Genomic DNA, 57,671 nt, shown 5'->3' on the forward strand with positions numbered 1-57,671 from the left:
GTGAGCAGATGATTGCAAAAGAAATCCAACTCCCAGATCAAATGAACTCATCTATTTAAATCAAATACATATATACGAAAGAAGCTGTAGTTAGGGTGACTACAGACTTCTTTCGTATTTTTTAAAATTATGGCGTGCCTCTATCGTATAGGTCTGTCACATAATAGGTAGTCTGTATCTGTGTCAATGACTTTAATGTTGTTATTGCAACACGGAAAGACAAGTATTTTCTTCTTGCCCTCATGAATGGTTTGGAGTTCTGAAGGTTTCATGGGTAAAAGGACGTTATGTTTATTGCAAAAGGGGCAATACTGTACGTATATATCACCCAAAATAATATCATAAGGCCATGTGTTACGAAATGGAATCATGATGGATTTTGCTCAGGATCAGGTTTTGAAGCTTCTTCCTTACTAAGCTCTGCGATTTTTTGAAGTAAAATATGCGGTGGCATATGCATGAGGTGTTCGATGGGTACACCTAGTTTCTTAGATAGGGTGATAGCTGTCTCTGCTGAGATTTGTAAAGGTTTCATGACGAGTGTCCTCCTTATCATTATTTTTAGTATAATCGTATAGTATATATAGATTGAACTAAAGCGTACATTCTTAAACCACACTATAGAAAAGTCGAGAGATGATGGGTCATCTTTAGTTCATTCTATAATAGTTATACACTTTTCATTGAAAGTATTTCAAATGAAAAGCCCATTGCGGCTCAGAAATATCATTATAACAGAAAATGAAATGGGGTTTACAGAATGAAATCAAATTTAGCCTTAACATGGGATTTAGAATCTATATTTCCAGGGGGATCATCTTCCGCAGAATTCGAGTCTTTTCTTAAAACTGTTGAACAGGATATTGAGGAAATTAAGAATGTCATGCATAGCGCGAAGGCACCTACTAATATAGAGGAAACGATTGCTTTTGACGAATTTATAACTTCACTATCGAGTTGTTTAGAACGTTTGTCTGAAGCAGGTTCCTTCGTTTCCTGCCTTGCAGCTCAGAATCAACATGACAAGAAGGCTATTCAGCTCTCTGGTAAAGTAACTACACTACAGGCGCAACTACAAAGTGTCAGTGGAGAGTTTGATAATTTACTGCGTAGCACAGATGATCATACATGGGAACAATGGATAGCCCGGGAAGAAGTACGAGGTATTTCTTTTATTATGAATGAGAGTCGTGAACTTGCTCGTGAGAAATTGAGTCCTGAGTTGGAGAGCTTGGCATTGGATTTAGCTGTCGACGGATATCATGGTTGGAGCGAGTTCTATGATACGATTGTAAGTCGTGTACAAATCCCCTTCGAAGAGGAGGGGGAAGTTGTCATGCTATCTGCCGGACAGGCTGCGAATAAGCTTCATGTTGCAGATGCAGAAGCAAGGCAAGACATGTTCACTAAATGGGAACAGACTTGGACAGAAGCTGAGGATTACTGCGCAGATACATTGAACCACTTAGCTGGATTTCGATTGAAGCTGTATGGTCGTAGAGGCTGGAATCAATTGTTAAAAGAGCCACTAGCGATTAATCGGATGTCGGAACAAACATTAAATGCGATGTGGAATGTCATTATCGAGAGCAAACCAATTTTTGTCGAATATCTAGAACGTAAGGCTAAGCTTCTAGGTGTAGACAAACTAAGCTGGGTTGATGTTGAGGCTCCTATAGGTGCTGTGGCGAGTAAAGTAACTTACCAAGAAGCTGCTGAGAATATCGTGAAACAATTTGGGAAATTTAGTCCGAAGTTAGCTGAATTCTCAGAAATGGCATTTGATAAGCAGTGGATTGAGGTAGAAGATCGTCCGGGTAAACGTCCCGGTGGGTTCTGTACCTCACTCACTCAAAGTAAAGAAACTCGTATCTTTATGACATTTAGTGGCACAGCCTCTAACGTTTCAACTTTAGCACATGAACTGGGTCATGGATATCATCAACATCTGATGACAGATCTCCCTGTATTGAATCAGAACTATGCGATGAATGTGGCAGAGACGGCTTCAACTTTTGCTGAAATGATCGTAGCAGATGCGCTCGTGAAAGATGCTAAGAATGAGCAAGAGAAACTTGGACTATTAGAGGAAAAAATTCAAAATAGTATTGCTTTCTTCATGAATATACACGCTAGATTTTTGTTCGAGACACGTTTTTATGACAAACGTAAAGAGGGACTTGTTAGTGCTCAAGAACTTAGCGAAATCATGGAAGAGGCCCAAAAAGAAGCTTATTGCGGTGCTCTTTCTTCTTATCATCCTCATTTTTGGGCATCCAAATTGCATTTTTATATCACAGGGGTACCTTTCTATAACTTCCCATATACATTCGGATATATGTTCAGCACGGGGCTCTATGTTCGTGCTCAGCAAGAAGGAGCTTCATTTGCCGATAAATACGATGCGTTATTGAAAGATACGGGTGTGATGACGGTAGAGGAATTAGCGTTGAAACACTTGGATGCAGATCTAACAGGATCTGAGTTTTGGCAGAGTGCGATGGATCTATGTATCGCTGATGTTAAAGAGTTCCTGAAAATGACGGAAGCGTAGTATTCATTTTTGATAAAAGACCTTCAAAGCTTGCTTGAAGGTCTTTTTTTATGATTAATGAGTCTAAATATTCTGTCGAACGTGTAAAAAAACGAATGCTGTCCTATTTTATGGGAAGGTGAAGTCGTATTCCCGTGATTATGACTTAATATGTCGAATACAGAGGTTATTTAGCTAAAAATAACATGAAAAATAACTATTAATGTGCAAATTTTAGGAATATATACCCAATTATGTTTGAATATGTTGATGCTTCAATATACAAGGATTATAATGAGTCATAAGCCCTATGAAGGGCGGTAAAAGAGGAAGAAGGGACAATATGATCAAAATAGATCAACTCTCATTGGCGAGACAGCTTGACATGATATTTAAGGAATTGCAAGAAGAATTATCAGGATTATCATCAGGAACTTTATTTGTACAAATTCGAAATAATGCCGTTGGTAAATTTGGCATTCGTCACAATCCAATCGCAGGTCGCAATGGTGAATTATCTTCCTTTGAAGGTGGTCTTAGTGCAGAACATCAAGCCTCATTTCGGCTTATGGCTTTAGAAAGTCTTAAATATAAACATCATTGGACCCATGGTGAGATTTTTTACGAGTTTATGGTACGACAGGGTACGATAATGATTGATGCAATACTTGAATCGAACTACAACATGGCTAACTTAATGATTCGTTATCCACGTAATACATATCAAGAGAACACATCGGAATTATATTAATTTCATTCTATTTTTATATTTTATATGCGATTTATTATTTGGAAGAAAAAGACGACCTTTAGAGACAAAGGTCGTCTTTTAATACATGTTTATGGGAAAACGCAATTATTGGTTAGATTGACCCGATAATTGTTGTTCTGCTAATTGCACTAAGCGTTTAGTAATATAGCCTCCCAAAGAACCAGTTTCACGGGAAGTGTAATTTCCATAGTAACCATCTTGAGGAATTGTCACACCAAGTTCTTGAGCTGCTTCTATTTTAAGTTGTTGTAAAGCAGCAGTTGCTTGAGGAACGACCAAGTTGTTAGAACGACCACTACGTCCTTGATTTTGTTGACCTGCTTGACCCATGTTTGTCACCTCCTCTGTACTTTATGAAGTTATTATGGTTATAAACATTTGAAAACATACGGCAAAAGAGATTAAAAAAAGTTGGTAATTATTAGTTTTAATTCTAAAGTGAAAAAGCAGTTTGACATTAAGGAGTCTTCGTTTTATCATTGCTGTAGAAGGTTAATATGATTATGGCAAATGCGATGACAGGGATAAGTAAGCAGTGGAGAATTCTCAATACAGAAAGCCGATGGATGATGCGAATCGGTGGAGTCTCAATGCCCAATGGACCCATGAGTGCTATGTTGAACAGGAGTTGTACCTCATTCCTTAATAGGCAAGCCGGTTATTCTCCGTTACAGGATATCAAGGTTACAGGTGGAGTCTGTGAAGATTCTATGTATTCACTGTAATAAATTAGGGTGGCACCACGTCTCGCGTCCCTTTGTGACGATGGGGCTTTTTTTGTTTTCTAAAATTAGGAGGGATTGTATTGAAAACTGTACTATCTGGTATACAGCCGAGTGGTCAACTTACACTGGGTAACTACATTGGCGCGATGAAGAATTTTGTGAAGTTACAACATGATTATCAATGTAATTTCATGGTAGTGGATTTGCATGCTATCACTGTTCCACAAGAACCAGAGGCACTACGTGAACAATCAGAATCAGTAGCTGCATTATTCATTGCTGCGGGGATAGATCCAAATAAATCGAACGTTTATCTACAATCACATGTTCCTCCACATGCTGAACTAGGATGGTTGTTGACAACATTAACATCGATGGGCGAGTTAGAACGGATGACTCAATTTAAAGATAAAGCAGAAGGTAAAGATTCCGTAGGTGCTGGATTATTCGTGTACCCTTCGCTTATGGCCGCAGATATTCTTGTTTATAATGCAGATCTAGTTCCTGTAGGAGACGATCAGAAACAGCATTTAGAATTGACAAGAGACTTAGCTAGTCGGTTCAATCATCGTTATGGTGAGTATTTTACTATTCCAGAAGCTTACTACCCCGAAGTGGGAGCGAGAATCATGTCACTTGATGATGCTAGCAAAAAAATGAGTAAAAGTAATCCAAATCCGGGAAGTCATATTACTCTTCTAGATCCACCGGATGTTATTCGTAAAAAAGTTAGTCGTGCTACAACAGACTCAGGTTCAGAAGTGAGATATGATCCTAAGACGAAACCTGAGATTAGTAATCTCATGAGTATATACTCACAGTGTGCTGGCGTACCCATAAAGGATGTTCAGGCTAAGTTTGAGGGTGTTATGTATGGTGGGTTTAAGAAGGCAGTGGCAGAATCTATAATCGGGGTCCTAGAGCCTTTACAGAAGTCTTATGAAGAGATACGACAATCGGGTCAAATTCACGATATTTTAGCGCAAGGGGCTGAACGCGCGCTGGAAGTAGCCACGCGGACAGTGGATGATGTGAAGGAAAGAATGGGCTTTTTACCTAGGAAATGTTAATTCAAGCTTTAAGTGTAGATTTCCTGTGTTTAGCTTTAAACATAAATCCCCAGCCAATATTAAAGACACCTAGAACGGCCAGCAGTAAGGCCAACCAGATGTAATGACTGATAGCAATTGCAGAAGCAGCTAGAATAAGTATAGAAGAAACTGCGAACCAAAGGGATAAAGCTTTACTCATGTCAAAAACCTCCATATAGAAATTAGAAATCTACCGAATAACCTTATGAATTGTAGCCATACTAAGCTTGCAAGCTTGCACTTCATTAACAGACTTGAGAAGTGAAAGGAGATTTTTATTATGGCGCAAGGACAATCTAGTTCTAACAATTTGGTGGTACCTCAGGCAAGAGCAGCACTCCAACAATTGAAGATGGAAGCAGCTCAGGAACTGGGTGTAACGATTCCTCAAGATGGTTATTATGGTAACTATACTTCTCGTGAGACAGGTTCTTTGGGAGGATACATGACTAAACGGCTAGTACAGCTTGCAGAACAGTCTCTCTCAGGTTCCAACCTGAATCAGTAATTCAATTCTTGATGAATAGAGAAGCCCCGAGCACATGCTCTGGGCTTTTTCTTATATTAGACGCATTTTACTTGTTAATGTCAAGAAGAATAGTCAGTGAATAGCCGTTCATTCATTTTATCTTGGCTAAGCCAGCCGATATAGGAGCCTGTAGTTTTGAACTGTTTATCCATTACGACTACAGCCACAAAAGGATATTGAGTCCGGTGACGATAACGAACATCTGCCCAACGTACGATGTACCCAGTCGATGTAACTTCTACATCAGCTACAGCAAATGAAGAGAAGTAGAGGAACGATTTTACATCTGAATGGTTTTTGGAATATTCAACCGCTGGATGCTTGGAAGATATCGTATAATCCTTCCACTCGAGTTGATGATAATTAAAGGTCCCCATATTATAGCTACCATCAATGTGCGATTTGACGACATGCCAATGGTGAAGTGAGATGGTTGGAATGAGGTAGTAGATGTCTCCTTGTTTATTCTCAGTATCAAGACGGGCTACTTCGTTTGTTTTTGAGAAATGGACGAGAGATCTCCAAATGTAGTAAACGGCAGTTATACTGTAAAGAATAGAGAATAGTGGAGCCGGAGGTAACATGCCAAGCACCCATAACAAGATAGCCGTTAGGTGTGTACCAAAGATGAAGGGATCAAAAATATGAATGATATTCCACGAGATCCATTTTTCTGTAAATGGGCGCATGGCTTGAGTACCATAGGTATTAAATAGATCACTAAATACATGAACACATACGGCTATGCCAGTCCAAAGCGCTAAGTGACCTATAGAGACATCACGAAAAAAAAGCGAAAGTACGCCTGTGATAAGTAAGGTCCATATGAGTAAAAAAGGGAGCGAGTGCGTAATCCCCCTGTGGTTACGTATATACACAGCGTTATTCTTTAAGCGTAATACGCTATCTGAGTCTGGAGCCTGTGAACCTAATACGGTGGCGATTGTAACAGCTATGGCGAGTGAAGGACTTGCCGCCACGGCAGGATCGATATGGGCTAGGCCTGCAAGCGAGATTCCCATGACTAAATGTGTGCCAGTATCCATTGCGATCTCTCCTTTAATTTTAGTCTTACTATAGTAATTACCCAATTTTGAATCATTTTATTGGTATGTCAAGTGAACAAATATCATCAAATTGTCGGAATAATGAAATTAATTAAGGTCGATTGTCGAATACTTTTTACTTTTAATATGATAAACTTTATAGCGGAGGCAATTTTTCCTCTACTATACATTCAAAAGGAGGAACTTTAGGCGTGGATAAACACATAAGTTATCAAGCTTCTTCGGATTCCGCAGCGATTTTAACAAGTAAGAAACCACCTAGCGAATCAGGAACCTGGAGAGATTTCATTAATATAACAAAGCCTGGAATTATTCGCTCAAGTTTTATGTCTGCTTTTGCTGGCTATTGGGTAGCTTCACAATGGGAGTTTCAATTTGGCAAAATGATTCTGACTCTTTTGGGAATAGTTCTTATTCTGGCATCTTCATGCGTCTTTAACAATTATTTTGACCGTGAACTGGATTTGAAGATGGAGCGAACTAGAAAACGTGCCCTACCTACAGGTAAGTTGAAACCAACGGTAGTATTATGGTACGCCATAATATTAGGAGTTCTAGGTCTGGCGATATTATTCACTTTCTCTGGTGTGCTTGCGGGCGTGTTCGGGATCGTTGGTATGTTGGCCTACGTCGTAGTATACACGCTCTGGTTGAAGCGTACATCTACTTGGAGTACATCGGTTGGTGGAATCTCAGGTGCGGTCCCGCCGCTCATTGGTTATGTCGCAGTCACAGGTAAGGTAGATATGGGAGCCGTATTGTTATTTGCGTTGTTGTTTATATGGCAGCCGCCTCACTTCTGGGCACTCGGAATTCGGCGAGTTGAAGAGTACCGGGCAGCGGGATATCCGCTTTTACCTGTTGTGAAGGGAATTCCTCGGACTAAAATTCAAATGATTCCTTACATTATAGCTTTAATACCTGTACCTATCTTAATGTACACTTATGGATACGCAGGTATCTTTTACATGATTATATCATTAGCGTTATCTCTCATATGGTTGTATCTTTCATTTACAGGATTCAAAGCGAAAGATACCGATGCATGGGCTAAGACCATGTTCTTCTTCTCCATCAACTATTTGACAGTAAGTCTGATTGTCTTGATTCTTAATACATCACATTAAAACGCTTAGACGGGGCATTTGCTGAGGGGAGTTTCTAATTCAAATGATAAAACGTTACAAATGGACTTGGGTTCTGTTATCAATCTTGGTCATAATGGCTGGATATTTACTAGTTCAGTCTTTAGACTTGGGTAAAGAGAAATTACCCATTATTGCAGAAGTACAGGATTTCTCTTTAGAAAATATTGATGGAAGCACGGTTACACTCGATGATACTAAGGGCAAAGTAAGATTAGTTTACTTTTTCTTCACTAGCTGCCCCGATGTATGCCCTGTCACGACATTCATGCTCTCTCAACTACAGGATAAGCTGATTGAGGATGGTTCATTTGGTAAAGAAGTTGAATTCGTCTCCATTTCATTTGATCCTGAAGTAGATACAGTGGAAGAAATGAAAAAGTTCGGTGATAAGTTTAATGTAGATTATAACGGGTGGTATTTCCTTAGAGGAGATAAGCAACAAACATGGGATTTAGCCGAGAAGTCATTTAAGATTGCTATTTTTGGAAATAATAAAGATAACTATTCCCATGCTAATCTAATTGCCTTAGTCGATCGAGATAACCAAGTTCGCAAACTGTATAATGCTAATGACACAGAAAATGTAACCGTGGATGTACTGGCGAAGGATATTAAGGATCTTGCAAAGTAAACAGTCATTATCATAAGTAATGATCAATAAACAACCTCTTACAGGTACGGGTAAGAGGTTGTTTATTATTTTATTGAGTGCCATAAATAATAAATTCCTGCAGTCCAGCTTTTTCTAATTGAGCTATTAAGTATTCTTCGGGAGTTCCCTCTACTCCAGCGTATCCCCGGCTTGTGTAGATTTGCGTAGCATTGGGAAAAGCATCTCTGAGTATGCCCCTTATTTTTTTGCCGGAACTATCATTATCCATAAATAAATATACTTCATGATCGTTGATTTGTTCTAGTAAGGCTTCAAGTTTGTCTGAATTCAGAGTTCCAAAGGTACACACAATGTTTATCTCAGGTTGGAGTAAAGGGCGGAGTTTACTACGGTCGTTCTTTCCTTCGACTATAATATAGATACACATGACGTTTACCTCTCTGACTACGAGGAGTGATTTCCTCCAAATTCCCCGGAAAATGTAGATATGTAACATCCGAGTACTTCTAGTGTAGCTCTTTTTACGTTAAGCATGCAAAAACATCGGTCCGCCCTTTGGGGCGGGACCGCGTTATTAGTGAAGATATGGATGCTTTAGAAGCAGAACGTACGTAGAATAATAACCAGTAAGATGAAAAGTACCAAAATCATACCTGTGGAGGCTCCTAGTACTGACGGACATACAGGTGGAGCTACAGCTACAGGAGCAGTCTGCGTTACCGGTGGACAGCATGCTTGGTGAAATTGACTCATTATGTTTCACCCCACTTTCTTCTGTGGTTGTTTGCCACACTGTATCCTATGTGGGGTAGGGCTAAATGATTGTGTAACAGCCTATACAGAGAATAATGGGTTAGATCCTAGATTAAGTCAGGCTTGCTATGTAAGACGGATGGATAAGGAAGGGTGTTAGATTTACGATAGGCAGGGAGCAGCATCAATCCCAGCATTAACAGTAAGAATCCGATAAAGTAAGGAGAAATATCGTCTCTAAATTGTCCAGCAGCTACGGGTCCGATAAAGGAGCCAAGGGACATGGCAATCGATTGTAACGAGAAAACTCTGCCTAATCTAAATCCTCCACTTAGTTTAATAAATAGAGAGGCCATAGCTGGGAATATAATTCCTTTGGCGGAACCTAGAATAAACAAAGTAACCATTAATGGAATACGATGAACAGCAGCTAGGCAAAAGAAACAAAGGGCCATAAGTAGAACGCCTGCAACGACTCGTTTAAAAGGCGAATATCGGTTCAGGAAGAGTAAGCATAAAGTAAAGAGAGCCCCAATGCTAATGACTGAAAAGAGAATTCCCGTCGACATCATCCCAGATATACCCGTATTCCGAAGCGGAAGCTCAAAGAATAGGATACCTTGAGCACAGGAAATAACGAAGGGTAGTACAAAGTAACGCCAAGGAATGACGGGGACTGGAGTGGTGTTGTTCTCACCGGTTTGTGACAATTTTCGAGAAGGGATCGGCAGAGATTGGGCAGAAGGGACAAAGAATATAGCCATGATTCCAGTGCCGATGAGTAACCAACCGAGGCTCTGAAAGGTAGTTGAGAATCCGACATTAGCTACAATAAACGCTCCAGCGGCAGGTGAGATTACAGATGCAAGGGTATGGATTACACCGTGTCCGGACATGTACTTTCCTTGTTGTACCGAATCTTGTGATAAGGATGCAAGTAGAGCCAGACAGGCTGGGGACAAAAAGGCAAGTACAAAACCACTGAGTGAGCGGAGCACAATGAGTTGCCAAGGGAACTCTACATGGGCTTGAAGAAGCAGGATAGCACCTGCGGATACGAGACTAAAGATGATGTAGCGACGGCTTCCATGTCGATCTATAACCGAACCTGCGATTAGATTGCCTGGAATATGAGTCAATGCATAGATGCCCATCATCCAGCCGATGAATACAGGAGCTGCTCCAAGGGATACAGCGAATGGAGTAAGTATTGGATATTGGGCATGGAGATCAAAAAAGGCTAGGAACAAAAAAAAGTAAAGCCATAGTGCAGTTTTCATGGAGATACTCCTTTCAGCAAAAGAAGCTGGGTATTATTCAATCTATCTACTTGTACGTTAGAACAGGACAACTTATACCTATTTTTGTTCAGATAGGGTTAGGCTGACAGGATAACTGTCAATCATGTATAATTAGCGAGTATGATTCTGCAAAGAAATGAGGATCATGGGCATGGGTAAGCAAAGTGGATGGGGGTGTTATGTTAATGGATGTACAGATATGGACTGATTTCCTGAAGCAAAACTGGTTGGTCATCATCATCGCCCTAGTTATATTGTTTGTCGTTCTCAATCTTGTGAAAACGATGGTCAAATGGGCACTTGTTATTATTGTTGTGGCTGCACTTCTTGTGTACAGCGGTATTTCTCTTGATCAGATTAGTACTAGTGTAACTACGATGAAGGATGCGACTGTCGACACCGTGAAGAAGGAAGCTATGAATGCGATGTTAAAGGAAGCCCAGGATGCCACATATACAACGAGTAGTGACGGCATGTTCACTGTGACGACCCCGAATTTACTTTTAGAGGGTCAAGTGGGTAAAGAGCAGGTACAAGTTACGTTTAAAGGTGTTAATCTGGGGGAATGGCAAGTAACAGATACGATCAAGACTTTTATCACAGAAGCGAAAAAGAGCAATACAGTGGGTAAATAGAAATGATAGAAATGTTCTCCATCCCTACAATCATTCATAGGGGGTCGTCTTAATGCTGTACTCTTGGGTGGAAAGTATTCAAGAGTTTAACTTGGTAACGATACTATTATTTCTCATTATCTTAGTTTCGTTATTTCAAGGTTGGCGTAGAGGAGCTTCTAATTCTGCAGGAAGATTTCTATCGCTATTTCGGGATGGGTTGCTTACTTTAATCGCGCTTGCCTTATCCATTCCTTGCACGTTGTGGTTATCTTCACAGGTTCAAGAGTGGTTAGCAGACTATGGTAGTAGGTTGCCCAATCGAGATCTTAAGGGCTGGGAACAGCTGTATTATACATTTGTAACTTCAATGGCTGATTTTCCACTTATGAGATTCGGCGTGTTGTTTATCATTGGATATAGTGTTATTCGGTTTTTACTGCATATACTACTGGGCTTACTGTTTGGGAAACGTTTCGCCATATTTGCTACAGGTAGAGGTAAGCCCGCTAACGTAGTGAGTCGTATTGTAGGTGCTGGGATTGGTACTTTGATCGGCGCAGCACGTTGCATTGTTGTTGTAACTATTCTTTTTATTTACGTTACATTGTATCCTTCAAGTAGTTTTAGTCAATATGTAGAGGCATCTTCCATATATAAGGATAGCGCAAAGTCTATTCTTGAACCGTTATCTGGTAATATAATCAAAGATAAGCTTCCTGTGTTCACTAAAGCTGTAGAGAAGGAACTTGGAGGAATACTACAGCGTAAATACGACATGATTGATCACAATATTCCTGCTGACGTTGAGCAAGCGGCTGCAGAAATTGTGAAACAGGGAGAATCTGAAGAAGATAAAGCTCGTCTCCTCTATGATTGGGTGGGCAGTAGAATAGAATACGATTACGATAAAGTCGATGATTATGAACAAAAGGGAATTTGGCATGAGCAAACACCTCGGAATACATTCGATACTAGGCGTGGCGTCTGTATTGATTACGCTAGACTATATGCTGTCATGGCCAGATCACAAGGGCTAGAGGTTAAAGTAGTTACTGGCTTAGGTTATAATGGGCAAGGTGGTTATGGACCTCATGCCTGGAATGAAGTATATTTAAGTAGTGAGAATAAGTGGATCCCGTTAGATTCCACGTGGGCCCAAAGTGGGCAGTGGTTTAACTCTCCGAAGTTTGCTGAGACGCATATTAAGGAGCAGGTACTATAGCACTTTTTTTGAATATAAAGATCGATGAACGAGAATTACCCTTCTTGAAGTACAAGACGGATTTCCTTTGAGGAAATTCGTCTTTTTTTGTTTGTTGAGAGATGTGACAGGTTGAGAGGTGTGATAGATAGTTCAATGAAATTAACTATAAAGGGATATTATACCATTATAGTTCTGAGGTATGATAAAATGACTGTGAAATCATCTTTTTACAGATATTAGTAGTTTGTGTGAGGGTATAGTTTAGTACTTTTATCTTATTGAGGAGGTGGTAGAAGGAATATTTTTAAATCTAAAATCCCAATATAGGAGCGTGATGAAAGTGAAAGTATTTATCAAATTATTAATGGTAGGGAGCATCGCTTTTTCTGGAATGACAGGCTTTATAACGAATGTCTCAGTGGCGGCTTCGGTTAGCAGTTTCAATGATATCAAAGCTGGGTTTTGGGCGGAAAGTACCATTAGAGCGGCTGTAGAGAAGGGTTATGTCGATGGTTATCCTGGAGGGTTATTTAAACCTAATCAAGAAGTGACAAGAGCTGAATTTGTGAAAATGTCGGTGACAGCTTTGGGGATTTCCGTAGAAAAGGGAACAGGGAAATGGTATGAGGATTATGTGAAAGTGGCTCAGGAGAGAAAATTATATCTAGCTAGCGATTTTAATAACCAGGAATCAGAGTGGAATAAAGCGATGACACGTGCAGAAATGGCCAAAGTCGCGGTACGTGCTACAGGTAAACTTGAAACAGAAGAAGATAAATGGATGTATCTTGCTACGAAAAGGGGCCTTATCACGGGTCTAGGTGCAGGACAACTGGGATTGAATGAGAAGACGACTCGGGCGCAATCTGTAACGATTATAGAGCGTATCTTGAAAGTGAACAAAGGCGAAACATTGGCCGTCGATAAGTATGCAGTTTCCAGTGCAGAACTTGCTTGGCATGGAACTAATATTTTCACGGTCATGCCAGAATTCTTCGTAGATTCAAGAAAGACGGAGAATGTAGAGGAACTTTGGAATGAAGAAAAGATGACAATTACTTCGAAAGATAGTCTTTGGAAAGGGCAGCTTATAGAATTAATAGCGATTGACCTTGAAGATCCGAAAGATCCGAACTTGAAGCAGATTCCTGCTATATCTAAATTGAAATGGGAAAATGAAGCTCAGAGTATGCAAAAGGGGATAGCAGTAAGTAAATTTATGGATAGTTATATTTTATATTTTAAAACAAAAGTTCTGTACAATAAGGCTCCTGATAAATATTTTGACAAGTCTTATGTACCGTTTGACTTCACTGGATTAAATTCACCAAATGAGGATCTCTTTTATGCTGGAAAACAATTAAACATGGTTGCTAGGGTTTTCGAAAATAAGGCATTAGACTTATCAATGTTTATTGTTCCAAAAAAAGGATGGAAGCAAGGTACGGATTTAAGAATTGAACTTAGAGTTCCGTCGTTTTCAAGCCACAATTTTATGCACCAAGATGTCTTAAAAGTTTCAGGACCTCAATAGAATGGATTATTCTAATAAGGAGTAATGATATGATTTATAAATCTAGGAATTCCACAAAGATTTTTTTAATGACTTGTTTAATTAGTTTCAGCTTACAGTCACTACTTATTGAATCCATTGAAGCTGCGGCTGGTGAGACGTTGTGGAAAACAGCAGATATTATCTACAATGCTAATTCAGATAATCTTAAAAAATCGCATCATTCTGTATTCTACAAAGAAAAAATGTTAGAATCGAAACCATTTAGCTTAGATGCAGGTTCAGGAAAAATTATAACGAAAATTGTCTTGAAAAAAGATGGAGTTTCATATCAGCAGCCTATAATTGTAAACTCACAAAAGTATACAAATAAAACCACTTTGAATGGAGAAGGAGTACCTGTAAAATCAATTAATAATCAAAAAAATGGATCATGGTTTTCATGGGAACGCGGAAGTCGAGATGTACACTGGAAACCTGGTGATGGTGATAACTACACTATTGGGGCTATTACGACACCAGGTAGTGATACCTCAAATGGATTTTTGAGGGATATGTGGCCCGGACGATTTATTACACAGGTCGTTTCTTACACACGTGAAAATCCTTATGAGAGTGTGGGGTCCATCGATTATGGGCAGTTTGCTACAAAATATATCGACGATAGTACTGATACATTAACAGCAGCCAATCCTTTTCAAAATGGTATTAATGTTTCTAAATCTGATAGTGGTGAAGTAGTGACTCCCACAGGGATTTCCGGAAAAACAGACCCAACCACACTTATTAAAGGTATGAAAGTATTAAATCTTGATAAAGCAGAAATTGAATTCACACAAGATCATGGTCATGAAGGTGAAAGAGTTAATTTGGGAACACCGGGTGCAGCCATGATGTACTACTTTGCTTTTTACAGATATGACATTAAGACCTTTACGTATCGCTATCCAGATGAGTACGACGTGTATGTTAAAGATGATGACGGTGAAATTATTATTCCACCACCCGCAGGGACAGGAAGCTGTACGTGGACAATCCAGCCCCCAAGACAAGTAGCTGCACCACAGACCATCGCTATGGACCCGAGGGCAACAGGTGTGATTAAAGGGGATGATGCTAGTAATTCGCCCCATAACTTCGATGTGGGACAAGGGATACCTACCTCAGACTATCTATACGCGAATACATTAGGGTTAAATTATTTGTTTCAACACACATTCGGAAATCAAGTCGGGAAGATCAAATATGATTGTAGTGTAGATTTAACCTATGTACTGACTTGGAGAATACCACAAGATCCTATCATAGGGGCTGACGGTATACCGCAACCACAGCCTCCTATAGAAATGTCGGATTCAGAGAATATAAACTATTCATTCAGTTTCACACGCGATTATGACTACTGGACGATCAAAAATTTAGAAGTCCATACGCTCAACAAGTCGACCATGAGCAACTACGCGCTACCTAGTGGTACGGTGACGTTAAATCCAACGGGATATGTACCGCCAACATTGGAAACGAAGCAGATTGATCCTGTAGGAGATCACGTATATCCAAAGGAAACAGGAACTATTTCATTCACTCCACCAATACAAGATGGAGGATATTCTAGACCTTCTCCAGATGATCATTCAGGTTTGTTACTCGGAATGGCCGAATCTCAAACTCAGGATGCCGAGGTTCAGAATGATAAGGTGTATTTTAATGGGCAAATCATCATGAAAGATGACAAGGTTATTAAAAAAGCCCCTACGCCAGGAAAAATTCCTGAGTCTCCTATGATCGGTAACAGAGTGTTATACATGGATAACCAACTCATTAGTAAAACGCTTATCAACAAAGCCAATACACCAAGTTCAGGTACGATTTTCTATGATCTCCTTGACGGTCATGTTGGGGGAAGTAGTGGTAAGAATTACGCTATATCCCATATCAATACGGTGACGGTGCATACACCGGTTGTCAACTATTCCTCCGTTACAGATGATAAGGAACATAACCAGAAGACGACACCCAATGCAAATCGAGCAGCTTTTATTCTAGATAGGCCCTTCACCGTAAGAATACCTACCGCCGGGCAGCATGTTCCCTATCCAGGGTATGGTAACCGAGATTACGCGAAATACATAATGACCAAGCAGGTCTATTTTCCATTTGACGTCTATCAAGCAGGAGGGACACAATTCATCCCGAAGAACACCTGGATCGATGTGCCGATTCATCAGTTAGATACAAGTTTTTTACTCCCTGTGTGGGTAGATGAAGGAGATTATACAGTGTATTTCAGAACAATCGCTGAGAATTCACCGGTTAAGCTAGATACCGAACCCGATGCGAACCGAGATCTTGTTAACCATGTAGCTACAGATACGGTATCCGTAGAAGTGATTGGACGACTTTATGATTTTCATGTGACGGATATCGCGGATTATAACTGGGAAACGGTATTTCGTACGAAGAAGGGAAGCAGTACACCAAGCGGGTACTCTTACTGGGTAGGGGATAAGTCGATCGATGGGGCCCCTCGTGGCAATGCTGCGCCGTATGTACTTCCGGTAGCACAAGGTAAACATCCGAGTCCGAGCTACACGAACGTGGCGGTCAAGACAGGGTACCATTTCAAATTCGATTTCAAAACGAAGGGCAATATGTTCCGCGCGCAAGATGGGATAGCGATCACACCAAGTTTCTATTATGTAAGCAAGGATGGAAAAAGTAGACAAGCAGTAGACCTATATTATAACAGTGGTTCGAAGACGATGATTAAGCTCGGTTCCGCACAAGATACAGAACGGCGATATGTGATCCTCAATGATCGGTTACGAAATGTAGCGGAAGAGGAGCTGAAGGATACGGCAGCTTATCTCTACAATCATGAAGAGTTAGCTCGAAAAGTAGGAACGTTAGAGCAGTTTACTAAGAAATATATCGAGAATCTGAGCCAGCAAAAAACATGGGTAGGCCGCTATAACGATTTGACATTACCCAGTGCGGTCCGCACGTTGATGGGACCGAAGTACAACTTACCCAGTAGTGTTGATCTAGAACGCGCTAATGCTTCCATTCAACACTGGTATGGGGAGTACAGTATTCCAGCAGACATCTATGCGGTTAAGAAGGGGACAAATGTAGCCGAATACGGCCGAACGCATACCTTAGACGATCATGCGCCCATATTTATGAAACAAGGATATATGATCGTGAATTTCGACATAGAGACGCTACAGAACGGGGATGTGATCCATCCGCATCTCCAATATATCCATGCGCCTCTCATGAATCAGTGGCAGATGGAAGGATTCAGCAGAACTTATACAGACCCGAAGAAACAACAGTTCTCGCTCATGGACGGGGACGTGATATTCTATCATGCGAATCTTTCAAGTCGTGATGACTTTAGATCGCAGGTTACTCATTAAGATTAGGAATATGAAAAAAACAACCACGGACACTACAAAGTGTGTTCGTGGTTGTTTTGAGTTATTTATGACTTTTTAAGCTGCGGGAAGTTTTATTTTTTGACCTGGATAAATCAGATTGGAAATAAGGCTCCTCTTTATTAACCGTTATAAGATAAGCAAGAATGACTTGTAACTTTTCTATCTGTTATACGTTGATAAGGGTGAGGGGAGAGATTATGAAACCCAGCACATTAGATGAAGTATATAGAAAATATATGATGGATGTTTATCGCTACATGCGCTTGCTTTGTAGAGATGATGCTACAGCAGAGGATTTAGTACAGGAAACCTTTTATCGTGCCTACATACATTTGGAGAATTATAAAGAAGAAAGTGTAAAACCATGGTTGTTCAGAGTTGCTTACAACGCTTTTATTGATATGAAGCGAAAAGAGAAACGCAGCATGGTGCGGGATCATGAATTTTTCCATGGATTAGCAGACCCACCTGCTTCACGTCCAGAAGCACAGGTGCTGCGTAATGAAACTATGGAAGAGGTTAGAGAATGGATCTCAGCCTTACCTGATTTACAGCAACAAGCTCTACTACTTTATGATATGAACCACTTCAGTTATCAGGAAGCAGCCAATATAATGGGCGTTACCTTATCGCACTTTAAAATATTGCTGTTTCGGGCTAGACAAGGATTGAGACGGAACCGTGAAAGGGGCGATGAACGTGAGTGAGGGATTTAAGAAAAAAATGAAACGGTATATGGACGGGACGCTACCAGAAGAAGATCGCAGCGAGATGGAGAAGGAACTGGAAAAGATGGAGATCTACCAATCTTATATGGAAGAAATGATGCAAGAAGGGGAAGAGGTTGACATTATACATCCGCGATGGAATGAAGATTCCCCTCGTTTAAATGAAGCAAAGATTTTACGGAAAGGTAAATGGAAGGCCCGATTCAGCTCTGCGTCTACTGTGATCAGTATGTTCCTGGTATTTACGGTGGTTACATCCATCGGTACTATGTTGTTTTATCAATGGGGTGAGCCTGATCGAGGGGAAAGGTATAGGGATATTGTTAGCTCCGTAGTAAAGCTTACCCAGCCTAATATTGAAGTGAATTTAAGTAGCAGTGCAGGTCCGTATCTCGGATTGAAATTTACTGGTGAGGTCAGGAAGCAAGTAGGTGCGGCTAGGCTTACGGTGGGGGAATTCTCAGGATCATTCTTTCTAAACTTTTTACGGATATATGACTTTGCGTGGAGTGAGCAGGGACAATATAGTAATGCACTGTTTCATTTTCCTGAATCGGAGGGTTTCGATAGTGATGCCGACTGGAAACGTCTGAAGATGTTACCTGAGGGAACGGTGGCTGAGGCGTACGTGTCTTACAATAAGTATCTCACAACAGATGAGTTGTTGGCGCAGTTCAAGAACAAGAATATGGAGGCGGTATGGTTCGCTGTAGATAACGGGGATAACAATAAAACATATGATGAAAGTGGAATCATTACAGAACCACTTGGATTTCCAAGCGAACCTGTTTGGCATTCAGATGATATGACGGTTACCCAACAGACGACGAGTAAGCGATGGTGGGGCAATGCGGTAGTGTCACAGACAGGGAGTTATCCATCTGTCGATACTTATGGGGACGGTGATCTACGAGATGTAAACTTCCTGAAGACATTAAGGTTAATTCAGCAATACCCATCGATTACGAAGCGATTGGCACCTTTTTATGATATCGATGGTTCTGTATCTTATATTGAAGAGCATGGTGTGCGATTATACGGTGCTGTAGTCACTGGACCTACGAAAGAATTGTTGAAGCTAAAGGATGATCCACTCGTATCCAACATACGTATAGGTAAAGTTACTTTGTGGGACTGGAACGTCGAGTGAGTAGAGGAGCATGGCTTTGGCTATGCTCTTTTTGTTATTGTGCAACTCTAACATCGAAGCGTATAGTAGGCGTTTTATACTCGTTTCGATTATAATAGAGCATAATCATAAAGAGATGCAGATCATTTCGGATATGCAGTTAGGAGAGAATGACTATGACGCTAAAAGAAAAAAGAGAACATCGGCAACATCCTGAACAAACGAAGCTTGATGCTTCTCGTGCCACCTATGAGCGGGATTATTCAAGGCTCATACATTCTCCTACGTTTCGCCGACTTCAAGGTAAGTCACAGGTATTTGGTGCGGGGACTGGGGATTATTATCGGACGAGGTTAACGCATTCGCTTGAAGTAGCACAGATTGCTCGTGAAGCATCTAAGAGCTTACTGCGCTCTTATCCTGAGGTAACTCTAGAGAAAGCTGATAATCCGGGACTTGTCATTGATCCTGAAGTGGTGGAGTGTGCATCGATTGCGCATGACTTCGGGCATCCCCCTTTTGGTCATAAAGGAGAAGAGGTACTAGACGATATTCTTGAACATCTCATTGACGAGAAGCTTAAGGCTGCTACTAAAGGTCGACATGCATCGCCAGAGTATCTCATGAAAGTTCGGAGCGGGCTTAGGAGTGAATATGAACATTTCGAAGGGAATGCGCACAATTTTCGGCTGATTATGTTTCTCGAAAAGAGAGAAAATATAGATGGTTTAAATTTATCTGATGCGGTGCTTCTGGGTATTAACAAGTATCCCTTTCCTGGAACAATAAACAAGAAGGGACTTTATCAGAATGAATGGGCTTATATTTCGCAAATACGCAAAAGTTGGAACATTCCAGATCGTAAGAAGACATTGGAAGCTCAATTAATGGATCTATGTGATGACATTGCTTATTCCTCACATGATCTAGAGGACGGCATTAAGGCAGGCAAAATAGAAGTGCACGAGCATTTTCTGTTTGATCCTAACATTAACCGATTAATCGTAGAGAAGATTACTACGCTGGAGGATGCTTTCTGGGATGGATGGACAGAAGAACAAATTCAACCCAAAGTAGAAGAAGTATTATCTTCCTTTTTACAAGTATGGAAAGAGAAGATGTTAATATGTGATCATGATTATTCGCGGACAAGACGAGAAGTTAAAGCCTATTGGGTCAGTTTATTTGTTAGTAATTTAGGCGTGATAACGGATGATAATTGGAAGAAAGTTACGTTCGTCAAAGATAATGCAGAGAATGAAGATATGCTGAGAACGGTGAGCGTGTTGAAAAGTTTCGCGTGGGTTACGATGATTAAAGATCTTCGTGTACAACGTTTGCAAAGAAGAAGCGAATGGATCATCAAGCGTCTATGGAAAGCCTTCTTAGATCCGGAAATGTCTAAGTCCATTATTCCAACAGACTGGCTTGAGCGTTATGAGCGAGATCAGCGTCAACCCAATCCAATCTGGACGTGGGAGCATATGGTGATCGATTACATCGCAGGAATGACGGATGCTTTTGCAGAGAAAATATACAATGAGCTGTACGGGCTTAAAGTGGGTTCAATTTACGATATTGATTAGCAATTAGAAAAAAGAGATTATGGATCGTGCTCTAACAATATAACTCTTCCAGATGAAGAGGAGAGAAACTTGATGCTGTTAAATCCACCTAGCTGAAATGATTAGCTAGGTGGATTTTTATATCTACCTTGAAATACCGATTATTCTAATCTAAGTGAACTGGTTTTCAAGATCTTTTTATTTATCATGGAAATATTATCAATATAATGCTATGATAACATCCATGTGGATGGTACACAGATGATTTTGTTTATTTGATATAAAAAATACAGGAGGTGAATCATCATATCTGAATCGGAGAAAATTACAATTAACTTAGGTGCTGTGGACTTGGGCAAAATTGATCTACTCGTAGAACAAGGGTTTTATTCCAACCGTACGGATTTCATTCGGCAGTCTATCCGTCAGCAGATCTTGGTCCATTCAACAGAAATAAAGCAACTGACGACCGATAAGTATACCGTGATTGGTGTCGCCAAGTTTGATCGTCATGAATTGGAAGGATTTAGGGATGGCAAAAGGATGGTTGATATTCGGTTAATAGGTACACTAATTATTGCTGAAGATGTGCCATTGGAATTAGTAGAGGAAACGATTCAAAGCGTCAAAGTATTCGGCATTATTAAAGCGCGACCAGACATCAAGAATTTCTTGCAACTATTGCGCGATCAGTCCTAAGGAGAAGAGGAACTTAGCATGGATCAACGTAAGACGTTCCAGAGACTTGTCTACTATATGAAGAGACAACGGTTGCTATATGCAGGTCTGACGCTCACGATGTTCGTTGGGGTAACTTTAAATTTGTCAGTGGCCTGGTTCTTATCTGTTGTTACTAATGCTGCTGCAGCGGGAGAAACAGAAAGATGGACTTTTTTTATAGGAATAGGAGCTTCTATCATCCTTCTGTTGACCGTGAATACTTATTTTGATCATTATTGGAAAACGAGGGTTTCGGTAAAAGTCCGCAAGGATATGCGCATGGATACGATGGAGCAATTACTAAAGGTCACAGTCCCTTATCGGGATGATAATCACTCGGGTGAGCTTCTATCGCGTTTGACAACAGATAATCAAGCGGTGGGTGATGGATGTGGGCATACGCTAATGAATTTGATTAAGAATCCTATTCTGATCCTTACTTCTTTCGTATATCTAATGTATATTAACTGGCAACTAGCCTTGATCTGTTTGGCCATCGGTCCATTGACCCTATTACTCGGTGGTATATTTGGTAAAATGATGCGTAACAATACTGGAAAGTTACAGGGAACATTAGGTCAGGTAGCTGCTTTTTTACAAGATGTGCTTGGAGGGACATCTGTCGTCAAAACGTTCGGTTTGGAGAAGAAGTTATTTAGCAAATTCAATCGATACAATCGAACTCTCGTGGAATTAGAAACCAATAGCGGCAAAATTGAAGGGACAGCAACAGCTTCTTCCGCCTTATTAGGTAATCTCACTTTTTTCATTGCGATACTAGTAGCAGCCTTTTCAGTAGCCAATGGTTCGTTGCAGGTTGGAGCTATGTTAGCTTTTATTCAGTTGATGAACTATTTAGTAGGACCGTTTATGGAACTTCCAGGTCAGTGGGCTACTTTTCAGGGATCTCTTGGAAGTGCAGATCGTATATTTACTTTAATGGATGCTCCGAAGGAGATGGAAGTCTTACCGGAGAGTAGTAAATCCCATGAGAAATTTGGGGTGTTATCTCTGAAAGAGGCAACTTTTCAATATTCTGTTACAGGCAATAAAGTCCTTAATGAGGTGAGTTTTGAAGCGAAAAGTGGTGAGGTAGTGGCCATTGTAGGTTCAAGTGGTGGGGGCAAATCGACTCTATTTAAAATGTTATTAGGTTTCTACCCTCTCACCACAGGTAAGATTGTTATTGATGGGAAAAATACGGATGATATGGCTTTGCGCGAGCTTAGAGATTACTTTGCTTATGTGCCACAGGAGAATCACCTGTTCACAGGTACGATCCGAGATAATATTGCTGATGGGAAACAGGATGCTTCTGAAGAGGAGATTATATCTGCTGCCAAAAGCGCGAATGCCTACAACTTCATTGTAGACATGGAGAATGGCCTGGACTCGGAAATTGGGGAACGTGGAACACTATTGTCCGGTGGGCAGCGGCAACGTATCTCCATTGCCCGTGCCATATTACGTGATGCTCCTGTTCTTTTACTTGATGAAGCGACAGCTGCTCTGGATAATGAAAGTGAACGACTTGTTCAAGATGCGTTATCTCATCTGGTGACAGGGCGAACTACATTAGTCATAGCTCATCGATTGTCAACGATTACGCATGCGGATCTAATCCTTGTGATGGAGGATGGAAGTATTGTGGAAAAAGGGAATCATGCAACCCTTATGGACCGCAGAGAACGCTATTATCAGCTGTATACGACACAATTGCAGCGACAAGAGGAAGAAGAACTAGAACATGAAGCAGAGGAAGTGGCTGTGGGTTAATCAAATTCAAGCGAATAGTTAAAATATAAACTCAGGCAAACAAACCTCCAGAGTATGAAGGTTTGTTTGCCTGAGTTTGTTGTACTATATATTCAATATTTCAAACGGTAGTCCACAAGATTGCGTGGTAAACCTTTTCCTTCCATATAAGCTTTCAAATTGTCCACAAAAATGTCCACAACACGCTCATCATAATGATCAGTGCTACCAGCGATATGAGGCGTAATCAACACCTGTTCCATCGTCCAGAGGGGATGGTCCTGAGGTAACGGCTCCTCCTCAAATACATCAAGTCCAGCTGCGCGAATAATGCCCTCGTTGAGTGCAACCAGTAGAGCAGCAGTATGGACGGTGGGTCCACGTCCTACATTAATGAAACAAGCGCCTCGTTTACAAGCTGCAAAAGCCGCTGTATCGAACATGTGATGCGTCTCATCTGTTAGTGGAAGGATATTAATAATATAATCTCCTTGACTAAGGGCCTCATGTAATCCTTCCATGGTGTACATGTGATCTACATGTGGAGCGTCTTTACCTGAACGTCTAACACCCATCACTTTCATGCCAAAAGCTTTGGCAAGTCGAGCTGTTTGGCTGCCAATTTCACCTACTCCTACAATTACGGCTGTTGTACCACGAAGCTCAGCAAGCGTACTAGATCTATTCCACCCTACCTTAGGATCCCATTTCTGTTCATGTTGATTCAGTATGGATCGTTGTATTCCTCTAGAGAAGGCAAGCATCATGGCAAAAATACTTTCTGATATAGGGGTAGCGTGTACGCCACTGGAATTGGTTAACAATATATTTTTAGTAGCTAGTTGATTCAGTGGTAGTTTGTCTACACCAGCAGACCAAGTCTGTAACCAGCGTAGTTTACTATTCTCAGCAAGGACATGTTCCGCGATTCCCCTGGACCAACCAATTAGGATTTCTGCTTCTTGTAATTGTCTAGGATCTAGTTCGGTCTTCTTACCGACGGTTATATGATATTCTGGCGCTATATCATGAATACGATTCAATTGTTCAGGAGTTAAGTTGTGCAGACTAACCATGTGCTTCATCTTTTATCATCCTCTCGAGTAATCATAGATTTGTCATATGAAAATCATACCAGAATTTAAAGATGATCGCATAGAGGGATAGATGAAAGTGTTTGAAAGGGGGGTGAGCGGGGTAAAAAGAAATATTATGCTGAAGTTGTCCCATTAAAATACAGAAATAAAACTACATTAAATTCTGAACAATATTCTGAACAATGTCGACGCGCCAAAGCCTTGATTTGATAGGATTTATTGGCCTGAATGTTCCAGTATCACAACTCAAATAATCATATTCTGGGCTAAATTGCCACCCATGTTTATAATAAATGGATTGAGGATTGGTATAGGAAAGGCTATAATAACACATGATGTTAATTATTTTCATTCATATTAATTCATAAGTATGAGCTAATATCGTGGAGATAAATTACTATTCTGTTATCACGAAAGGGACTTGGACAGTAATGAGCATCGGTAATCTATTGCCAGCTTCACAGCGCTTGTTCGTGGCACTGAGAGTGCCTGAACCGATAGGATGTGCTTTACAAAACGAGTGTAAACATTATAAGATAGACATTCCGTTTAGTAAATGGACATATTCTAAAGACTATCATATTACGCTGCAATTTCTGGGCGATACTGAATCTAGCAAGATTCATGCACTTTGTGAAGCCTTGCATAGGGTAGCATCAGAACTTAAGCCGTTTATGTTGGAGATGGGTATATGGGATATATTTGGTGTCCCTGAAGCACCTAGAGTGCTGTATAAAACAGTGGCAGGGGATCTCGCCCGACTAGAATGTCTTCAGCACAAAATCGTAGAATCAACAGTAGAGTTACAATTTAACAAAGAAGCACGTAAATACCGGCCACATATTACTGTAGCACGCAAATATACGGGGAAGAATCCTTTTCAGAGAGATTTGTTAATCTCATCCTCTGTTGCGGAGAACCTACCATGGTATGTTAGTGAGTTTGTACTTTTTACTACTCATATAGGCGCTAAGCCGATGTATGAGGTAGTAGAAGCATTCCCAATAATGAATTAAATGTACTGAAAATGATTTTCAAGGTTATTCAAAACCTGAATTTTCGGTTACTTATTAGGGAATGTGCCGGAAACATAGGAGGAAGATTATGAGTATATTTAGACAAAACCGCTGGATAGCGCTGTTAATTGGTGTTATTTTAGTGTGTTTCTCTGCGATATGTCTGCTTTTGCAGTCAGAACAAGTACAAGGGTGGGAGAAAGAGAGTAAGCTTCCGTTGCTAGAAACAATGCCTTTGAGTATTTTGGCTGATGGTACTGTACATCAATTAGAGAAGACTAATGTCCATTCTGGTTCATCATTGAAATTGGTACACAGCATTAAATTGCATCAGGTAGAGGATATAGAGTCTCTGTTTGTGAATAAGAATCTAGTCATTAATTCTACTGAACCATTAGGTTTCAAGAATCAGCTATTTAAGAAGCAGTTAGAACTCGTTCAAGCTGATGAAGAGGCTGAGGCGGAGAAAAAGGCCAAGGCTGCGCAGAAAGCGAAAGCTAAGAAAGCAGCACAAGTAAAAGAAGAAGCTAAAGCACAAAAAGAGGCTATAGCCAAAAAAATAGCAGAGGTTAATCCTAAGCTAAATCCCCCACAAGTATTATTCTTCACTCGGACAAAGACGCTAAGCCAACAAGCGAAGGATCAATCGACTTGGCAATACGCGGTTTCTGATGAAGAACTGCTTATGCTACGCAAAATTGTGATGGCAGAGGCGGAAGGTGAACCGTACGAAGGCAAAGTGGCTGTCGCCAATGTTGTCTTAAACCGGCTGCGGTCAGCCAATTTTCCCAATACTATTGAAAAGGTAATCTATCAGAAATTTCAATTCAGTCCTGTAGGAAATGGACGTTTTAAACGTGTCAAACCCGATAAGGATACTGTTCATGCTGTTAATGAAGCTATGAATGGGCGTAAGGAAGTTAGTGATGATACTTATTATTTCTTGTCTCTTCAATTAGCAGATGACTTAACGGTTAAACATACTCGGACTTATAGTGAAACTATTGGAAATCATACATTCTATAAATAAGGCTTCTTATTTATGCTGGTTTGTTGCGTCTTCATAGGGGAAAGTAACAAAGATATAAACAAATAAAAACAGCTCCCAAGATCTAGCAGGGAGCTGTTTTTATTTGTTTATGTGCATCTTAAGGAGAGACAGTCCATTCTCTTACTTGCTCCAGTGACTCGACCGGTAACATATCAAGAACAGTCTGTGCACAGCAACAAGGATGAAGATAAGACTCGGTAGATTGCTTACTATTCCGCTCGGCAACGACGTCGTCATATTCGGTTATAAGTCGGTTGAACCATCTATCAATTACGCTTGAATGAAGTGTCTCCGCAAATCCGCGGTTCACGAAGAAAAGACTATTCTGCTCTTCTTGTCCTGGAATGGCTTCGTAAAATATCATAGGAATTCCTTTAATAAGTCCTTCTGTACAAGTCATGCCACCAGGTTTAGTAATAAGCAGATCAGATACATCCATGAGCTTGTTAATCTCGCTTGAGTAACCTAACAACGTAATATTTGGATGATGGAAGATCGGATTCTCTTTCATCTTCTCTAATTGCTTTACATTGCTACCCATGCAAAAGATAAGCTGAATATGATCAGCCCATGATGTTAATTGTACTAAAAGCTCATGTTTGAAGGCTATTCCCCAGCCACCGCTCATAATAAGAACTGTAGGTAAACATTTTAAGTTCAGTTCAGTTCGGAGTTGATCTCTGTTGCCCCTCTCCCAAAAATCGGGGTGAACTGGAATGCCTGTCATCTTGATCTGACGTGAGTGAACGCCACGTTCAAGAAGAAGATTCCTGACGCTTGGAGAAGACACTAGATATTGATTTACCTCAGGGTTAACCCATGTTCCATGGACATCGTAATCGGTGATGACTGTTATTAACGGGACATCAACGCCCTGCCGTTTAAGTCGAGAAATGACGCTATTAGGAATAGGGTGGGTACATATGATGATATCAGGCTTAAGTTGAGATAGAACCTGTGCCGCATGGGTATAAAAAATGCGATGTAGTGCAAGCTGAGCTAGACGATTCAATGATTTATCGTATTTGTTGCGATAGAACATGCCTATAATAGCTGGTGTTGTGGTGACTGTTTTGCGATATGCTGATAGAATCCATGGTCCTACAGTCGGATTCAAGAAATTCCCAAGTTCAATCACACGGCACTGCAAATGAGGTTGTAACTTCTTCATTCCGCTGGCGAGAGCATGAGCCGCTTGAGTGTGCCCAGTCCCAAATCCTTCGGACAACAACAGAATTCTCTTTTTTCTCATGTCTTCACCTACAACTTTCTCCCTCTATCTTACAGAATAGGAATCATTATTACTATCCTAAATCAATAATTTATTGAATCCATTTTATGAATTAGGGGTCTCTTACCGACTATCCGGACGGAACAAGTACTTCGTACTCATTGTAGTTGTTAGAAAGACTTTTCAAAATAGACCTGAGGTGGTAATTCATCCTAGACCTTAGACGAGGATAAACTTGGGACTGAGGTCGGAGCGCATAGACTTTTGTCTGACGAGACTAATTCTAATTAAATAATGATTGATATTTTAATCATAAGATGTTAAATTTAAATGACTGAATGACCATAATTGAATAATGGTCAGTTATTGAAATGAACAATACCTACAAGGAGGGGATGATATGGCTGCGATGGATCGTCGAAAGCTAGTACTAAATGCGGCGGCCCAATCCTTTGCGCTATTTGGATACAAAGCAACGACGATGGATCAAGTAGCGAAGATAGCAAATGTTGGAAAAGGGACGATATACACTTTTTTTACGAACAAGGAAGATTTATTTGATGAGATTTTATTGGGAGTCATCCAAGAGATGAAGCGGATCGTAGTTAAAGAAGTTATCCGTGAGGAACCATTTTTCGATAATTTGTACAGAGTACTTAATGCTTTGCTTGAATTCCGTGGTGAACATGATCTTATTATTAAGTTATCGCAAGAACTGCGGGACTTCGGAACACCACAAGCACTTGAAGCACTCGATAAAGTGGAAAATGTCGTTTTGGAGTATTTAGAACATGAGATTGAGATTGCCTTAGGAAATAAGGAAATAAAACCTTGTGATCCCAAAGTTGTCTCCATTGTTATGTTAAGACTGTACATTACGTTGACTTCAGACTTGAATAAGCTCCATACACCCTTGGATAAGGAAGAAATTCAACATTATATTCGCTTGTTCCTGTTAGAGGGATTAGCATCATCGAAGTAAACAACTGAACAACAGTACTTAAATGCCACCATACTCGTAAAGATAACTTCCTTACACAAAATGATGCGGTACAGAGAAAATCGCCATTTTTAATAAGAGAAGTTTTTCTTGGACTGAAAGTGACCGAATGACAACAATGGTCATACAGTGTCGGTATATAGTGAAGGAGAGAAAAATTAGCGATGAAATCGTTATCTGTATTTTTAAAAGATTTAGGGTCTACGGTAAGGAATCACAAATTGTTGGTTTCTTTGATTGCTATTTTATTTATTCCAGTAATGTATAGTGGGATGTTCCTAACCGCCTTTTGGGATCCCTATGCTAAGATGAGTGATCTTCCCGTTGCTGTTGTTAACAGTGATACGGGAGCGGATTATGAAGGAAAGACGATTCAGGCAGGAAATGATTTGATTGCAGAGCTAAAGAAAAGTGATGATTTTAAATGGGAGTTTGTTAGTAGAGCAGAAGCCGATAATGGTATGGCAAGCAATCATTACTATATGACTATCAGCATTCCAGAGGATTTTTCTTCTAAAGCAACAACGGTGTTGGATGAGGAACCGCAACCAGCCCAAATTATTTATCAACCTAACGAAGGATACAATTTCCTAGCATCCCAAATTGGGGGTTCGGCAGTAAATCAGATTAGGTCTCAGGTATCTGCGAAGGTTACAGAGATGTATTCTGAGATTCTGTTTGATCAGATTAAGACCGTTTCGACAGGATTCAAAGATGCTGGAACTGGAGCGGGGGTCATCCAAGATGGTGCTGTTCAGTTAGATGACGGTGCGATATTGCTAAAAGATAACTTGGCTAAATTAGTAGAGGGTACTACCAAGATTCAAGAGGGTATACAGCCCTTGAATCTTGGTACGAGTGATCTACAGCAAGGTGCAGCCGAATTGGAGAACGGATCTACGGCACTTGCAGGAGGGCTAACCCAATTGCAAACAGCTCAGAAGCAGCTGGAGGATGGTTCAGTTCAAACACATCAAGGGGTTTCCCAATTGCAGAAAGGTCTAACATCTGCTGAGCAAGGAAGCGCGAAATTAGAAGCAGGTCTAAAGCAAACCGTAACGGGAACAAGTCAGCTACAAGATGGACTTAAGTCCACTGTAGAGGGTTCGGCCCAGTTGCAAGATGGACTAAAGTCTTCTGAAGACGGAAGTGCCACGCTTGCTCAAAGTTTGAAGAAAGCTACCGAAGGAAGCCAGCAAGTTGCAGCAGGTGCAGCTAGCGTTGCTAAAGGTATAGAACAGTTAGTAGAGTCTAATCCTGAACTTGCAGAAAGCCCTGAGGTACAGAAGCTACTAGCTGCTAGTCAAGCCGTAGCTGAGGGTTCGAAAGAGCTTCACAGTAGCGAGCAACAATTGGCACAAGGAGCAACGGCGCTTAATCAAGGTCAGACGCAACTATTACAGGGCGCAACGAAGCTACATGCGGGTACACAGCAATTAAGCGAAGGAGCAGTTGCCTTAAAGCAAGGTGCAGAACAGTTATCCGAAGGAAGTACCGCCTTACATCAAGGTCAACAGAAGCTTCTTCAGGGAGCTAATCAAATAGAAGAAGGTCAAGGTCAGCTAGCTGATGGCTTGAAATTATTTGGTTCCAAGATGGGTGAAGCGGTTAGTGGAAGCCAACAGTTAGCAGGCGGAGCTGGGGAAATTGCAGCGGGTACAGAGAAGCTAGCTGGCGGTATGAATCAATTGGGTGACGGCGTTGGTACGTTGGCTGATGGTTCCCAGAAGTTAAATGATGGAGCAGGTGAATTGGAGACGGGCTTAGTGAAGTTGAAAGATGGCTCAGGAGAGCTTGCCTCTAAGTTAAATGATGCTGCTGATAAAACAGACAAAGTAAAAGGCACGGATGCCACATACAACATGTTTGCTGAGCCAGTGAAGGTCCAAGAGGAGAAGCTAAATGAAGTACCCAACTATGGGTCTGGTTTTGCACCTTATTTCTTATCGCTTGGGTTGTTCGTAGGGGCATTGATTACCACCATTGTATTACCAATGAGAGAATCGAGCGTTCCTAATGCATCAGGCTTTAACCGGTTTATCAGTCGGACACTATCATTTGCAGGGGTTGGGTTGATTCAATCCTTACTTGCAGTAATTGCGGTACTGTACTTGCTAGGTCTAGATGTACAGAATGTCCCCTTGTTCTATTTATTTACGTATATTACAAGTCTAACGTTTATGTTCCTTGTTCAAGCCTTTGTTACTTGGTTTGATCAACCGGGACGGTTCATCGTTATCGTTATATTAATTCTACAGCTGACAACAAGTGCGGGTACGTTCCCTGTGGAACTTATTCCAGGATGGATGAAAGTACTCAATCCTTGGTTCCCAATGACCTACAGCGTTAGTGGATATAAAGCGGTTATTTCTACAGGTGATTTCAGTACAATGTGGAGTCAGCTTGGAACACTTGTGATATTTGGATTGGTATTCTTATGTGCAACATTCATTTATTTTGTACGTAAATCATCCAACAAATCAGTTGAGCTTGAACCCACTGTTGCCGTTTAATAAGTATGAATCAAGTAAGGTGTGTGCCTAAGTGGACTAATCTTCTGCTGAGACGCCCCAACTTCTAAAAAGAGACTAATGAGCAAAAAAATAGCAGGTCAAGGTGATTATCCTTGACCTGCTATTTGGTATTCCAGATCCATTTGTCTCTTGCTTCAATAGAAGATGTGCGACATCGGAGCATCGCAGAGGGGTATATTCTGTATAATTATACGTTTAATAGTTTAAATAAACTTTCGTGCGCTAATGCTTTGATGCAAAGCAATTGTTATCAGAACTATAAAAAAGTTTGAATTGCGCTGCTGTTAGGTCGATGATAAAATGGTATAACAAATTATCTGGATTGTTGTTGCTGGATTATTTATTGCATATTACCCTAATGAATTTTGGTCTTTCGATTTTACTTTATAATAAAGAAAGGTTGCTATCTATGAGACATACAGTACTCCCCCCTAAGCAGGGACTTTATGATCCGCAGAATGAAAAAGACGCGTGCGGCATGGGGTTTGTGGCTAATATCAAAGGCAAACCTTCTCATGAAATTGTGAGCCAAGCGTTAACCATGTTGGTGAATATGGAACATCGTGGTGGACAGGGTAGTGAAGCGAATTCTGGCGACGGCGCTGGTATTATGCTGCAAATTCCACATCAATTTTTTACCCGAGAAGCGAAGGATTTAGGCTTTATTCTTCCTGATAAGGGACATTACGGAGTAGGAATGATTTTCTTATCTCAAGATCAGTCGATCCGTGAAACGCACGAGAAGATGCTTGAAGAGATTATTATTGAAGAAGGTCAGAATTTTCTGGGATTTCGTAATGTACCGACAGTAGATGACACGCTTGGCAAATCGGCTAAAGCAGCCAAACCTTATGTGCGCCAAGTTTTCATTGGACGGAATAGCGCCTTACAGGATGAATTGGCATTTGAACGTAAATTGTATGTTATCCAAAGACGGGCTGAACTTGCCATTCGTTATGCTGAGGTTGAAGAGGGGAATTCCTTCTATATATCTAGTCTTTCGTGCCGGAAGATCGTATATAAAGGGATGCTAACTACGGTTCAAGTAGGTCAGTTCTATACTGATTTGCAGAATGAACATTTAGAATCTGCCATTGCATTAATACATTCTCGGTTTAGTACGAATACATTCCCAAGCTGGGAGCGTGCGCATCCATACCGTTACATGATCCATAACGGAGAGATTAATACGCTGCGCGGGAATGTGAACTGGATGCATGCTAGACAGGCACAATTCGCAAGTGAAGTATTTGGCGATGATCTGGAGAAAATTAAACCCGTTATTAATCCAGATGGTTCAGATACAGCCATGTTTGATAATACGTTTGAATTTTTATATTTGAGTGGTCGTTCTCTACCTCATGTAGCTATGATGATGGTTCCAGAGCCATGGAACAATCACGATAGCATGGATGAAGCGAAGAAATCCTTCTATGAATATCACAGTACGCTTATGGAACCTTGGGATGGACCTGCTGCGATGGGGTTCTCTGATGGTATTCAGATTGGCGCCATGCTTGACCGTAATGGACTGCGTCCAGCTCGGTATTATGTAACGAAGGATGATTTGATCATATTGTCTTCAGAAGCAGGGGTACTTGATATCGCTCCAGAAGACATTTTATACAAGGATCGTTTACGTCCAGGTCGTATGTTACTAGTGGATACGAAGGAAGGACGCATTATTTCTGACGAAGAAGTTAAGGCGCAGATCGCTTCGGAGCAACCGTATCGTGAATGGCTTGATGAACATTTGATCGACCTCGCTGAACTTCCAGATGCCCCAGAATTTCCAGAACCTAAGCATGATAATATACAGCAATTACAGCAGTCTTTCGGTTATACCTATGAGGAGTTGCGGAAGGTTCTTGAACCGATGGCCTCTACAGGCGCTGAAGCCATAGCCTCTATGGGTTATGATGCTCCGTTGGCTATATTTTCAGAGCGTCCGCAAAGACTTTATAATTATTTCAAGCAGATGTTTGCGCAGGTGACGAATCCTCCTATCGATGCTATTCGTGAGGAAATCGTGACAGCAACGGGAACAACAATTGGACCTGAGCGTAACTTGCTTCATCCGGAACCTGAAAGCTGTCGACAAATTCGACTAGAGACACCGGTACTATCCAATGAAGATTTCGCTAAAATTCGTCATGTTCACCGTCCTGGATTCAAATCGATGACGATTCCGATCTTGTTCATAGCATCCGAGGGTGCGGACGGTCTACGTGATGCATTGAATATACTCTGTGAAGCAGCAGATCGTGTGATTGATAAAGGCCATAACATTCTGATATTGTCTGACCGTGGTGTGGATAAGGACAATGTAGCGATCCCAGCATTACTGGCTGTATCGTGTCTGCATCATCATCTCATTCGCCAAGGTACGCGGACGAAGATTAGTATTCTGTTAGAGTCAGGTGAACCTCGTGAAGTTCATCATTATGCGCTCTTGTTAGGATATGGGGTCAGTGCCGTTAATCCATATCTTGCATTTGAGAGTCTGGATGACATGATCCAGCAGGGAATGTTGCGTGGGATTTCGCATGAGAAGGCTGTGAAGAATTATATTAAAGCCGCTACTAAGAGTGTTGTTAAAGTGTTATCCAAAATGGGGATATCCACCATTCAATCCTACCGTGGTGCGCAAATCTTTGAAGCTGTGGGTCTCCATTCAGATTTTGTAGATCAATATTTCACACGTACACCTTCACGAATTGGTGGAATTGGTCTTGAAGAAGTAGCGTTGGAAACACTGTCTCATCATAATCGTGCATTTACGGATAAAGACGGCAATGATAAAGAACTTGATTCAGGCGGAGAATACCAATGGCGTAAAGATGGTGAAGAGCATCTGTTCAACCCACAGACGATTCACTTATTGCAACAGTCCGTCCGCACGAATGATTATAAGCTTTATAAGAAATATGCTCAGTTGGTTCAAGGTGAGAATGAGCAACGGCTTACGATCCGTTCACTCTTACAGCTCAAACCAGTGGGAAGCTCAGTACCTATAGAAGAAGTTGAATCGGTAGAGTCTATCATGAGAAGATTTAAGACCGGAGCTATGTCCTTCGGATCGATCAGTAAGGAAGCACATGAAAGTATTGCGATCGCGATGAACCGTGTTGGAGGTAAGAGTAATACAGGTGAAGGTGGAGAGGATCCGGCTCGTTTCATTAAAGACAGCAATGGGGACTCTCGCCGGAGTGCAATTAAGCAGGTGGCATCAGGGCGGTTCGGTGTTACTTCTAATTACTTGGTCAATGCTGATGAGATTCAGATTAAGATGGCGCAAGGGGCGAAGCCAGGTGAAGGTGGGCAACTACCGGGTCGCAAAGTTTACCCATGGGTAGCAGAAGTACGTGGATCAACACCAGGTGTAGGTCTAATCTCACCACCACCTCATCATGATATCTATTCAATTGAAGATCTAGCAGAACTTATATATGATTTGAAAAATGCTAATCCACGTGCAAGCATCAATGTGAAATTGGTATCTGAGGTCGGTGTAGGAACGATCGCTGCGGGGGTTGCTAAGGGTCGTGCCGATATTATTCTTGTGAGTGGTTATGATGGAGGAACGGGGGCATCCCCACAAGGATCTATCCGCCACGCTGGACTTCCTTGGGAATTAGGACTTGCGGAGACGCATCAGACGCTTATACTTAATAACTTACGTGATCGGGTTGTTCTGGAAACCGACGGTAAAATGCTCAATGGTCGTGATTTAGCAGTAGCTGCTTTGTTGGGAGCAGAGGAATATGGCTTCTCAACAGCACCTCTAGTTGCTCTTGGTTGTATTATGATGAGAGTCTGTCATATGGATACATGTCCTGTAGGTGTAGCTACTCAGAATCCTGAGCTTCGTAAGAATTTCACAGGCGACCCTGCGCACGTGGTTAACTTTATGAGATTCATTGCTGAGGATATGCGCGAAATTATGGCCGAACTAGGCTTCCGTACCATACAAGATATGATTGGGCGCACAGACTGTCTAGATGCTATTCAGGCCTCGGGACATTGGAAGAAACATGGTGTAGACTTATCTGTCTTACTCCATTCTCCAGAGCTACCTGAAAATAGTACACCCTATAACAGTAAGCATCAGAACCATGAATTAGAAGAGACGCTTGATATGCGCCAGTTACTCGGTTTAGCAGCACCTGCCTTAGAGAACGGGACATTGGTGGAAGGGGTACTCCCAATCACCAATGTGAATAGAGCAGTAGGGACGATCTTAGGTAGTGAACTGACACGTAAATATGGAGCTGTCGGTCTGCCAGAGGATACGATTCAATTTACATTCATGGGTACAGCAGGCCAGAGCTTTGGAGCCTTTGTTCCTAAAGGCATGACATTGACAGTCATCGGAGATTCTAATGACTATGTAGGTAAAGGACTTTCTGGAGGTAAGCTTATTGTGAAGCCTTCACCAAAGTCTACATTTAAAGCCGAAGAGAATGTTATCATCGGGAATACAGCATTCTATGGTGCAACTAGTGGAGAAGCATATATTCGTGGCATCGCGGGTGAGCGGTTCGCCGTTCGGAACTCAGGCGTTAAGGTGGTCGTGGAAGGTGTCGGCGACCATGGTTGTGAATATATGACAGGCGGTCGTGTCGTTGTACTTGGCGAAACGGGTCGTAACTTCGCGGCTGGTATGTCCGGTGGTATCGCTTATGTATACGATAAAGAGGGAACCTTCATTAAAGACTGTAATCTTGAAATGGTATTGTTAGAACGGATAGAGGATGCTGCAGAAGCTGCGGATCTTCGTTCAATGATTCAGAACCATGTGTCTTATACAGGAAGTACTGTTGGACAATGGGTGCTGGATAACTGGAATGAGAGTTTAGGAGCATTTGTCCGTGTTATTCCAAAAGACTTTAAACGGATGACGCAGCAAATTGAGAAAGTACATGAAAGTGGTTTGACTGGAGAAGCTGCGCTTCTTGCTGCTTTTGAAGCAAATATGCGTGAATTAGCTCGTACCGGAGGTAACTAAGCACGGATTTTTCGCATTGACGCAATAAATTATATTCTGGACTTATATTCCTATCGCTTCTTGCGGTCTGAATGTAAGTCTATTTTTTTTCGACAAAATTAGAACCGAAATATTGTCGGATTGCTTCCATTAGACGACAACATATAAACAAATCGTAAGCTATAATATTACAGATTAGGCTTATTGGAATAAGAGCAATCAGGATGAAAACCAATAAATGAAAAGTAGAGTGAGGTATCTTCGATGAAAGATGGAAAAGAAGTGAGTACCGAGGCCCGGTCAAATCGAGAGATACCGGAAAAGAGAGAGTTAGATATTCTGAAAATAATGCAACAATGCGGTATTCATCCTGGAAAGTGGAATGATTACATAGAAGATCAACAGAAATGATATTTCTGGAATTATTGAAGAATTAGTAAACTACTTGAATCTACAAAAAGCCTCAGTTCCAAAGGAAAAACTTTGGAACTGAGGCTTTTTTGTGGGTGGAATGCAGTTATTTCATGATTCGTTCCATACGGACAAAGGCAATAAAACGTTTGGCTTCTTCCTCTGTTAAGCTTCGACCGTCGATCGTCAGATTAATCCGTTCGAGAATTTTATCATCCGATAGTTCTAAATCATCTACGAATTGTCTAACATCTTCATCCATTTCTACATCTGCATGGTTCGTTCGACCAATTAAATAGTCAATAGAAACATCGAATTTATCGGCAAGCTTTGATAATATCTCGAAATCAGGCTTGCGTCGATTTTTCTCATAATGGGAAAGTGATGCTCTTGTAATGCCAATGGAACGAGATAGATCTTCTTGTGTCCACCCTCGTATCTCACGTAGTTCAGCTATGCGATTCCCATGATTCATGAATGATCCTCCCAGTTCGACTTCTAAATCTACTAATTTCCATATTGAATGTCACAAAAAAGAGATAATCCCAAATTATGCTTGACATGATACTATTTGTATCGTAAATTGATACAAAGAGTTACAGAATGTATCAGTGACTAATTATGCTTCCCTGAACAGATGATTTCTAAACATATATAGAATGATCTAAAAAAGCTTTAGTCAAACTATGTAACAAATATGATTCCGAAGGAATGAAGTTATGAATCCCATTATTCATGTCTGGGCCAACCTTTCTCTCAATGCACATATATACGTTAGAGAAGTTGAAGGAAATAAAATAAAGAGCAAGCGTCGCCCCATATTTCTGATGGAATTATGTGATAATGCGATCTGCTTTTTAAGCGATTTAGATCTGCCTATGATGGAAAATGTTATTTTTGGTTTTGACGTTGAAGATTCTAGTTCCGTAGTCAAGCTCTCAGGAAAGCTAGACAGTAAAGGGACTTATGAACAGACATTTCAATACCGTGTCAAACTACATAGCACTAAAGAACATCAATTATATAATACAAGTCTTCTACAGAAGATGCTTCTTAACCTGAATTATTACTTTTCTGCTAGTAAATCACATGAACGCAGAGTGCGCATGAATATTGACGTATCCATTTAAAAGAATATCCCCTATTGAATGAGGATACTTACATTCATTCTACTATAAATTCCTAGGAAGTGCATTAGTTCTAATAAATCATTAAAATGCATAAATGTCTAAGAAGATAAGGGTGATTAAATATTGAGGATGAGAAGATATGATTGATATACATTGCCATATATTACCTGGAATTGATGACGGACCACAATTGTTAGAACAATCTATTGATATGGCAAGAGCTGCAGTAGAGATAGGAATTACGACCATTATTGCTACTCCTCACCACCTCAATGGAAGATATAATACACCTGCTGAACTCGTATTTGAGGCTGTTGATTTATTAAATAATGAATTAAACAATCGTCAAATACCACTGAAAATAGAGGCTGGTCAAGAAATTCATGTTCATCCAGCGTTAATTCATGAATTCTACAGAGGAAACCTTTGTAGCCTTGCTAACAGTCGTTACATGCTACTCGAACTACCCACAAAGCAGGTACCTCCTTTTTTCCAAGATGTACTTCACGAGTTGAAGATAAATGGAATAACGCCCATCATAGCCCATCCCGAACGAAATAGAGAACTTATGAACTCCCGTAGAATGGTTCTGGATTTATTCGAGAAGGGGGTACTATTCCAAATTACAGCTAACTCTATCACAGGACTTTTCGGGAGAAAAGCCCAGAAATTTTGTCTCTATTTATGTAAGAAAAATTACTTACATTTCATTTCATCAGATTCTCATGACTTATATCGAAGGACCTTTGGTTTGCGGACATCTTATTCAACATTAGCTAAGCAGTTTGGTGATGAATATGTAGAACGACTACAACGTAATGCTCTTCGGGTTCTTGAGGATAAACTTATTATTTCTGCTGAATCAGCCAATGTCAGTCGAAATTGGTTACCGTGGTTCTCTAGAAAGCTTTAATACACATATTCAGGAGGAACAATTTATGGAACTTAAGGGATATATGCATTTATTTCGTAAAAGAATTTGGCTTATCGGCGCCATTATTATTGTGGCTTGTACATTCTCAGCTGTGAAGAGTATTTATTATACGGAGCCTATTTATCAAGCCAGCGCTAAGTTAATTGTTAACCAGGCCTATGAACTTGAGGGAAAAGGGCTGCTGGATTATAGCACGTTACAGACGAATATCACCATCATTAACTCCTATATTGAAATTATTAAATCTTCTACTATCATGGAAAGGGTCATTTCTAGCTACCCTGATCTGATAGCAACAGCGAATGAATTGGCTAGTAACATCCATGTGAGTACATATAACAATTCACAGGTGATGAGCTTAACTTATCAGGATACATCTTATAGAAACGCTGCAAAAACTGTGAATAGCATAGCAAAGGTATTTAAATCGCAAATTCCTAACATCATGAAGGTTGATAATGTCACGATTCTAAGTGAAGCGAAGTTAGATGAAGAAGCATTACCTGTGAATATTAATCCAATAATGAGTATTATGATTAGTTTTGTTCTGGGGTTAATGTTTGCCATTGGGTTGGTATTTCTTCTGGATTATTTAGATGACACATTCAAGAATGAAGCTGAACTCGAACTTGAGTTAGGTATGCCAACGCTAGCTGTGATTGCTGCGACACGGAAGAAAGATACCTTTGTTAGTAAGAAATCAAAAAATCAAACACAGGTAGGTGAAGGCAATTATGTCACGGTCAGTAAATAACAATAACCAAGGCTTAATCACTTTGATCAATCCTAAATCGCCAGTATCTGAAGCCTATCGGACGCTTCGGACGAATATTCATTTCTCATCAGTAGATGAACAAATCCAGATTATTATGGTCGCCTCTGCTCAGGCAGGTGAAGGTAAAACGACGACGGTGAGTAATCTAGCTGTTGCTTACGCTCAAGAGGGAAAGAAAGTTCTTTTGATTGATGCCGATTTACGTAAACCCTCCTTACACCGGGTATTTACAGTTTCGAATCAAGCTGGATTAACGAGTGTATTGTCGGGCCAGCATTCCTTTCAAGATGTTGTGAGAGAAACCTATATAGAGAATTTAGAAGTGATTACATCGGGACCTATTCCTCCGAACCCTTCTGAAATGCTAAGTTCGCTGAAAATGCAAGCTGTCTTGGCAGAACTTAAAGATCTATATGAAATTATACTGTTCGATACACCGCCGGTGTTAGCTGTGACAGATGCGTTAATTGTAAGTTCAATGTGCGACGGGGTCCTGTTGGTCGTTAGTTCCAATAAGGTGAAAAAAGAAATGGTAAAGAAAGCAAAGTCTAACTTGGAACATGTGAATGCACGCTTTCTTGGTGTCGTGCTGAACAATGTCAATCTAGGTAAGGATAGACCTTACTACTATTACTATGGAGAGAAGTAGCTCATAGACCATACTCTTATAACTTAGGTAACACCTACTATACCTCTATCATTGTAGGCACTCGGTCATACTGTGGGTTCCTTGGAACCTTAGACGTGAATCGTCAAGGGTGTGACGTGAGGATGGGTTAAATGCCCCTTTTTGCACATTGAAAGTAAGATTTGTACTGCGTTACTTTCATAGAGTAAACCGGTTTAAATCATGCTTTTAAATAAAGATAAAGGATGGGGTGGTAAATGATGAAAAAAGTGAGGAAAGCCATTATCCCTGCGGCAGGTTTAGGCACCCGATTCTTACCAGCTACAAAAGCAATGCCAAAAGAAATGCTACCCATCGTCGATAAGCCTACGATCCAGTACATTGTCGAAGAAGCCATTGCCTCTGGTATTGAAGACATCATTATTGTAACGGGGAAAGGTAAGCGAGCTATCGAGGATCACTTCGATAATGCATTTGAACTGGAGCACAATCTGATCGAAAAGGGCAAATTCGAATTACTTGAAGAGGTTCGTAAATCTTCTAATGTTGATATCCATTATATTAGGCAGAAAGAAGCTAAAGGTCTAGGCCACGCGGTATGGTGTGCTCGTAACTTTATTGGTGATGAACCCTTTGCAGTACTTCTGGGTGATGACATTGTGGTATCTGAAGTACCCTGCACGAAGCAGTTGATGGAGCAGTATGAAAAGACTGGGCACTCTGTAATCGGTGTTCAGGGGGTAGGAATAGACGAGACTAGTCGGTATGGTATTGTTGATTACCATAAATCTTATGGGAAGTTGCACGTTGTGAATGAATTTGTTGAGAAGCCTCCTATGGGTATGGCACCATCGAATTTAGCGATTATGGGTAGATATGTATTGTCGCCAGAAATTTTTCGTTTCTTGGAGAAGCAAGAACTGGGCGCAGGTGGAGAAATTCAATTAACAGATGCTATTCAGAGATTAAATGAATTCCAAGGTGTGTACGCCTATGAGTTTGAAGGTAAGCGATATGACGTAGGTGAGAAGTTAGGATTTATTCTAACCTCTGTTGATTTTGCTTTGAAGAATCGTGAAATTAAGGACCAACTTCTCATTGGGCTTGAACAGTTATTGCTTAGAGAGAAGGAGAACAATTTATTAGTGATGAGAGGTGAGATCTAATGGCCCCTTCTCATAAGAACGAAACAGATGTCTTGGTTGCTGTTACTGGAGAGTTCTACGCTCAGACGAGTACATCCTCACAGGCTAATAAATCTTACTTGTTCTATCATGTAGTAAAACGCTTAATGGATATGTCATTTTCATTATTAGGGATAATCGTGTTGTCGCCTTTATTTCTTATTATTTCTCTTCTTATCAAGATGGAAGATCCCCGTGGAAGTATGTTTTTCTACCAGACTCGGGTGGGTAAGAATGAACGTATGTTTAGGATGTATAAATTTCGCTCTATGGTATCTGATGCGGAGGAACAGTTAGATCTTCTACTGGAGAAGAATGAAATCAGTGGAGCCATGTTCAAGATGAAGGAAGATCCCCGAATTACGAGAATAGGCCGTTTTATTCGTAAAACAAGTATCGATGAGCTTCCACAGTTAGTAAATGTGCTTAGAGGAGAAATGAGTCTCGTAGGTCCAAGACCTCCTTTACCTAGAGAGGTAGATGAATACTCGTCGTATGATAAACAACGTTTGGCAGTAACGCCAGGTTGTACTGGAGTATGGCAAGTGAGTGGTAGGAACAACCTCGATTTTAACCAAATGGTTGAGTTAGATTTAAGATATATCGAGAATAGGGGAGTCGTTCTTGATCTCTCGATTATGCTTAAAACTGTTAAGGTATTGTTCGGTTCGAAGGATGCTTATTAGTAATCAAAAAGTGAGGCGAAGCATAAATGGAACTGAACTCTAAAATTTATATAGCCGGACATAGAGGGTTGGTTGGTTCAGCCATATTAAGAGCGTTACAGAAGAAAGGGTATCGGAATTTAGTATACCGCACTCGCGCAGAGCTCGATTTACGAAATAAAGAAGAAGTAGATCAGTTTTTTGCCACGGAAGAGATTGAGTATGTGTTCTTGGCAGCCGCCAAAGTTGGCGGGATTGTAGCTAACAATGACAATCCAGCAGATTTTATTAGAGATAACTTACTGATTCAAAGTCATGTGATTGACGCAGCATATCAAGCTAAGGTTAATAAACTGCTCTTTCTTGGCTCAACATGTATTTATCCCAGACATGCACCGCAGCCACTGAAGGAAGAATATTTACTGACAGGTGAACTAGAGTCAACGAATAGAGCATATGCAGTCGCCAAAATAGCAGGAATAACGATGTGTCAGTCCTATAATAAACAGTTTGGAACCTCCTTTATTTCGGCTATGCCGACGAATATGTACGGTCCTAATGATAATTTTGATTTGATAAATTCTCATGTATTACCTGCCTTAATTCGTAAATTCCATGAAGCTATGATCAACGATGAATCTTCTGTAGAGGTGTGGGGAACGGGTACCCCGAAGCGTGAGTTTCTCCACTCTGATGATTTAGCAGAGGCATGCTTATTCTTGATGAATCATTATGAACAAGATGAAATCATTAACATTGGCGTTGGAGATGATATTTCTATTAGAGAGCTTGCGGAACTGGTTCAGAAGATCGTTGGTTACGAAGGCGAAATTGTCTTTAACACATCGGCTCCTGATGGAACCCCAAGAAAGTTAGTTGATGTGACAAGGATTAATGAACTAGGATGGACCGCTCAAATTTCATTAGAAGATGGCATTCGGTCCGTATATGCGGCCTTCCGTGATGAAGCATTAATAAAACAATAATTTACCGAATAGTGGAGGGAACGTTATGAAAACGGCTTTAATTACAGGTGTTACGGGGCAAGATGGATCATATCTAGCAGAATTTTTGCTTGAAAAGGGATATAAGGTGTATGGCATGAGAAGACGCACAAGTAATCCTAATTTTGATAATGTGCAGCACATAAAAGATCAAATACATTGGATTTCCGGTGATCTGACAGATGTGGCATCTCTGATTGAAGCGGTTCGTATTTCTAATCCCGATGAAGTATATAACTTAGCGGCGCAATCGTTTGTAGCGGCATCATGGCCTCAGCCACTGGTTACTGGACAGATTACAGCACTTTCGGTTACGAATATGCTAGAAGCGGTTAGAATTATGAAACCAGACGCTAAATTTTATCAAGCTTCTAGTAGTGAGATGTTCGGAAAGGTCATGGAGACACCACAAAAGGAAACAACACCTTTCTATCCAAGAAGTCCTTACGGAGTGGCTAAGGTGTATGGTCATTGGATTACAGTGAACTACCGAGAGAGCTTCAACATGTTTGCTTGTTCCGGGATTCTATTTAATCATGAGTCTCCAAGACGTGGAGTAGAGTTCGTAACTCGTAAAATAACGGACGCTGTAGCCAGAATCAAGCTTGGATTACAAGATGAGCTTCGACTAGGCAACTTGGATTCTCTTCGTGATTGGGGTTACGCGGGTGATTATGTCAAAGCGATGTGGTTAATGTTACAGCAAGATGAACCCGAAGATTACGTTATTTCAACAGGGGAAATGCATTCGGTCAGAGAATTACTTGAAATTTCATTCTCCTATGTAGGGTTGGACTATAAAGACTATGTTGTGATCGATCAAGAATTTGTAAGACCTGCTGAAGTGGATTTATTGTTAGGAGATTGTACTAAGGCTAAGGAAAGATTAGGTTGGACATTGGAAGTAGGGTTTGAGAAGCTGGTCCATATGATGGTAGATGAGGATTTGAAGCGGTTGAGAAGACATGCTGAAGGAACGCTCGTTATCAATTAATTCTGTGATCATTGTCCAAGGAGAAGTAAATAACATGCAAAAAGAAAGAATCATCTTTCATACACTATACGGATCATTGCTAGGTTGCTTTTTCTTAGGTACTTTGCTCATCTATCAAAGCAATCCTATCATATTGAATGTAAAGTATCTCATGTTTCTTATGATTATCATCTACTATTCAATATCAATGAAACAAGATAAAAGTAAGAAGGTTCATATTTTCAAAGTCATATTGATTTTATTGTTCGGATATACAATACCTACTTTAATTAATTTATTTATTAGTGGAGATATACAAATTTTATTTAATATTCTTTTAACGTGTATGTATATTTACTTTCTATTTATTACAACAAAAGTGTTAGATGAATTTAATTATTTTCATGAGTTAATAAAGGTTTTTTGGGTCTCACTTTTAGTGTTTATTTGTTTAGTAGTATTTATTAATGGACTGAACTTACTCAACATAACGAACATTCAGGCCGCATTTAATTTGGAGGAACGCTCCCGTCAGACCTATGGGTTGAGACATCCTAATACGCTAGGCAACCTATGCTTCATCTTTAATGTTCTTACAATATACAAGGTTACATATTTGAAAACGACAAAACTAAAAACTTGTATAGATTTGGGCGTTATGGCATTGGTTATTATGATTATGCTTACCTCTGGTAGTAGAACAGCTTTATCAGCTTCACTTTTATTTTTAATTCTGTTTGTTTTGAACAGGGTTATTTTTTTTAGATCACAAATCGTAAACCGGATCTCGATATTATTTACTGTACTGATCTTGATCGTAACATTGCTAGTTTCATTGAATTACATTAAAGGATTAGATTACAAAGAGCTTCTTTCCAATACCAACAGGTTCTACAACTGGATTTACACACTAGATTATTTGAAATTTCATCATATGAATCCATTTACGGGACTTGGCTATTACAATATGAGCTATTTCTATAATGTTATGGAGTTCTCGGCGAAACTGATGACGGATAACTGGTATATATTAACTTATATAACAGTAGGTTATATAGGTCTATTTATTTTCTCTATCGTGCTTTTAATGATTGTTCGTAATTTAGTAATGTTTCAGGATAAATACAAGGATCCTCAGTTCTCTTTTTTTGTGAGTTTATTGGTTGTCTGTATGTATTATTCTATCTTTGAAGTCATGTTATTTGTACCTAGTGAATTGTTAAGCTTACTTCTGTGGACTAGTATTCTGTATAACTTTGAACGGATATCGAATTTATTATCAAACAAAGAACAATTATCCATTGATCGAAGTCTTCTTAAGACAACTAGAACTAGAACAGGAGAACTACTCGGACAAGGTTATTCAGCGGTTACAACGAATCAGCATTCTAAATTGTAAATCAGGAATAGTGATCAACGATGATTAGAAAAGGTAAACAGTTACTACAAGATCGCTCAAATCCAGTGTGGGTATTTCTTAATCAATTTTATGCTAGAGGTGCGGTAGCACTAAAGTTTCTAATTATTGCCCGGATTCTGGGGCCCGATTCAGTGGGTTTGATTAGTGTCGCACTGATTTGTTTAGCTTTGATGGAGTCACTTACAGAGATGGGAATTACACAGGCAATCGTCCAGCGAAAAGAAGACCCTTCTCAGAAGCAACTGGATACGTTATGGACATTTTTATTTATAAGAGGCGCCCTTATTACAGTGGTTATGATTGCTGGAGCTCCTCTGTTAGCTGATTTGTTTCATGCACCGAATTCTATATTTCTAATTTATCTAGTTGCCTTTGTGCCTTTGTTTCGTAATAGTGCAAGTATTAAATTATATGTGCAAACTCGAAATAGAAATTTCAAATTGACAAGTATGATTCAAGCGATTACGATCAGTGCCGATTTTATATTATGTATTACGTTAATGATGTACAATCCTTCACCGATCTCGTCGATCATGAGTTTATTAATAGCTGAAATATTAAGAACAATCGTGACCCATGTAGTGTTGAAGACTAGACCCAAACTTTCCTTCGATTTCAAATCGATAAAAGATGTCACTAGCTACGGTAAATGGATATGGGGTCATAGTATCTCGGCATTTATGTTTAACCAGTTGGATAAAATCATTGCAGCGAGATATTTGGGCACGGTTATGCTAGGTCAGTATCAAATGGGTCAGAAGTTGAATCAAATGGCGTTAACGGATGTTTCTTTTGCCTTTAGTCAGTATTTGTTTCCTAATTATTCAAAAATGATTCGGGAGTCGAATCCGCAACTTTACCGTTTCTACAGGGTGAATATGAGCTTAATGATTGGTTTCTGTGCGCTAACCTCCGTCTTGATCATGAATAATTCAGAATTTATTATTAGGTTGATCTTAGGAGAAAGCTGGTTAGCTTTGACTGATATCATGGTATTGCTAGCGATTAGTGCAAGTCTTGCAGCTATTGTTAATATTTCGGATATGTTCGTGCGAGCCCTGGGAAACCCCAAATTAGTGATGATCTTGACGTACTTTCAAGTGTTTGTATATGTCAGTGTGCTATTGATCGTAGGACATTTAACGGTTCAGACCTTGATTATAGCGAGTATTATCTCATTGCTTGTGACGAATGGTTTTCTATTTGGTTATATTATTTATTGTGCGGATAGGTCGATCATGATGGACCTTGTGAAGAGCGGCTTGGTAACCCTTACGTTATCAGCAGTTCTTTTTGCTATATCAATAATCATTGAGGGTCCATTCCTTCATTTCGCATGTTCATTCATTGTGTATTTAGGGTTGTTATTGATGGAATATAAACTAGCTACAAGAAGTAATAAGGTCAGTAGGAGCAACCTAAATACTTCACATGCTGCAATGGAGTGAGGGTTCAGGGGCGTGGAATATTCACTTGCTAGCTCATAAATTGAGAAAAGGTGATATAGAGATCATGAGAATTCTTCATGTAATAGCTAATGTAGCTACAAGGTATGGTGGACCGACTCAAGCGCTTATGGGGATGGCCAAAAGTTTGGTTGTGACTGGAAGTGAAGTGACCATTTATACAACGAATCAAGATGGGAATGGCGTTCTGGATGTTCCACTTGAGATTCCTATTATGAAGGACGGTGTGGAAATTCGTTACTTTCCAATCCAGAGCCCACGTTTTTTTGGAACCTCCATTCCTATGGCAAGAGAGCTAAAGCAAGAATTGAAGCGTGGTAAATATGATATTGTCCATATCCATTCTTTATATTTATTCCATGGCGCTGTTGTTGCTCATTATTGTCGTAAATATGGCATTCCTTACATCGTGAGCCCGCATGGATCTTTAGATCCTTATATCCATAAAAGACATCGAAAAAGAAAAGCATTCATTGAGTTATTGTTTGAGAACAAAAATTTGAATCATGCATCAGCGCTACATTATACAACCGAAGAGGAAAAGGTGCTGGCGAGACCCTTTATTAAGCATGATCGTAGCTTTGTGGTCCCCAATGGCCTGTATATTGAGGAATATGAGGGTCAGGTCGTTCTAGGCTCATTTAGAGAAAAGTATCCTGAGATGAACAACAAGAAAATCATTCTTTTCTTTAGTAGATTAAATTTTAAAAAGGGACTTGATCTGTTAATTGAAGCATTTGTGAAGGTGGTCGCTGAGAAGGATGATGTACATCTGGTGATCACGGGACCTGATAATGAGGGCTATGGACAGATCGTCAAAGGCTGGATTCAAGCTAAAGAATTGCAAGATCATGTTACATTTACAGGGATGCTCACGGGCCAGGATAAGTTAGCAGTCTTGAGGGAATCAGACTTGTTCGTGCTTCCTTCATATTCAGAGAACTTCGGAATCGCTGTAATTGAAGCGATGATATGTGGTTTACCTGTCATTATCTCGAATAAAGTGAATATTTGCCATGATTTAATCAACCATCAGGCAGGTGAGGTTGTGAATTGCGATTCAACGGAGTTAGCTGCAAGTATATTGAAGCTTCTTGATAATCCAGAATACGCTAGTAGATTAGTTGAGAATGGAATGAGGCTTGTAGAGAGTCAATTCCAATGGTCTAAGGTCGGTGAGAGTCTAAACAACAATTATAAGTCCATTCTAAATTTATAGAGAAGCAAGGAAAAGTGATTAACCATGATGACTAAAATGAAGAAAGTATTCCATGACCCATCCAATCCGGTATGGGTATTTCTCAATCAGTTTTTCTCAAGAGGTGCAGTAGCATTAAAGTTTCTACTTATAGCTCGGATTCTAGGGCCTGAGTCCGTCGGATTAATTAGTGTAGCGCTCATTTGTTTAGCCCTGATGGAGGCTATGACGGAGCTTGGCATGCTGCAAGCCATTGTTCAGAGGAAAGAGAATCCTACGAAGCAACAACTGGATACACTATGGACCTTTCTATTTCTAAGAGGTGTAGCGATCACTGTCACTATGATCTGTGTAGCACCACTCATGGCACACGTTTTCAATGCATCTAACGCGGTGTTGATGATTTATTTAATCGCTTTTGTACCGCTCTTTCGCAATAGCGCGAGCATTGGATTATATGAGCAGATTAGAGATCGGAACTTCAAATTGACCAGTACGATTCAGGCCGTTACGGTAAGCATCGATTTCATCCTGTGCGTCATTCTGATCCTGTATAATAACTCCCCTATATCCGCAATCTTAAGTATGCTAATTGCGGAAATCGTGAGGACAATCGTGACGCATATCGTGTTACATACAAGACCCAAATTTTCATTTGCTTTTAAATCGATCAAAGATATAACAAGTTATGGCAAATGGATATGGGGCCATAGTATTTCATCTTTTGTTTTCACACAAATGGATAAGGTGATTGCATCAAGATTTCTCGGGGTAACCATTCTTGGGCTCTATCAAATGGGGCAGAAGTTGACCCAGATGGCTATCGCTGATATCTCATTTGCATTTGGACAGTATTTATTTCCTACTTTCTCCAAAATGAATCGTGAATCCAGTCGAACATTGTATTTATTTTACAGAGTGAATTTTAGTTTGATGATTAGTTTTTGTGCTCTAACCTCGATATTCATGGTGAGTAATTCAGAATTCATCATCCGATTCATATTAGGGAATAGTTGGATGTCCCTCATTGATATTATGGGGCTCTTGGTGATCAGTGCGAGTCTAGCGGCAACTGTAAATATCTCCGTGATGTTTGTAAGGGCGATTGGTAATCCGAAATTGGTTACGATCTTAACGTATGTTCAAGTTGCAGTGTATGTTATCGTGCTGTTGATCATAGGGCATGTCACCGTGAATACGTTGATTCTAGCGAGTATTATCGGGTTAATGATCACAAATATGTCGTTGCTAGGTTACATTGTATATCGCGCTGACACGCCGATGGTTATGGATCTGGTTAGAAGCTCTTTACTAACGTTATTGTTATCAGCATCCTTATGGGGGACCTCGATCATCTTTCAGGGGCAATGGTTACATTTCATCATCACACTAGGGATGTACTTCCTCTTGATAGTCACAGAGTACAAAATAGCGCTTAAACGTAGTCATACAAGTAAACAACACATTGATATTCTAGAAGGTGCATTGGAAAGTAACTGAAACTTGACTTAAATCTACATATTTTCTTCGTACTAGCTTATAAATGTTAAGAAAAGGTGATGAGAATATAATGAAAATTCTTCATGTAATTGCTAACTTAGCAGCAAGGTATGGAGGACCGGCTCAAGCTATTATGGGGATGACAAAAAGTTTAGCCGAAATGGGAAACGAAGTGACCATTTATACAACGAATCAAGACGGAGAAGGTGTTCTAGATGTGCCATTGGATGTACCCATTATAAAAGAGGGGGTTGAGATTCGGTATTTTCCTATTCAGAATCCACGCGTCTTTGGCACATCTCTTCCCTTAGCTAGGAGGCTTAGAAGTGAATTGAAACAACATAAGTACGATATTGTTCATATTCATTCACTCTATTTATTCCACGGAGCTGTGGCAGCTCATTACTGTCGCAAATATGAAATTCCTTACATTGTAAGGCCTCATGGAACTTTAGATCCCTTCTTATATCATCGGAATAGAAAGAAAAAGGCGGTTGTAGAGCTATTATTTGAGAACAAGAATTTAGATTATGCATCAGCCCTACATTATACGACTGAAGAAGAGAAAGTGCTTGCCAGACCTTTTATTACTCATGATCGTAGTTTTGTGGTTCCTAATGGGCTTTATTTGGATGATTATCAAGATAAGGTTGTTGCAGGATCCTTTCGAATGAAGTTTCCTGAAACTGAAAATAAAAAAATCATTCTTTTTTTCAGTAGATTAAATTTTAAAAAAGGTCTCGATTTATTAATTGATGCCTATGCGACGGTAGCTTCCATGAAGGATGATGTGCATTTAGTCATTACGGGTCCTGATAATGAAGGGTACGGTGAGACCGTCAAAGGCTGGATTCAAGAGAAGGGCATCGGGGATAGAGTCACATTCACAGGCATGCTAACAGGTCAGGAGAAGTTACAAGTGCTGAAGGATTCAGACATGTTCGTGCTTCCTTCGTATTCTGAGAACTTTGGCATTTCTGTAATTGAAGCCATGATCTGTGGCTTACCTGTTGTGATATCAAATAAGGTGAACATTTTCCGTGAGTTGATCGAATATGAGGCAGGCGAGGTTGTGAATTGTGATTCGACGGAATTAGCCATAAGTATGATGAGAATTCTGGATAATCCAGATTATTCTGAACAAATAATTGAGAATGGCAAGAGACTTGTTGAGAGTCAATTCCAGTGGTCGAAGGTGGGCGAGAGCCTGAACAACAATTACAAGGCCATTCTAAATATGTGAAAAAATAAGCAATGATTATAGAAATTGATTTACAAATAACCTATAGTGCGTGTTCAAAAAGTCGATTAGGCCTCTTGATATGCTTCGTGATCAAAAGATGACTTTTTGAACAACCTCTTGTAGAAAGGTAACGGTGTTCATGTCGAGGAAAATACCAGTGTCCGTTGTGATTATGACCAAGAATGAAGAGAATAACATTAGGAAATGTATCCATTCCGTTCAAGATTTCAGCGAGATATATGTAGTTGATTCTAATAGTACGGATCAGACGCTAGAGATTGCCCATTCTTTGGGGGCTAAGGTTGTGAATTTTACTTGGGATGGAAAGTATCCGAAAAAGAAGCAATGGGCGTTAGAACAGCTACCTTTTCAGAACGATTATGTTTTTTATGTCGATGCGGATGAAGAAGTTACCCCTAAATTGAATGCGGAAATAAGAAATATATTTGAAGCGAAGGACACGGCGGCGGGTTATTTCGTGGGTTATGATTATGTATTTATGGATAAGGTATTGAAGCATGGACATCAAGTATATAAGCTAGTCATTTTTGATAGGAAGAGAGGCAAATTTCTAGATTACGACGATTTAGATGCCAATAATATGTGGGAAGTGGAAGGACATTATCAACCTCAGATTGATGGCAAAGTTGCGATATTTAAAGAGAAGATGGTTCATAACGACCATGATTCTATCTTTGATTATTTCGCGAGACATAATCGTTATTCGGATTGGGAAGCACATGTGAGACTTAATGGTGCACTCAGTAATCCGCAAGAGTCACAACCCCTTCATCGGGTGATACAAAAGAAACTTTTCAATGCAATGCCTTTTAAATGGGTTATTGCTTTTTTTCATTCCTTTGTACTGAAGTTTGGTTTTCTGGATGGTTCATCAGGGTTCCATTTCGCTGTTGCAAGAGCGATGTATTATTGGCAGGTAGAGGTCAAAATGAGGGAATTAAAAAGCAAGTCCAGCAAAACAAATCAAATCGGTAAACAAGTTAAGGTATGAGGAATAGAATTAGATTGGATCTGTACAATCAATCCGGATATTCAAGAGGTCGAAGTGGAGCCATTGTATTGTTATGGTGGCTTGTTCAGGGGAGTCTATTTCGCTTTTCACTGCACCCGATGTACAAATGGCGTAATTTTCTGTTGCGCTGTTTCGGGGCGCAGATTGGTCAGAATGTTCAGATTAGAGCCTCTGCTAAGTTTACATATCCATGGAAAGTAAAGATTGGTAATTACTCATGGATTGGTGATCAAGTAGAGTTCTATAGCCTGGATCATATTGAGGTTGGGGAGCATTGTATCGTATCTCAGAGAAGTTATCTCTGTACGGGTACGCATGACATTTATGACATTAAGTTTTCATTGCTTACGAAGCCAATTAAGATCGAAGACGGTGCTTGGGTCGCTAGTGATGTATTCGTGTATCCCGGGGTTACGATCGGTGAAATGGCCGTTATTGCAGCTAGAAGTACCGTAACCAAGTCTATTCCTGCGAATGAGATCCATGCCGGTGCCCCCGCACAATTTATGAAGATAAGATTTGAATCCGCGGATGAATTGATTTATATGAGAGAGGTTATGGGATGAAGCCGAATATTGTATTTGTCATTAATTATTTCCACCCTGATTATGCTTCTACAGGTCAACTGTTGACGGAGTTATGCTTGCATCTCCAGCATGAATTTAATATTACGGTCATTGCGGAGCAGCCGAAGTCAATGGAAATGGGTAGTAAGCACAGGTATTCCTATGATCAGTTGGAGAACATTCGAATTATTCGTATCCGGCTTCCTGAAGTGAATAAGAGGAACAAAGCCAGTAGGTTGAGATACATTGCAACCTACTTTTTTTATGCCGTGTTCATATTACTTAGGCAAAAGAAAACTGACTTTATCTACACGATCTCACAACCGCCGATTCTAGGTGGACTCATTGGAACGATAGGTAAGATACTGAAGCGAGCGAAACACATTTACAACATCCAGGATTTCAATCCTGAACAGGCAGAGGCTGTTGGGTTTAATAAGAGCAAGTGGTTATTAGGGGCTGCGAGATGGATGGATACCCAGAATTGTAAAATAGCTGACCACATTATTACGGTTGGTCATGATATGCAGGACACATTAGAGAAACGCTTCTCTTACCGTAATGTGACCTCCAATACAGTGATTCACAATTGGACGGATGAGGAAGATATTGTTCCACTGCCGAAGACACATCCTCGTGTATCTGAATTTATAGCTGACAATGGGCTCAAAGGGAAGTTTATTGTAATGTATTCTGGCAACTTAGGGCTATATTATGACCTTGAGAATTTGATCCGTACAACGGAACAATTCAGAGGATTCAAGGATTTAGTGTTTCTCTTTATCGGTGAAGGTGCCGTGAAGGCTCAAATGCAAAAGTATGTGGAGGAACATAAGATTGAACAAGTGCGTTTTCTAAGCTTTCAACCGAAGGAGAATTTGAAATATTCTCTGAACGCAGCTGATATTCATTTAGTTGTTAATCAGAAAGGGATTAAGGGTGTATCTGTCCCAAGTAAGATTTATGGTGTGATGGCTGCGGGTAAACCTGTATTAGGGGTGCTTGAACAAGGAAGTGAAGCGCATCGTTTAATCGAGAATAGTGAATGTGGTCTGTTGGTCGAGCCCCAGCAATATGATGAATTCGTAAAACGATTGAAAACCATGTACTTCATGGATAGGAATAAATTAAAGGGTTGTGGGTTGAGTGGTAGGGCATATCTGGAAAGACATCTGAAAAGAGAAACCGCGATGGGTAAATACCGGGATTTACTTCAGAAGTTAAGTTCTTGATAGAGATGGAGCGAACCAGATTTATGTGTTGAGATTTCATGAAAATGACTGGATAGGGGGGGAGCCGGATGAAGCTGGTTCTATTATCAGGAGGATCGGGTAAGCGATTATGGCCATTGTCGAATGATGCTCGATCGAAGCAGTTTCTCAAAGTGCTGGAAGATGATAATCATGAGATGGTATCGATGGTACAGCGCGTCTGGAAACAGATTGAAGCGAACGATTTAAGCCATGACAGTTATATTGCTACGGGTAAGTCTCAAGTAGAGATTATGCAAAGTCAGGTAGGAGAGCTAATTCCACTAATTATCGAACCTGATAGACGAGATACATTTCCAGCGATTGCATTAGCTGCGACATATCTTTATTCGGTTAAGAGTGTCAGTTTACAAGAGGTAATTGCCATACTGCCTGTAGATCCTTATGTGGAGGATCACTTCTTTGAAACGGTTAAACACTTGGAGCAGACCTTGAAGAAGAGCAGGGCGGATATTGCATTAATCGGTGTGAAACCAACGTACCCATCATCTAAATATGGGTATATTATTCCCGAGTCAGTGACGAATGAAGAAGCTGGGTTTATTAAAGTAAATCGATTTCAAGAAAAACCCTCTGAAGAAGAAGCTGCCGAGCTCATCTCTAAGAATGCATTATGGAATTGCGGCGTGTTTGCTTTTAAACTTGATTATATCATTTCGTTACTTGAAGCGAGGGGGCTACCCATTCAATATGATGAGATGCTGAAGCAATATGGTAAATTACCAAACATAAGCTTTGATTATGAAGTCGTAGAGAAGGCCAATGAGATTGCTGTAATCACTTATGATGGTTATTGGAAGGATTTGGGAACCTGGAATACACTAACAGAAGAAATGGGAAGTTATCAAATTGGTAAAGGGATTATTAGTAAGGATTGTGTGAATTCCCATCTCATTAATGAGCTAGATATACCGGTTACATTATTAGGAATATCAAATATTGTTGTTGCTGTAAGTCCAGATGGCATACTTGTAACAGATAAAAGCGCAAGCCCCCGGATTAAGGAACTCGCCAACTATGATCAAGGGCCGATGTATGAGGAACGGCAGTGGGGTTGGTGTAGAGTATTGGATATTCAGAATTATGAGAATGGCGATCATGTCATTACGAAGAAGGTAAGTATTCAACCAGGTAAGAATCTGAGTTATGTCATGAGCAGGAATAGGCAGGAAGTATGGACGATGGTAAAGGGAAAAGCTGAATTCATTCATAATGGGAATTATATGATCGTGAAAGCCGGGAATGTGTTACACATACCTGCAAAAACGTTGCATGGATTAAGAGCTATTAATGAAGTTGAATTTATTGTTGTGCAGACGGGACCAGCCAAGAGTGAAGAAGATATCGTAGAGTTCTATACCACTTGGTCAGAGATTGAGGAGCACTGCATTAAAATATAGACGATGTAAAAGAGGTTAGCCAGCGTGACTACTTTATGCTTTTATGTGTCAGATTATGGGTATGGTCATGCAGCTCGAAGTATTGCGTTAATTAGGAACTTATTGGAGGAGCCCGCGTTACAACAGATGAATCTGATCATTTGTACCGGTGATGTCATGTCATTCATGAAGTCCTCACTTCCTGCTAACAATAGAATTTGCTATAGAAAAGTGAAGCTTGATGTAGGATATATTCTCAAACAAGGCACGATTGAAGTGGATCCCCTAGAGCTGCAACAACAATATAACGAATATATAGAATCCTTCCCTTTGCTAATCGAGCAAGAGAGGGATTTTCTTCTGTCGGTTGATTGTAGTCTGGTCCTGTCTGATATCTCTCCAGTGCCCTTTGCCTCGGCTGATCTGTTACATATACCTTCTATAGGGATATCTAATTTCACGTGGTATACGGGGTATGGTGATGCTCTAGAAGAGTCATATCTAGCATTGCTGAAGCAGGCATATGACAAAATGGATTATTTCATTAGTTTAGCAGGATCGCGGGAACCTAGTTGGGGAAGAAAGGGAACCTTAGAAGTGGATTTCTATAGCCGTGAAGTTGATATTGAAGAATCTCATAGGATTCGTAAGAGACTGAACGCATACGGGGATAAAATAGTCATCTATTTCTCAATTGGAATGAGTATTCATATCGCTGACATCGTTGAAATGGAGATGTGGAACGATGAGCAGTGTATGTTTATCGTTTCTTCAAATGTAGATATACAAGGCGCTAACATTATGAGAATTCCTTCAACGTATACCGAATCACAGAATTACATGGATGCCTCAGATTTGGTTATTACGAAGCCGGGTTGGAGTACGATTAGTGAGGCATATCAGTTGCGGAAACCTGTAGTACTACTCGATAGAGGTTGCATGCCGGAGGACAGAAATACGATCGAGGCTGTGAGGAACAAGCTAGCGATCCATTTAGTGAAATGGGAAGAGTTAAAAACAATGAAGAATATAAAAGAAGAACATTCTACGTTATCTAATTCTTTTAAAGAACATTCTATGCATGTAGATGTTGATCATAATCATGAGGTTCCCATGCAGCGCATCGTGGGTTTTATAAATGGAATCGTTGATAAACAACGTCAGTATTTAGGAGGAGTTTACTTATGAGGTTAACCGTTATTGGTACGGGTTATGTTGGGCTAGTGTCCGGCGTGTGTTTTGCTGATCTAGGGAATCATGTTATCTGTGTAGATAAAATTGCGGACAAAATTGATAGGTTGAACCTGGGAGAGGTTCCAATATATGAACCTGGGCTTAAAGAATTAATTGAGAAAAATGTAAAAGAGGGACGTTTAAGTTTTACTACTGATTTAGAAAGTGCCGTCATTCAATCTGAAATTATTATTCTAGCCGTTGGCACGCCATCGCTTCCGAGTGGTGAAGCTAATTTAAGTTATATTATGCAGGCGGCACAGGATATCGCTTCTGCTATGGACAGTTACAAAATTATTGTGACGAAGAGTACGGTACCCGTAGGTACGAATGAGAAAATACAAAATATCATTTCACAACATACGTACCATCCTTTTGCCATCGCTTCCGTTCCAGAGTTTCTTAGAGAGGGTACCGCTATTAAAGATACGATGAATCCAGATCGCATTGTGATTGGTTCATCAAATGAGGATGCTCTTGATAAGCTTATCAGTCTACACTCACCGCTTACCCCCAATATCCTTACTACAGATCTCCGGTCAGCGGAGATGATCAAATACGCATCGAATGCTTTCTTGGCAACGAAGATATCGTTTATAAATGAAATCGCGAATATATGTGAAAAGGTTGGAGCGGATGTTACAAGAGTAGCGGAAGGGATGGGCTATGATAAGCGCATTGGTCAATCCTTTTTGCAAGCGGGAATAGGGTATGGAGGGTCGTGCTTTCCTAAAGATACGCAAGCTTTAATTCAGATTGCTGGAAATGTAGATTATGACTTTAAGCTCCTGAACTCAGTCGTGGAAGTAAATAAGGACCAGCGTTTCAATGTTATTCGTAAATTACAAGAAGCACTTGGGTCATTATCTGGTCGGACGATCGGGATCTGGGGGCTAGCATTTAAGCCAAATACAGATGATGTTAGAGATGCTCCAGCCACTGAAATCATTCAGAATTTGATTGAACGAGGTGCTTTAGTGAGAGCTTATGACCCTATTGCGACAAGTAATTTCAGGAAAGAAGTGGATAGCCCTTCTATTCATTGGTCCGAGAGCGCCCTAGAAGCTGCAGCAGGATGTGATGCGGTTTGTTTACTGACGGAATGGGATGAGTTTGCTCAAGTTGATTTAACTGAATTAGCCCAGTGTATGAATACTGCGGTTATGATTGATGGTCGGAATCTATACAACAAGGAAGAGATCGAACAGTCATCTTTTATTTATTATTCTATAGGTCGCCCTAGTGTCACGAATATAGGCGATAAAATAACGCTTCTATTATAGGTATAGGAGTCAAGGGGAGCGGGCATGAAATTAGGGTTGAAGATATCCATATGGGTGTTATCTATCGTGGTTATAGTTATTTCTGGGTATGTGTTGTATATATATCAATCGGTTAAGACGACTGCTAATGATATTTATGAGCCAAGGGAACCTGTACAGACTATCGTCGTTAATCAAGACCCGCAAGGGGGGGATCCCAAGCGAAGACAAGAGGTTAGTTTAAAAGATAAGGACTCATTTACAGTTCTTGTCT

General features: G+C 40.3%; 53 protein-coding genes (2 of these 53 cut by a window edge). 43 read left to right on the plus strand and 10 right to left on the minus strand.

All coding sequences use genetic code 11. The features are described 5' to 3' along the window. Nucleotides 1–59 carry the final stretch of a DUF2225 domain-containing protein gene (locus tag J2T13_RS03655; RefSeq protein ID WP_429368425.1) on the plus strand. Its footprint begins 649 nt before the window's first position, so the window shows 59 of its 708 coding nt (coding positions 650–708); its start codon lies beyond the left edge, outside the window; it ends in the stop codon at nucleotides 57–59. Between the two features lie 81 nt (nucleotides 60–140). On the opposite strand, the gene J2T13_RS03660 is transcribed toward J2T13_RS03655, so the two are convergent. Beyond that, entirely contained in the window at nucleotides 141–371 is a 231-nt protein-coding gene (locus J2T13_RS03660) for a hypothetical protein (RefSeq protein ID WP_429368427.1), read from the minus strand. Then, nucleotides 368–535 (minus strand): YycC family protein, encoded by a 168-nt coding sequence (locus J2T13_RS03665; protein ID WP_429368429.1) that lies wholly within the window; start codon nucleotides 533–535, stop codon nucleotides 368–370. Before J2T13_RS03665 ends, J2T13_RS03660 begins: the two co-directional genes overlap by 4 nt. A 225-nt stretch (nucleotides 536–760) precedes the next feature. On the opposite strand from J2T13_RS03665, the gene J2T13_RS03670 reads away from it, so the two are divergent. Next, nucleotides 761–2,554 (plus strand): M3 family oligoendopeptidase, encoded by a 1,794-nt coding sequence (locus J2T13_RS03670; RefSeq protein ID WP_429368431.1) that lies wholly within the window; start codon nucleotides 761–763, stop codon nucleotides 2,552–2,554. Nucleotides 2,555–2,876: 322 nt separating this feature from the next. Beyond that, nucleotides 2,877–3,284 carry an O-methyltransferase gene (locus J2T13_RS03675; RefSeq protein WP_429368433.1) on the plus strand — a complete coding sequence of 136 codons (408 nt, stop codon included), beginning with the start codon at nucleotides 2,877–2,879 and terminating at the stop codon, nucleotides 3,282–3,284. A 105-nt stretch (nucleotides 3,285–3,389) separates the two neighbouring features. Here J2T13_RS03675 and J2T13_RS03680 read toward each other — a convergent pair whose 3' ends face one another. Beyond that, complete coding sequence (locus J2T13_RS03680; protein WP_429368435.1) at nucleotides 3,390–3,635, minus strand: small, acid-soluble spore protein, alpha/beta type; 246 nt, start codon at nucleotides 3,633–3,635, stop codon at nucleotides 3,390–3,392. Between the two features lie 167 nt (nucleotides 3,636–3,802). Here J2T13_RS03680 and J2T13_RS03685 point away from each other — a divergent pair, with 167 nt between their 5' ends. After that, entirely contained in the window at nucleotides 3,803–4,030 is a 228-nt protein-coding gene (locus J2T13_RS03685; protein ID WP_429368437.1) for a hypothetical protein, read from the plus strand. Nucleotides 4,031–4,110: 80 nt separating this feature from the next. Next, on the plus strand, nucleotides 4,111–5,100 hold the full coding sequence (gene trpS / locus J2T13_RS03690) for a tryptophan--tRNA ligase (RefSeq protein WP_429368439.1): 990 nt from the start codon (nucleotides 4,111–4,113) through the stop codon (nucleotides 5,098–5,100). A gap of 1 nt (nucleotide 5,101) precedes the next feature. Here trpS and J2T13_RS03695 read toward each other — a convergent pair whose 3' ends face one another. Beyond that, nucleotides 5,102–5,281, minus strand: coding sequence for a hypothetical protein (locus J2T13_RS03695; RefSeq protein ID WP_429368441.1), 180 nt, complete (start codon nucleotides 5,279–5,281; stop codon nucleotides 5,102–5,104). Nucleotides 5,282–5,401: 120 nt separating this feature from the next. On the opposite strand from J2T13_RS03695, the gene J2T13_RS03700 reads away from it, so the two are divergent. Next, on the plus strand, nucleotides 5,402–5,629 hold the full coding sequence (locus tag J2T13_RS03700) for an alpha/beta-type small acid-soluble spore protein (protein ID WP_044878512.1): 228 nt from the start codon (nucleotides 5,402–5,404) through the stop codon (nucleotides 5,627–5,629). Between the two features lie 80 nt (nucleotides 5,630–5,709). Here the strand turns inward: J2T13_RS03700 and J2T13_RS03705 are convergent, their stop codons facing one another. Continuing rightward, the gene (locus J2T13_RS03705) at nucleotides 5,710–6,696 is read right to left on the minus strand and encodes a metal-dependent hydrolase (protein ID WP_429368443.1); all 987 of its coding nucleotides are present in this window, start codon (nucleotides 6,694–6,696) and stop codon (nucleotides 5,710–5,712) included. 212 nt (nucleotides 6,697–6,908) lie between these two features. On the opposite strand from J2T13_RS03705, the gene cyoE reads away from it, so the two are divergent. Next, complete coding sequence (gene cyoE / locus J2T13_RS03710; RefSeq protein ID WP_429368445.1) at nucleotides 6,909–7,844, plus strand: heme o synthase; 936 nt, start codon at nucleotides 6,909–6,911, stop codon at nucleotides 7,842–7,844. A gap of 43 nt (nucleotides 7,845–7,887) precedes the next feature. Then, nucleotides 7,888–8,496 carry an SCO family protein gene (locus J2T13_RS03715; RefSeq protein ID WP_429368447.1) on the plus strand — a complete coding sequence of 203 codons (609 nt, stop codon included), beginning with the start codon at nucleotides 7,888–7,890 and terminating at the stop codon, nucleotides 8,494–8,496. 70 nt (nucleotides 8,497–8,566) lie between these two features. On the opposite strand, the gene J2T13_RS03720 is transcribed toward J2T13_RS03715, so the two are convergent. Continuing rightward, complete coding sequence (locus tag J2T13_RS03720; protein ID WP_429368449.1) at nucleotides 8,567–8,905, minus strand: toprim domain-containing protein; 339 nt, start codon at nucleotides 8,903–8,905, stop codon at nucleotides 8,567–8,569. Nucleotides 8,906–9,338: 433 nt separating this feature from the next. Continuing rightward, nucleotides 9,339–10,511, minus strand: coding sequence for an MFS transporter (locus tag J2T13_RS03725; RefSeq protein ID WP_429368451.1), 1,173 nt, complete (start codon nucleotides 10,509–10,511; stop codon nucleotides 9,339–9,341). A 206-nt stretch (nucleotides 10,512–10,717) separates the two neighbouring features. Here J2T13_RS03725 and J2T13_RS03730 point away from each other — a divergent pair, with 206 nt between their 5' ends. From J2T13_RS03730 to J2T13_RS03770, 9 genes are all read left to right on the plus strand, one after another. Then, nucleotides 10,718–11,167, plus strand: a complete 450-nt coding sequence (locus tag J2T13_RS03730) for a hypothetical protein (protein WP_429368453.1) — start codon at nucleotides 10,718–10,720, stop codon at nucleotides 11,165–11,167. A 52-nt stretch (nucleotides 11,168–11,219) separates the two neighbouring features. Further along, entirely contained in the window at nucleotides 11,220–12,371 is a 1,152-nt protein-coding gene (locus tag J2T13_RS03735) for a transglutaminase domain-containing protein (protein WP_429368454.1), read from the plus strand. 322 nt (nucleotides 12,372–12,693) lie between these two features. Beyond that, nucleotides 12,694–13,887 carry an S-layer homology domain-containing protein gene (locus J2T13_RS03740; RefSeq protein WP_429368456.1) on the plus strand — a complete coding sequence of 398 codons (1,194 nt, stop codon included), beginning with the start codon at nucleotides 12,694–12,696 and terminating at the stop codon, nucleotides 13,885–13,887. Between the two features lie 29 nt (nucleotides 13,888–13,916). Beyond that, nucleotides 13,917–17,288 (plus strand): DUF5704 domain-containing protein, encoded by a 3,372-nt coding sequence (locus J2T13_RS03745; protein ID WP_429368459.1) that lies wholly within the window; start codon nucleotides 13,917–13,919, stop codon nucleotides 17,286–17,288. 218 nt (nucleotides 17,289–17,506) lie between these two features. Then, nucleotides 17,507–18,016: a sigma-70 family RNA polymerase sigma factor gene (locus J2T13_RS03750; RefSeq protein ID WP_429368461.1), complete on the plus strand. Its 510-nt coding sequence runs from the start codon at nucleotides 17,507–17,509 to the stop codon at nucleotides 18,014–18,016. Beyond that, the gene (locus tag J2T13_RS03755) at nucleotides 18,009–19,187 is read left to right on the plus strand and encodes an anti-sigma factor (protein WP_429368463.1); all 1,179 of its coding nucleotides are present in this window, start codon (nucleotides 18,009–18,011) and stop codon (nucleotides 19,185–19,187) included. Before J2T13_RS03750 ends, J2T13_RS03755 begins: the two co-directional genes overlap by 8 nt. Before the next feature lie 155 nt (nucleotides 19,188–19,342). Next, nucleotides 19,343–20,752: a deoxyguanosinetriphosphate triphosphohydrolase family protein gene (locus tag J2T13_RS03760; protein WP_429368465.1), complete on the plus strand. Its 1,410-nt coding sequence runs from the start codon at nucleotides 19,343–19,345 to the stop codon at nucleotides 20,750–20,752. A gap of 285 nt (nucleotides 20,753–21,037) precedes the next feature. Continuing rightward, nucleotides 21,038–21,430, plus strand: a complete 393-nt coding sequence (locus tag J2T13_RS03765) for a CopG family transcriptional regulator (RefSeq protein WP_429368913.1) — start codon at nucleotides 21,038–21,040, stop codon at nucleotides 21,428–21,430. An 18-nt stretch (nucleotides 21,431–21,448) separates the two neighbouring features. Further along, a complete protein-coding gene (locus J2T13_RS03770; protein ID WP_429368467.1) occupies nucleotides 21,449–23,227 on the plus strand; it encodes an ABC transporter ATP-binding protein in 1,779 nt (592 codons plus the stop codon). Between the two features lie 92 nt (nucleotides 23,228–23,319). On the opposite strand, the gene J2T13_RS03775 is transcribed toward J2T13_RS03770, so the two are convergent. Continuing rightward, nucleotides 23,320–24,291 carry a D-2-hydroxyacid dehydrogenase gene (locus tag J2T13_RS03775; protein WP_429368469.1) on the minus strand — a complete coding sequence of 324 codons (972 nt, stop codon included), beginning with the start codon at nucleotides 24,289–24,291 and terminating at the stop codon, nucleotides 23,320–23,322. 395 nt (nucleotides 24,292–24,686) lie between these two features. On the opposite strand from J2T13_RS03775, the gene thpR reads away from it, so the two are divergent. Both thpR and J2T13_RS03785 read left to right on the plus strand, forming a co-directional pair. Next, nucleotides 24,687–25,319 carry an RNA 2',3'-cyclic phosphodiesterase gene (gene thpR, locus J2T13_RS03780; protein ID WP_429368471.1) on the plus strand — a complete coding sequence of 211 codons (633 nt, stop codon included), beginning with the start codon at nucleotides 24,687–24,689 and terminating at the stop codon, nucleotides 25,317–25,319. Between the two features lie 88 nt (nucleotides 25,320–25,407). After that, entirely contained in the window at nucleotides 25,408–26,349 is a 942-nt protein-coding gene (locus J2T13_RS03785) for a cell wall hydrolase (protein WP_429368473.1), read from the plus strand. 118 nt (nucleotides 26,350–26,467) lie between these two features. Here the strand turns inward: J2T13_RS03785 and J2T13_RS03790 are convergent, their stop codons facing one another. Beyond that, a complete protein-coding gene (locus J2T13_RS03790; RefSeq protein ID WP_429368475.1) occupies nucleotides 26,468–27,622 on the minus strand; it encodes an MGDG synthase family glycosyltransferase in 1,155 nt (384 codons plus the stop codon). A 379-nt stretch (nucleotides 27,623–28,001) separates the two neighbouring features. On the opposite strand from J2T13_RS03790, the gene J2T13_RS03795 reads away from it, so the two are divergent. The 4 genes from J2T13_RS03795 (at nucleotide 28,002) to J2T13_RS03810 (ending at nucleotide 36,533) form a co-directional block, all read left to right on the plus strand. Further along, nucleotides 28,002–28,583, plus strand: a complete 582-nt coding sequence (locus J2T13_RS03795; protein ID WP_429368477.1) for a TetR/AcrR family transcriptional regulator — start codon at nucleotides 28,002–28,004, stop codon at nucleotides 28,581–28,583. 182 nt (nucleotides 28,584–28,765) lie between these two features. Continuing rightward, on the plus strand, nucleotides 28,766–31,114 hold the full coding sequence (locus J2T13_RS03800; protein WP_429368479.1) for a YhgE/Pip family protein: 2,349 nt from the start codon (nucleotides 28,766–28,768) through the stop codon (nucleotides 31,112–31,114). 430 nt (nucleotides 31,115–31,544) lie between these two features. Then, on the plus strand, nucleotides 31,545–36,143 hold the full coding sequence (gene gltB / locus J2T13_RS03805; protein ID WP_429368915.1) for a glutamate synthase large subunit: 4,599 nt from the start codon (nucleotides 31,545–31,547) through the stop codon (nucleotides 36,141–36,143). Nucleotides 36,144–36,386: 243 nt separating this feature from the next. Beyond that, entirely contained in the window at nucleotides 36,387–36,533 is a 147-nt protein-coding gene (locus J2T13_RS03810; protein WP_429368481.1) for a hypothetical protein, read from the plus strand. 106 nt (nucleotides 36,534–36,639) lie between these two features. Here the strand turns inward: J2T13_RS03810 and J2T13_RS03815 are convergent, their stop codons facing one another. Continuing rightward, entirely contained in the window at nucleotides 36,640–37,008 is a 369-nt protein-coding gene (locus J2T13_RS03815) for a helix-turn-helix domain-containing protein (protein ID WP_429368483.1), read from the minus strand. A 352-nt stretch (nucleotides 37,009–37,360) separates the two neighbouring features. Here J2T13_RS03815 and J2T13_RS03820 point away from each other — a divergent pair, with 352 nt between their 5' ends. The 20 genes from J2T13_RS03820 to J2T13_RS03915 all read left to right on the plus strand — a co-directional run. Continuing rightward, nucleotides 37,361–37,663 (plus strand): hypothetical protein, encoded by a 303-nt coding sequence (locus J2T13_RS03820; protein ID WP_429368484.1) that lies wholly within the window; start codon nucleotides 37,361–37,363, stop codon nucleotides 37,661–37,663. Nucleotides 37,664–37,802: 139 nt separating this feature from the next. Beyond that, nucleotides 37,803–38,576, plus strand: coding sequence for a tyrosine-protein phosphatase (locus tag J2T13_RS03825; protein WP_429368486.1), 774 nt, complete (start codon nucleotides 37,803–37,805; stop codon nucleotides 38,574–38,576). Further along, nucleotides 38,533–39,351 (plus strand): YveK family protein, encoded by an 819-nt coding sequence (locus J2T13_RS03830; protein WP_429368488.1) that lies wholly within the window; start codon nucleotides 38,533–38,535, stop codon nucleotides 39,349–39,351. The genes J2T13_RS03825 and J2T13_RS03830 overlap by 44 nt, the downstream gene beginning before the upstream one ends. After that, nucleotides 39,332–40,021, plus strand: coding sequence for a CpsD/CapB family tyrosine-protein kinase (locus J2T13_RS03835; RefSeq protein WP_429368490.1), 690 nt, complete (start codon nucleotides 39,332–39,334; stop codon nucleotides 40,019–40,021). The genes J2T13_RS03830 and J2T13_RS03835 overlap by 20 nt, the downstream gene beginning before the upstream one ends. 239 nt (nucleotides 40,022–40,260) lie before the next feature. Continuing rightward, nucleotides 40,261–41,166 carry a UTP--glucose-1-phosphate uridylyltransferase GalU gene (gene galU, locus J2T13_RS03840; protein WP_429368917.1) on the plus strand — a complete coding sequence of 302 codons (906 nt, stop codon included), beginning with the start codon at nucleotides 40,261–40,263 and terminating at the stop codon, nucleotides 41,164–41,166. Further along, nucleotides 41,166–41,870 carry a sugar transferase gene (locus tag J2T13_RS03845; protein ID WP_429368492.1) on the plus strand — a complete coding sequence of 235 codons (705 nt, stop codon included), beginning with the start codon at nucleotides 41,166–41,168 and terminating at the stop codon, nucleotides 41,868–41,870. The genes galU and J2T13_RS03845 overlap by 1 nt, the downstream gene beginning before the upstream one ends. A 26-nt stretch (nucleotides 41,871–41,896) precedes the next feature. After that, entirely contained in the window at nucleotides 41,897–42,835 is a 939-nt protein-coding gene (locus J2T13_RS03850; protein ID WP_429368494.1) for a GDP-L-fucose synthase family protein, read from the plus strand. Nucleotides 42,836–42,860: 25 nt separating this feature from the next. Continuing rightward, entirely contained in the window at nucleotides 42,861–43,847 is a 987-nt protein-coding gene (gene gmd, locus J2T13_RS03855) for a GDP-mannose 4,6-dehydratase (RefSeq protein WP_429368496.1), read from the plus strand. A gap of 34 nt (nucleotides 43,848–43,881) precedes the next feature. Continuing rightward, the gene (locus J2T13_RS03860; protein WP_429368498.1) at nucleotides 43,882–45,225 is read left to right on the plus strand and encodes an O-antigen ligase family protein; all 1,344 of its coding nucleotides are present in this window, start codon (nucleotides 43,882–43,884) and stop codon (nucleotides 45,223–45,225) included. Between the two features lie 20 nt (nucleotides 45,226–45,245). Next, nucleotides 45,246–46,694 (plus strand): oligosaccharide flippase family protein, encoded by a 1,449-nt coding sequence (locus J2T13_RS03865; protein ID WP_429368500.1) that lies wholly within the window; start codon nucleotides 45,246–45,248, stop codon nucleotides 46,692–46,694. Nucleotides 46,695–46,758: 64 nt separating this feature from the next. After that, nucleotides 46,759–47,931 carry a glycosyltransferase gene (locus J2T13_RS03870; RefSeq protein WP_429368502.1) on the plus strand — a complete coding sequence of 391 codons (1,173 nt, stop codon included), beginning with the start codon at nucleotides 46,759–46,761 and terminating at the stop codon, nucleotides 47,929–47,931. A gap of 24 nt (nucleotides 47,932–47,955) precedes the next feature. Continuing rightward, the gene (locus J2T13_RS03875) at nucleotides 47,956–49,410 is read left to right on the plus strand and encodes an oligosaccharide flippase family protein (protein WP_429368503.1); all 1,455 of its coding nucleotides are present in this window, start codon (nucleotides 47,956–47,958) and stop codon (nucleotides 49,408–49,410) included. 70 nt (nucleotides 49,411–49,480) lie between these two features. Continuing rightward, nucleotides 49,481–50,653, plus strand: a complete 1,173-nt coding sequence (locus J2T13_RS03880; protein ID WP_429368505.1) for a glycosyltransferase — start codon at nucleotides 49,481–49,483, stop codon at nucleotides 50,651–50,653. A gap of 139 nt (nucleotides 50,654–50,792) precedes the next feature. After that, nucleotides 50,793–51,665, plus strand: a complete 873-nt coding sequence (locus tag J2T13_RS03885) for a glycosyltransferase family 2 protein (RefSeq protein ID WP_429368507.1) — start codon at nucleotides 50,793–50,795, stop codon at nucleotides 51,663–51,665. After that, on the plus strand, nucleotides 51,662–52,252 hold the full coding sequence (locus J2T13_RS03890; protein WP_429368509.1) for a WcaF family extracellular polysaccharide biosynthesis acetyltransferase: 591 nt from the start codon (nucleotides 51,662–51,664) through the stop codon (nucleotides 52,250–52,252). Before J2T13_RS03885 ends, J2T13_RS03890 begins: the two co-directional genes overlap by 4 nt. Beyond that, on the plus strand, nucleotides 52,249–53,484 hold the full coding sequence (locus tag J2T13_RS03895; protein ID WP_429368511.1) for a glycosyltransferase family 4 protein: 1,236 nt from the start codon (nucleotides 52,249–52,251) through the stop codon (nucleotides 53,482–53,484). Before J2T13_RS03890 ends, J2T13_RS03895 begins: the two co-directional genes overlap by 4 nt. Nucleotides 53,485–53,552: 68 nt before the next feature. Beyond that, complete coding sequence (locus J2T13_RS03900) at nucleotides 53,553–54,923, plus strand: sugar phosphate nucleotidyltransferase (protein WP_429368513.1); 1,371 nt, start codon at nucleotides 53,553–53,555, stop codon at nucleotides 54,921–54,923. Nucleotides 54,924–54,947: 24 nt separating this feature from the next. Further along, complete coding sequence (locus J2T13_RS03905) at nucleotides 54,948–56,090, plus strand: hypothetical protein (protein WP_429368514.1); 1,143 nt, start codon at nucleotides 54,948–54,950, stop codon at nucleotides 56,088–56,090. Beyond that, nucleotides 56,087–57,418, plus strand: coding sequence for a UDP-glucose dehydrogenase family protein (locus J2T13_RS03910; RefSeq protein ID WP_429368516.1), 1,332 nt, complete (start codon nucleotides 56,087–56,089; stop codon nucleotides 57,416–57,418). Before J2T13_RS03905 ends, J2T13_RS03910 begins: the two co-directional genes overlap by 4 nt. 24 nt (nucleotides 57,419–57,442) lie before the next feature. Next, nucleotides 57,443–57,671, plus strand: partial view of an LCP family protein gene (locus tag J2T13_RS03915; RefSeq protein ID WP_429368518.1) — the beginning only. It continues 722 nt past the right edge of the window; the window shows 229 of its 951 coding nt (coding positions 1–229); its start codon is at nucleotides 57,443–57,445; its stop codon lies beyond the right edge, outside the window.

The organism is Paenibacillus sp. DS2015, assembly GCF_050433705.1.
Classification (GTDB): domain Bacteria; phylum Bacillota; class Bacilli; order Paenibacillales; family Paenibacillaceae; genus Paenibacillus_AQ.

Bases quoted from the DNA above. Each gene is read 5' to 3' on its own strand.
- J2T13_RS03660 (WP_429368427.1), bottom strand. From the start codon at position 371: ATGATTCCATTTCGTAACACATGGCCTTATGATATTATTTTGGGTGAT.
- J2T13_RS03665 (WP_429368429.1), bottom strand. From the start codon at position 535: ATGAAACCTTTACAAATCTCAGCAGAGACAGCTATCACCCTATCTAAG.
- J2T13_RS03670 (WP_429368431.1), top strand. From the start codon at position 761: ATGAAATCAAATTTAGCCTTAACATGGGATTTAGAATCTATATTTCCA.
- J2T13_RS03675 (WP_429368433.1), top strand. From the start codon at position 2,877: ATGATCAAAATAGATCAACTCTCATTGGCGAGACAGCTTGACATGATA.
- J2T13_RS03680 (WP_429368435.1), bottom strand. From the start codon at position 3,635: ATGGGTCAAGCAGGTCAACAAAATCAAGGACGTAGTGGTCGTTCTAAC.
- J2T13_RS03685 (WP_429368437.1), top strand. From the start codon at position 3,803: ATGATTATGGCAAATGCGATGACAGGGATAAGTAAGCAGTGGAGAATT.
- J2T13_RS03695 (WP_429368441.1), bottom strand. From the start codon at position 5,281: ATGAGTAAAGCTTTATCCCTTTGGTTCGCAGTTTCTTCTATACTTATT.
- J2T13_RS03700 (WP_044878512.1), top strand. From the start codon at position 5,402: ATGGCGCAAGGACAATCTAGTTCTAACAATTTGGTGGTACCTCAGGCA.
- J2T13_RS03705 (WP_429368443.1), bottom strand. From the start codon at position 6,696: ATGGATACTGGCACACATTTAGTCATGGGAATCTCGCTTGCAGGCCTA.
- J2T13_RS03715 (WP_429368447.1), top strand. From the start codon at position 7,888: ATGATAAAACGTTACAAATGGACTTGGGTTCTGTTATCAATCTTGGTC.
- J2T13_RS03720 (WP_429368449.1), bottom strand. From the start codon at position 8,905: ATGTGTATCTATATTATAGTCGAAGGAAAGAACGACCGTAGTAAACTC.
- J2T13_RS03725 (WP_429368451.1), bottom strand. From the start codon at position 10,511: ATGAAAACTGCACTATGGCTTTACTTTTTTTTGTTCCTAGCCTTTTTT.
- J2T13_RS03730 (WP_429368453.1), top strand. From the start codon at position 10,718: ATGGATGTACAGATATGGACTGATTTCCTGAAGCAAAACTGGTTGGTC.
- J2T13_RS03735 (WP_429368454.1), top strand. From the start codon at position 11,220: ATGCTGTACTCTTGGGTGGAAAGTATTCAAGAGTTTAACTTGGTAACG.
- J2T13_RS03745 (WP_429368459.1), top strand. From the start codon at position 13,917: ATGATTTATAAATCTAGGAATTCCACAAAGATTTTTTTAATGACTTGT.
- J2T13_RS03750 (WP_429368461.1), top strand. From the start codon at position 17,507: ATGAAACCCAGCACATTAGATGAAGTATATAGAAAATATATGATGGAT.
- J2T13_RS03760 (WP_429368465.1), top strand. From the start codon at position 19,343: ATGACGCTAAAAGAAAAAAGAGAACATCGGCAACATCCTGAACAAACG.
- J2T13_RS03770 (WP_429368467.1), top strand. From the start codon at position 21,449: ATGGATCAACGTAAGACGTTCCAGAGACTTGTCTACTATATGAAGAGA.
- J2T13_RS03775 (WP_429368469.1), bottom strand. From the start codon at position 24,291: ATGAAGCACATGGTTAGTCTGCACAACTTAACTCCTGAACAATTGAAT.
- J2T13_RS03785 (WP_429368473.1), top strand. From the start codon at position 25,408: ATGAGTATATTTAGACAAAACCGCTGGATAGCGCTGTTAATTGGTGTT.
- J2T13_RS03790 (WP_429368475.1), bottom strand. From the start codon at position 27,622: ATGAGAAAAAAGAGAATTCTGTTGTTGTCCGAAGGATTTGGGACTGGG.
- J2T13_RS03795 (WP_429368477.1), top strand. From the start codon at position 28,002: ATGGCTGCGATGGATCGTCGAAAGCTAGTACTAAATGCGGCGGCCCAA.
- J2T13_RS03800 (WP_429368479.1), top strand. From the start codon at position 28,766: ATGAAATCGTTATCTGTATTTTTAAAAGATTTAGGGTCTACGGTAAGG.
- gltB (WP_429368915.1), top strand. From the start codon at position 31,545: ATGAGACATACAGTACTCCCCCCTAAGCAGGGACTTTATGATCCGCAG.
- J2T13_RS03810 (WP_429368481.1), top strand. From the start codon at position 36,387: ATGAAAGATGGAAAAGAAGTGAGTACCGAGGCCCGGTCAAATCGAGAG.
- J2T13_RS03815 (WP_429368483.1), bottom strand. From the start codon at position 37,008: ATGAATCATGGGAATCGCATAGCTGAACTACGTGAGATACGAGGGTGG.
- J2T13_RS03820 (WP_429368484.1), top strand. From the start codon at position 37,361: ATGGAATTATGTGATAATGCGATCTGCTTTTTAAGCGATTTAGATCTG.
- J2T13_RS03825 (WP_429368486.1), top strand. From the start codon at position 37,803: ATGATTGATATACATTGCCATATATTACCTGGAATTGATGACGGACCA.
- J2T13_RS03830 (WP_429368488.1), top strand. From the start codon at position 38,533: ATGTCAGTCGAAATTGGTTACCGTGGTTCTCTAGAAAGCTTTAATACA.
- J2T13_RS03835 (WP_429368490.1), top strand. From the start codon at position 39,332: ATGTCACGGTCAGTAAATAACAATAACCAAGGCTTAATCACTTTGATC.
- galU (WP_429368917.1), top strand. From the start codon at position 40,261: ATGAAAAAAGTGAGGAAAGCCATTATCCCTGCGGCAGGTTTAGGCACC.
- J2T13_RS03845 (WP_429368492.1), top strand. From the start codon at position 41,166: ATGGCCCCTTCTCATAAGAACGAAACAGATGTCTTGGTTGCTGTTACT.
- J2T13_RS03850 (WP_429368494.1), top strand. From the start codon at position 41,897: ATGGAACTGAACTCTAAAATTTATATAGCCGGACATAGAGGGTTGGTT.
- gmd (WP_429368496.1), top strand. From the start codon at position 42,861: ATGAAAACGGCTTTAATTACAGGTGTTACGGGGCAAGATGGATCATAT.
- J2T13_RS03860 (WP_429368498.1), top strand. From the start codon at position 43,882: ATGCAAAAAGAAAGAATCATCTTTCATACACTATACGGATCATTGCTA.
- J2T13_RS03865 (WP_429368500.1), top strand. From the start codon at position 45,246: ATGATTAGAAAAGGTAAACAGTTACTACAAGATCGCTCAAATCCAGTG.
- J2T13_RS03870 (WP_429368502.1), top strand. From the start codon at position 46,759: ATGAGAATTCTTCATGTAATAGCTAATGTAGCTACAAGGTATGGTGGA.
- J2T13_RS03875 (WP_429368503.1), top strand. From the start codon at position 47,956: ATGATGACTAAAATGAAGAAAGTATTCCATGACCCATCCAATCCGGTA.
- J2T13_RS03880 (WP_429368505.1), top strand. From the start codon at position 49,481: ATGAAAATTCTTCATGTAATTGCTAACTTAGCAGCAAGGTATGGAGGA.
- J2T13_RS03885 (WP_429368507.1), top strand. From the start codon at position 50,793: ATGTCGAGGAAAATACCAGTGTCCGTTGTGATTATGACCAAGAATGAA.
- J2T13_RS03890 (WP_429368509.1), top strand. From the start codon at position 51,662: ATGAGGAATAGAATTAGATTGGATCTGTACAATCAATCCGGATATTCA.
- J2T13_RS03895 (WP_429368511.1), top strand. From the start codon at position 52,249: ATGAAGCCGAATATTGTATTTGTCATTAATTATTTCCACCCTGATTAT.
- J2T13_RS03900 (WP_429368513.1), top strand. From the start codon at position 53,553: ATGAAGCTGGTTCTATTATCAGGAGGATCGGGTAAGCGATTATGGCCA.
- J2T13_RS03910 (WP_429368516.1), top strand. From the start codon at position 56,087: ATGAGGTTAACCGTTATTGGTACGGGTTATGTTGGGCTAGTGTCCGGC.